The sequence below is a fragment of the Paenibacillus sp. Marseille-P2973 genome (assembly GCF_018101095.1).
Lineage (GTDB): Bacteria > Bacillota > Bacilli > Paenibacillales > Paenibacillaceae > Fontibacillus > Fontibacillus vini.
On the sequence record NZ_JAGQEH010000022.1, the window covers coordinates 1 to 51045 of the forward strand.

Annotated in this window: 47 protein-coding genes and 1 tRNA gene; 34 read left to right on the top strand and 14 right to left on the bottom strand. The window is 49.1% G+C overall.

Annotation, left to right across the window (positions count from 1 at the left end):
• Window positions 1-289: 289 nt before the first annotated feature.
• Both KB559_RS23650 and gyrA read right to left on the bottom strand, forming a co-directional pair.
• Window positions 290-1399 (bottom strand): HD-GYP domain-containing protein, encoded by a 1110-nt coding sequence (locus KB559_RS23650; protein WP_211025746.1) that lies wholly within the window; start codon window positions 1397-1399, stop codon window positions 290-292.
• A gap of 184 nt (window positions 1400-1583) precedes the next feature.
• The gene (gene gyrA / locus KB559_RS23655) at window positions 1584-4127 is read right to left on the bottom strand and encodes a DNA gyrase subunit A (protein ID WP_211025748.1); all 2544 of its coding nucleotides are present in this window, start codon (window positions 4125-4127) and stop codon (window positions 1584-1586) included.
• A gap of 411 nt (window positions 4128-4538) precedes the next feature.
• On the opposite strand from gyrA, the gene KB559_RS23660 reads away from it, so the two are divergent.
• The gene (locus KB559_RS23660) at window positions 4539-5312 is read left to right on the top strand and encodes a YheC/YheD family protein (RefSeq protein ID WP_211025750.1); all 774 of its coding nucleotides are present in this window, start codon (window positions 4539-4541) and stop codon (window positions 5310-5312) included.
• An 86-nt stretch (window positions 5313-5398) separates the two neighbouring features.
• Here KB559_RS23660 and gyrB read toward each other — a convergent pair whose 3' ends face one another.
• From gyrB to gnd, 10 genes are all read right to left on the bottom strand, one after another.
• Entirely contained in the window at window positions 5399-7303 is a 1905-nt protein-coding gene (gene gyrB / locus KB559_RS23665) for a DNA topoisomerase (ATP-hydrolyzing) subunit B (protein WP_211025752.1), read from the bottom strand.
• Window positions 7304-7346: 43 nt separating this feature from the next.
• Window positions 7347-7595 carry an extracellular matrix regulator RemB gene (gene remB, locus KB559_RS23670; protein WP_211025755.1) on the bottom strand — a complete coding sequence of 83 codons (249 nt, stop codon included), beginning with the start codon at window positions 7593-7595 and terminating at the stop codon, window positions 7347-7349.
• 12 nt (window positions 7596-7607) lie between these two features.
• Window positions 7608-8720 carry a DNA replication/repair protein RecF gene (gene recF / locus KB559_RS23675; protein ID WP_211025757.1) on the bottom strand — a complete coding sequence of 371 codons (1113 nt, stop codon included), beginning with the start codon at window positions 8718-8720 and terminating at the stop codon, window positions 7608-7610.
• Between the two features lie 51 nt (window positions 8721-8771).
• Window positions 8772-8993, bottom strand: coding sequence for a S4 domain-containing protein YaaA (gene yaaA / locus KB559_RS23680; protein WP_211025759.1), 222 nt, complete (start codon window positions 8991-8993; stop codon window positions 8772-8774).
• A 38-nt stretch (window positions 8994-9031) separates the two neighbouring features.
• Window positions 9032-10174, bottom strand: a complete 1143-nt coding sequence (gene dnaN, locus KB559_RS23685) for a DNA polymerase III subunit beta (RefSeq protein ID WP_211025761.1) — start codon at window positions 10172-10174, stop codon at window positions 9032-9034.
• A gap of 331 nt (window positions 10175-10505) precedes the next feature.
• Window positions 10506-11852: a chromosomal replication initiator protein DnaA gene (gene dnaA / locus KB559_RS23690; protein WP_211025763.1), complete on the bottom strand. Its 1347-nt coding sequence runs from the start codon at window positions 11850-11852 to the stop codon at window positions 10506-10508.
• A gap of 567 nt (window positions 11853-12419) precedes the next feature.
• Window positions 12420-13970 (bottom strand): gluconokinase, encoded by a 1551-nt coding sequence (gene gntK / locus KB559_RS23695; RefSeq protein ID WP_211025765.1) that lies wholly within the window; start codon window positions 13968-13970, stop codon window positions 12420-12422.
• Between the two features lie 39 nt (window positions 13971-14009).
• Window positions 14010-15368, bottom strand: a complete 1359-nt coding sequence (locus KB559_RS23700; protein ID WP_211025767.1) for a GntP family permease — start codon at window positions 15366-15368, stop codon at window positions 14010-14012.
• A 183-nt stretch (window positions 15369-15551) separates the two neighbouring features.
• The gene (locus tag KB559_RS23705) at window positions 15552-16223 is read right to left on the bottom strand and encodes a GntR family transcriptional regulator (protein ID WP_211025769.1); all 672 of its coding nucleotides are present in this window, start codon (window positions 16221-16223) and stop codon (window positions 15552-15554) included.
• A gap of 19 nt (window positions 16224-16242) precedes the next feature.
• The gene (gene gnd, locus KB559_RS23710; RefSeq protein WP_211025771.1) at window positions 16243-17163 is read right to left on the bottom strand and encodes a phosphogluconate dehydrogenase (NAD(+)-dependent, decarboxylating); all 921 of its coding nucleotides are present in this window, start codon (window positions 17161-17163) and stop codon (window positions 16243-16245) included.
• 373 nt (window positions 17164-17536) lie between these two features.
• Here gnd and rpmH point away from each other — a divergent pair, with 373 nt between their 5' ends.
• The 12 genes from rpmH to KB559_RS23770 all read left to right on the top strand — a co-directional run bounded on the left by rpmH (window position 17537) and on the right by KB559_RS23770 (window position 29557).
• Window positions 17537-17671, top strand: a complete 135-nt coding sequence (rpmH, locus tag KB559_RS23715; protein ID WP_044481584.1) for a 50S ribosomal protein L34 — start codon at window positions 17537-17539, stop codon at window positions 17669-17671.
• A 204-nt stretch (window positions 17672-17875) separates the two neighbouring features.
• Window positions 17876-18226, top strand: coding sequence for a ribonuclease P protein component (gene rnpA, locus KB559_RS23720; protein ID WP_211025773.1), 351 nt, complete (start codon window positions 17876-17878; stop codon window positions 18224-18226).
• 75 nt (window positions 18227-18301) lie between these two features.
• On the top strand, window positions 18302-19189 hold the full coding sequence (locus KB559_RS23725) for a YidC/Oxa1 family membrane protein insertase (protein ID WP_211025775.1): 888 nt from the start codon (window positions 18302-18304) through the stop codon (window positions 19187-19189).
• On the top strand, window positions 19186-19911 hold the full coding sequence (gene jag, locus KB559_RS23730) for an RNA-binding cell elongation regulator Jag/EloR (protein WP_211025777.1): 726 nt from the start codon (window positions 19186-19188) through the stop codon (window positions 19909-19911). Before KB559_RS23725 ends, jag begins: the two co-directional genes overlap by 4 nt.
• A gap of 696 nt (window positions 19912-20607) precedes the next feature.
• On the top strand, window positions 20608-21987 hold the full coding sequence (mnmE, locus tag KB559_RS23735) for a tRNA uridine-5-carboxymethylaminomethyl(34) synthesis GTPase MnmE (RefSeq protein ID WP_211025779.1): 1380 nt from the start codon (window positions 20608-20610) through the stop codon (window positions 21985-21987).
• A 150-nt stretch (window positions 21988-22137) separates the two neighbouring features.
• Window positions 22138-24024 carry a tRNA uridine-5-carboxymethylaminomethyl(34) synthesis enzyme MnmG gene (gene mnmG, locus KB559_RS23740; RefSeq protein WP_211025781.1) on the top strand — a complete coding sequence of 629 codons (1887 nt, stop codon included), beginning with the start codon at window positions 22138-22140 and terminating at the stop codon, window positions 24022-24024.
• 4 nt (window positions 24025-24028) lie between these two features.
• Window positions 24029-24751, top strand: coding sequence for a 16S rRNA (guanine(527)-N(7))-methyltransferase RsmG (rsmG, locus tag KB559_RS23745; protein WP_211025784.1), 723 nt, complete (start codon window positions 24029-24031; stop codon window positions 24749-24751).
• Between the two features lie 403 nt (window positions 24752-25154).
• The gene (gene noc / locus KB559_RS23750; RefSeq protein WP_211025785.1) at window positions 25155-25973 is read left to right on the top strand and encodes a nucleoid occlusion protein; all 819 of its coding nucleotides are present in this window, start codon (window positions 25155-25157) and stop codon (window positions 25971-25973) included.
• Between the two features lie 177 nt (window positions 25974-26150).
• A complete protein-coding gene (locus KB559_RS23755; RefSeq protein ID WP_211025787.1) occupies window positions 26151-26912 on the top strand; it encodes a ParA family protein in 762 nt (253 codons plus the stop codon).
• On the top strand, window positions 26905-27744 hold the full coding sequence (locus tag KB559_RS23760; protein WP_211025789.1) for a ParB/RepB/Spo0J family partition protein: 840 nt from the start codon (window positions 26905-26907) through the stop codon (window positions 27742-27744). The genes KB559_RS23755 and KB559_RS23760 overlap by 8 nt, the downstream gene beginning before the upstream one ends.
• Window positions 27745-27876: 132 nt before the next feature.
• On the top strand, window positions 27877-29031 hold the full coding sequence (locus KB559_RS23765) for an aminotransferase class V-fold PLP-dependent enzyme (RefSeq protein ID WP_211025791.1): 1155 nt from the start codon (window positions 27877-27879) through the stop codon (window positions 29029-29031).
• A gap of 25 nt (window positions 29032-29056) precedes the next feature.
• Window positions 29057-29557 carry a DUF4446 family protein gene (locus KB559_RS23770; protein ID WP_211025793.1) on the top strand — a complete coding sequence of 167 codons (501 nt, stop codon included), beginning with the start codon at window positions 29057-29059 and terminating at the stop codon, window positions 29555-29557.
• Here the strand turns inward: KB559_RS23770 and yyaC are convergent.
• Window positions 29529-30140 (bottom strand): spore protease YyaC, encoded by a 612-nt coding sequence (gene yyaC / locus KB559_RS23775; protein ID WP_211025832.1) that lies wholly within the window; start codon window positions 30138-30140, stop codon window positions 29529-29531. The two genes, KB559_RS23770 and yyaC, sit on opposite strands and share 29 nt — an antisense overlap.
• Window positions 30141-30291: 151 nt before the next feature.
• Between yyaC and KB559_RS23780 the strand changes: the two genes are divergently transcribed.
• The 4 genes from KB559_RS23780 to KB559_RS23795 all read left to right on the top strand — a co-directional run bounded on the left by KB559_RS23780 (window position 30292) and on the right by KB559_RS23795 (window position 31986).
• Window positions 30292-30540: a putative Se/S carrier protein gene (locus KB559_RS23780; RefSeq protein ID WP_211025834.1), complete on the top strand. Its 249-nt coding sequence runs from the start codon at window positions 30292-30294 to the stop codon at window positions 30538-30540.
• Entirely contained in the window at window positions 30537-31442 is a 906-nt protein-coding gene (locus tag KB559_RS23785) for a mechanosensitive ion channel family protein (RefSeq protein ID WP_211025794.1), read from the top strand. Before KB559_RS23780 ends, KB559_RS23785 begins: the two co-directional genes overlap by 4 nt.
• A 52-nt stretch (window positions 31443-31494) precedes the next feature.
• Complete coding sequence (locus KB559_RS23790) at window positions 31495-31731, top strand: DUF951 domain-containing protein (protein WP_211025796.1); 237 nt, start codon at window positions 31495-31497, stop codon at window positions 31729-31731.
• A gap of 164 nt (window positions 31732-31895) precedes the next feature.
• Window positions 31896-31986: transfer RNA gene (locus KB559_RS23795), tRNA-Ser, on the top strand.
• 389 nt (window positions 31987-32375) lie between these two features.
• On the opposite strand, the gene KB559_RS23800 is transcribed toward KB559_RS23795, so the two are convergent.
• The gene (locus tag KB559_RS23800) at window positions 32376-32573 is read right to left on the bottom strand and encodes a YjzC family protein (protein WP_211025798.1); all 198 of its coding nucleotides are present in this window, start codon (window positions 32571-32573) and stop codon (window positions 32376-32378) included.
• A gap of 129 nt (window positions 32574-32702) precedes the next feature.
• On the opposite strand from KB559_RS23800, the gene KB559_RS23805 reads away from it, so the two are divergent.
• From KB559_RS23805 to KB559_RS23885, 17 genes are all read left to right on the top strand, one after another.
• Window positions 32703-34214, top strand: coding sequence for an RCC1 domain-containing protein (locus KB559_RS23805; protein WP_211025800.1), 1512 nt, complete (start codon window positions 32703-32705; stop codon window positions 34212-34214).
• 142 nt (window positions 34215-34356) lie between these two features.
• Window positions 34357-34641 carry a 30S ribosomal protein S6 gene (gene rpsF / locus KB559_RS23810; RefSeq protein ID WP_211025802.1) on the top strand — a complete coding sequence of 95 codons (285 nt, stop codon included), beginning with the start codon at window positions 34357-34359 and terminating at the stop codon, window positions 34639-34641.
• A 45-nt stretch (window positions 34642-34686) separates the two neighbouring features.
• Entirely contained in the window at window positions 34687-35178 is a 492-nt protein-coding gene (ssb, locus tag KB559_RS23815; protein ID WP_211025804.1) for a single-stranded DNA-binding protein, read from the top strand.
• A gap of 21 nt (window positions 35179-35199) precedes the next feature.
• The gene (gene rpsR / locus KB559_RS23820) at window positions 35200-35469 is read left to right on the top strand and encodes a 30S ribosomal protein S18 (protein WP_211025806.1); all 270 of its coding nucleotides are present in this window, start codon (window positions 35200-35202) and stop codon (window positions 35467-35469) included.
• A gap of 667 nt (window positions 35470-36136) precedes the next feature.
• Entirely contained in the window at window positions 36137-37879 is a 1743-nt protein-coding gene (locus KB559_RS23825) for an ABC transporter substrate-binding protein (protein WP_211025808.1), read from the top strand.
• A gap of 121 nt (window positions 37880-38000) precedes the next feature.
• The gene (locus tag KB559_RS23830; protein WP_211025810.1) at window positions 38001-38972 is read left to right on the top strand and encodes an ABC transporter permease; all 972 of its coding nucleotides are present in this window, start codon (window positions 38001-38003) and stop codon (window positions 38970-38972) included.
• Window positions 38969-39988: an ABC transporter permease gene (locus KB559_RS23835; protein WP_247682056.1), complete on the top strand. Its 1020-nt coding sequence runs from the start codon at window positions 38969-38971 to the stop codon at window positions 39986-39988. The genes KB559_RS23830 and KB559_RS23835 overlap by 4 nt, the downstream gene beginning before the upstream one ends.
• Window positions 39955-40989 (top strand): ABC transporter ATP-binding protein, encoded by a 1035-nt coding sequence (locus KB559_RS23840; RefSeq protein ID WP_211025812.1) that lies wholly within the window; start codon window positions 39955-39957, stop codon window positions 40987-40989. Before KB559_RS23835 ends, KB559_RS23840 begins: the two co-directional genes overlap by 34 nt.
• A complete protein-coding gene (locus KB559_RS23845) occupies window positions 40986-42029 on the top strand; it encodes an ABC transporter ATP-binding protein (protein ID WP_211025814.1) in 1044 nt (347 codons plus the stop codon). The genes KB559_RS23840 and KB559_RS23845 overlap by 4 nt, the downstream gene beginning before the upstream one ends.
• Before the next feature lie 268 nt (window positions 42030-42297).
• Entirely contained in the window at window positions 42298-43395 is a 1098-nt protein-coding gene (locus KB559_RS23850; RefSeq protein WP_211025816.1) for an LCP family protein, read from the top strand.
• Window positions 43396-43543: 148 nt separating this feature from the next.
• The gene (locus tag KB559_RS23855) at window positions 43544-43975 is read left to right on the top strand and encodes a CBS domain-containing protein (protein ID WP_211025818.1); all 432 of its coding nucleotides are present in this window, start codon (window positions 43544-43546) and stop codon (window positions 43973-43975) included.
• Window positions 43976-44079: 104 nt separating this feature from the next.
• Complete coding sequence (locus tag KB559_RS23860) at window positions 44080-44382, top strand: MazG-like family protein (RefSeq protein ID WP_211025820.1); 303 nt, start codon at window positions 44080-44082, stop codon at window positions 44380-44382.
• A gap of 6 nt (window positions 44383-44388) precedes the next feature.
• Window positions 44389-45309 (top strand): DUF2232 domain-containing protein, encoded by a 921-nt coding sequence (locus KB559_RS23865; protein ID WP_211025822.1) that lies wholly within the window; start codon window positions 44389-44391, stop codon window positions 45307-45309.
• An 11-nt stretch (window positions 45310-45320) separates the two neighbouring features.
• On the top strand, window positions 45321-47303 hold the full coding sequence (locus KB559_RS23870) for a DHH family phosphoesterase (RefSeq protein ID WP_211025824.1): 1983 nt from the start codon (window positions 45321-45323) through the stop codon (window positions 47301-47303).
• Window positions 47300-47743: a 50S ribosomal protein L9 gene (gene rplI / locus KB559_RS23875; protein ID WP_211025826.1), complete on the top strand. Its 444-nt coding sequence runs from the start codon at window positions 47300-47302 to the stop codon at window positions 47741-47743. Before KB559_RS23870 ends, rplI begins: the two co-directional genes overlap by 4 nt.
• Window position 47744: 1 nt before the next feature.
• On the top strand, window positions 47745-49106 hold the full coding sequence (dnaB, locus tag KB559_RS23880; protein WP_211025828.1) for a replicative DNA helicase: 1362 nt from the start codon (window positions 47745-47747) through the stop codon (window positions 49104-49106).
• A gap of 237 nt (window positions 49107-49343) precedes the next feature.
• Window positions 49344-50627, top strand: coding sequence for an adenylosuccinate synthase (locus tag KB559_RS23885; protein WP_211025830.1), 1284 nt, complete (start codon window positions 49344-49346; stop codon window positions 50625-50627).
• The last annotated feature ends 418 nt before the right edge of the window (window positions 50628-51045 follow it).

A 51045-nucleotide genomic window follows, 5' to 3' on the forward strand; every position in this document is an offset into this window, starting at 1 on the left:
CCTGAGCCAGGATCAAACTCTCCAATAAAGTGTTTGACTTGCTCATTTTGAAACTGACGAGAAAAATTAATTTCTCTATTTAATACTCACTCGTTGTTCAGTTTTCAAAGATCAACTTCATTCATTTCGTCGTTACCGTTGTTTCAGCGGCAACTCTTATAATATATCACTTACTGCGAAAACTTGCAAGCTTTTTTTTCGAAAAACTTTTTATCAGGTTTTAAAATCCTGATCTGCCTTCCGCAGCAGCGAATATTAATATACCTCATAAGCAACCTAAAAAGCAACCCTAAGAAAGAACTTCCTCAATATGCAGATGTCGGGCTTGCACTAAATTGACGATTTCCCCCTGTACGGACACCATAGGCCGTGTTGGATATTGCCGATCGGAGAAGACAATTTCCCCCACGCTATCGTTGCTGAGACGTACCCGCATTCCATTATGAAATTGAGTAACTTTCTCCACGAAGGTCTGAACAATGCCCGGATCCAGTTTGCCGAAAGCTTCTGACTTAATCTGTTCCAATACCAAATAAGGAGATTGCGCCTTGCGATATCGGCGGTTCAAGGTCATGGCATGAAAAATATCGGCAACGGCCACTATTTTGGCATAGATATGGATTTTGTCCCCCGTAAGGCGGAATGGATAGCCGGTTCCGTCCATTTTTTCGTGATGCTGCAGTGCCGTGAGTCTTACGCCCTCATTAATGGCCGAAGTTTTACGAAGTTGCTGGTAGCCGTAGGTGGTGTGCATCCGCATTTCTTCCGATTCGTCATCCGTAAGTAATCCCGGCTTATATAAAATGCCCGGATCAATCTTGGTATTACCTATATCATGCAATAAGCCTGCGAAAGCAACCTGCATCCAGTCCTTTTGCGGCAACCCGCACCACTTGGCGATCAGATAGGAAGTTAATGCAGATAAAATGGCATTATGGAATAAATAATCATATTCGTTCATGTTGCGAGGAGCAAAAGTCAGTACGTTAAAGTACTTCAATTGCTTGATCAAAGCTTCCAACTGATGACGCAGTTCATAGATTGGGAGCTCAGACGCCAGAACGGATTGGAATGCACTTTTCGTCAAATGCAGCATCCGGTCATATTCTTTATGAAGAAGACCTGTCGGCGATAGCTCATTATCATAAGGCACTGCGCCTACTGCCGCAAACGAACCTCGCCCTGTTTTGACCGAATCCGCCGCGTCAGTTGAGTCTTCCCGCCCTCTCCCCTGAGCTTCTTCGATTTCGACCTGCTGTACCATAAATGCGCGTAATATATCCAAGTCTCTGGGCAGCAGTACTTTTCCTTTTTGCATCAGAAGCCCGCCCAAAGGAGTATGTACATGGTTCACAATTTTTAATCCGGGTTTAAGATCTAATACAGGGACACTTGCCATGTTCGCTCGCTCCTCAATCTCCACATGTTTAGGGCAGGCCCTATCTAGTGAATTAGCACTATTGTACTGCCATTATATTACGAGACTTCTTGCCCAACAATCCTTTTTACAACCTACAAATGAATTAAAACAAAAAAACCGGACTTCCCTAAGGAAATCCGGTTCTTGGTTCATTGTTTTTATGTTATTCTTCCGTACCTTCGGACTCTTGTTCCGGGGCGTCTTGAGCGGCCGTATCAGCGCCCTCAACGGATTCTGATCCTTCTTGGCCCTCTTGGTCCAAGGATTCCTCTTCCGGCTCCTCCTCGGTCTTATCCGAGCGGCAGACGGTGGCTACAGAATCATCTTCACGAATATTAATCAGCTTCACGCCTTGCGTGTTCCGGCCCATGGTCGAAATTCCTTCCATGCTCGTCCGGATCAGCGTACCGCTGGCCGTAATAATCATCAGGTCTTCTTCATCCTTCACGACCTTCAAGCCAACGACAGGACCGTTCTTATCCGTTACATTGATCGTCTTGATCCCTTTACCGCCACGGCTCTGAATCCGGTATTCCGAGGCCGGCGTCCGTTTGCCGTAACCCTTGGTCGTAACAATGAGAATATCTTGTTCCGGAACGATGACGTCCATTCCGATCAATTGGTCATCATGATCCAGGGTAATCCCCTTGACCCCGGTAGCAGCTCTACCCATGGAACGAACATCGCTCTCTGGGAAACGGATGGACATCCCTTGAGCTGTACCCATAATGACCTCCTGATTACCGTCCGTAAGCTTAACATCGATCAAGATGTCATCCTCACGGAGATTTACGGCAATCAGTCCGCCTTTGCGGATATTGATGTAATCTTCGATCGGCGTCTTCTTCACAACCCCTGAACGGGTGGCAAAGAACAGATACTTGTCCTCATCGAAGCGTTCTACAGGAATAACCGCATTGACCGTCTCACCCTGTTCGATTTGAATCAGGTTGATGATCGGGGTTCCCCGCGCCGTGCGTCCAAGCTCAGGAATTTCATAAGCTTTGAGACGGTAGGCTTTGCCTCGGTCCGTAAAGAACATCAAGTAGTGGTGCGAGTTCGTCACGAACAAATGCTCCACGAAATCGTTGTCCTTAGTATCCATACCGACAACGCCCCGTCCTCCGCGTTTTTGGCTGCGGTAAGTGGTCAAAGGCAATCGCTTGATATAGCCGGTATGCGTGATCGTAATGACGACCTCTTCCTGCGGAATCAAGTCTTCGTCCAGAATGCTTTCTTCCCCGACCAAAATCTCGGTCCGGCGCTCATCCGCAAACCGTTCGCGGATTTCCTGGAGTTCATCGCTGATGATTTGCAGAACAAGGGCTTCATTCGCCAAAATCTCCCGGTACTCCGCAATCTTTTGCAGAAGCTCCTGGTACTCGTTCTCAATCTTATCGCGTTCCAAACCGGTCAGGCGTTGCAGACGCATATCGAGAATCGCTTGGGCCTGCTCCTGACTAAGTCCGAAGCGCTCCATCAATCCGTTGCGGGCAATTTCCGTAGTTTGCGAACCGCGGATCAATGCGATGACTTCGTCAAGATGATCCAGCGCCGTACGCAAACCTTCGAGAATATGTGCGCGGGCTTCCGCTTTTTTCAGTTCGAATTCCGTCCGGCGACGAATTACCTCGACCTGATGCTGCAAATAATGATGAAGAACTTCCTTCAGCGTCAGAATCTTCGGTTCATTGTTCACGATCGCCAGCATATTGATGCCGAAAGTGCTTTGCAACGCCGTATGCTTGTACAGATTGTTCAGCACGATGTTCGGATTGACATCCCGGCGCAGCTCGATCACGACTCTCATCCCCGTACGGTCCGATTCGTCGCGCAAATCCGTAATTCCGTCGATCCGCTTCTCTCTGACCAACTCGGCGATTTTCTCAACCAACCGCGCTTTGTTGACCTGGTAAGGAAGCTCATCCACGATAATCCGGGCTTTGTTGTTATTCTCTTCGATTCTGGTCTTGGCCCGCATGGTAATCGAACCGCGTCCAGTTGTATAAGCCTGGCGGATTCCCGTCCGTCCGATAATATAACCGGCTGTAGGGAAATCCGGGCCTTTGATATAGTCCATCAAATCCAGGGAATCGAGATCAGGATTCGCAATCAGCGCCTGAACCCCGTCAATGACTTCCCCTAAATTATGAGGCGGTATATTGGTCGCCATCCCGACGGCAATCCCCGAAACCCCGTTAACCAGCAAATTCGGATATCTTGCCGGAAGCACGACCGGTTCATGTTCCTCTCCGTCGTAGTTCGGCATGAAATCAACAGTCTCTTTATTGATATCGCGCAGCATTTCCATTGCGATCTTGGAAAGACGTGCTTCCGTATAACGCATTGCCGCCGCAAAGTCTCCGTCAATCGAACCGAAGTTGCCATGGCCTTCGACAAGCATATAACGCATGGAAAAATCCTGGGCCATCCGCACCATCGTCTCATAAACCGCCGAATCACCGTGAGGGTGATATTTACCGATAACTTCGCCGACGATTCTGGCCGATTTCTTAAACGGCTTATCAGGATGCATGCCAAGCTCGTTCATGGCGTACAGAATACGCCGATGCACCGGCTTCAGACCATCCCTTACATCCGGCAAAGCACGGCTGACGATAATGCTCATGGCATAATCCATAAAGGATTCGCGCATTTCCACATTAATGTCCCGGTCTATAATTTGCGAAAATTTTTCTTCCGCCATGCTGGACCTCCTTCAATAATCTATCCATGTGCCCATAGAAATGGAATATAGACTTCAAATTAGTCATTCTCCTGAAGAAACCGCCACGAATAATTGAAACCCAATTAGAAATGATTGTGATTTTGACGTAATTCTTTATATTACTTTCACAAATCAAGAATAATTAAACGTCTCGTCCCTTCAACCCATTCCAGGGAGGCACAAATAAAATGGGGATGTGTCCATTCCCAATGCTTCCACTCTTCATACACTATGAATATAGGCATTTTGAGAGGTTGTTTAAAAAATCGTTCAAAAAACTTATAAAATCCCCATATCTTATAATTATACCATTGTTTATCTCTTCTGTCCTATGTTTTTCGTCTCTGAAGCAAATACCAGCGGGGGTTTTCGGAAAGGAAGGATTGGAAGTTGGCCATTCAACGCATTGCGAGCAAATGGGAAAAAACAATCATTCTAAAACAAAGGGAAATGATCCGTCCTTACATTCCAGATACGCGAAAATATGACTTTGAGCATCTAAAAGAGATGGTCAGTATCTACGGACTCGTGTACGTTAAGCCGGATCATGGAACCTACGGCAACGGAGTCATGAGCATAGAGCCTTGGAAGGATGACTTCGACCCGGAAAGTCCGATCCAATATAAACTTCGTTTTGGGATTCAAAGCGAGCTATATCCATCGCTGGAGGAACTTCATGCTACTTTGTCATCAAGAATTGGCAAAAGGATGTTCCTGATCCAAAAGGGGATTCACCTTCTAACCTATCGCCGGCGTAAATTCGATATCCGGGCATTGGTTCAAAAGACACCTAAAAAGACCTGGGAGACTACTGGCTTTATTGGGAGGATCGCTGCCCAGCAAAAAATCATTACAAATTATCACGGCGGCGGCTCCATTGCGCCCATTGAAGAATTGCTCGGCCCCCATCTCGAACCTAAAGAATTCGCCAAGATATATAAAGAAATGAAGAGCTTAGGCATCCACGTGGCCGCCCAGCTAGCCCGAAGATTCCCCAACTTGAAAGAAATAGGGCTGGATATTGCCATAGACGATCAGCATCAGATTTGGATTTTGGAGGTCAATACCCTCCCGGCACTCTTCCCCTTCAAGAGTCTGGAAAACAAAGATATTTATAAAAAGATCCACCGTTATGCCGTCTCCTACGGCCGGTTTAAGAAATAGGCAGGAGACGACGTTAAGCATTCCGGCGCCTGTAATCATTCCGCAAAAAAAGCCCCGCCAACGGCGAGGCTTTAGTTAAATTAGGTTTAGATATCCAGGTTTTTAACGGTTCTGGCATGCTCGTGAATGAAGTCACGGCGCGGCTCTACGTTATCGCCCATCAGCGTATCAAAAATGGCATCCGCTTGAATCGCGTCCGCGATCGAAACCTGCTGCATGGTCCGGCTCTCCGGATCCATCGTCGTTTCCCACAACTGCTCAGGGTTCATCTCGCCGAGACCTTTATAACGCTGCACATTGAATTTGGCATTCTCGCCGAAGGAAGCGATGATTTCATCCCGCTCTTTCTCGGATCCGGCATAACGAATGACCTTGTTACGCTCGACTTTAAAGAGCGGCGGCTGCGCGATGTACACGTAACCTGCTTCAATGATCTTCCGCATGTAACGGAAGAAGAACGTAAGCAGCAGGGTACGAATATGCGCGCCGTCAACGTCGGCATCGGTCATGATAATGACCTTGTGATAACGGGCCTTCGAAATGTCGAATTCTTCACCGATCCCGGTTCCGAGCGCCGTAATGATCGCCCGAATTTCCGCGTTGCTCAGAATACGGTCCAGACGAGCCTTCTCCACGTTCAGAATTTTACCGCGCAGCGGCAAAATCGCCTGGAAGTGCCGGTCTCGCCCTTGCTTCGCCGAGCCGCCTGCAGAGTCACCTTCGACGATGTATATTTCACTGATCGTCGCATCCTTGGAGGAGCAGTCCGCCAGCTTACCCGGCAGGGCGCTGACTTCAAGCGCACTCTTGCGCCGCGTCAACTCGCGGGCTTTACGCGCCGCTTCCCGCGCCCGGGAGGCTTGCAGTGCTTTTTCCAATACCCGACGGGCTACCGCAGGATTCTCTTCCAGGAATTCCTGGAGTTTCTCCGCGAACAGGGATTCCACAATACCGCGTACTTCACTGTTGCCGAGCTTCGTCTTCGTTTGGCCTTCGAACTGCGGTTCCGGAATTTTAACCGAAATAATCGCGGTCAATCCTTCACGAACGTCATCGCCGGTCAAGTTGTTGTCATTATCTTTGATCATGCTGTTCTTACGGGCATAATCGTTAATGATCCGGGTTAAGGCGCTTTTGAAGCCAGACTCGTGCGTTCCGCCTTCATGCGTATTGATGTTATTGGCAAAGGAAAAAATATTCTCCGTATAGCTGTCGTTGTATTGCAAAGCAACTTCTACCTGAATCATGTCACGTGCGCCTTCGACGTAAATCGGCGTCTCATGCAAAACTTCTTTGTTCTGATTCAGATATTTGACGTATTCCATAATGCCGCCCTCGTAATGGAACGAATCGGAGGCACCTGTACGTTCATCGGTGAGAGATATATTAATCCCCTTGTTCAGAAACGCCAATTCGCGAATCCGGGTCAACAGGATATTGTAATCAAAAACAGTCGTCTCCGTAAAAATTTCCGGATCCGGGAGAAACGTCGTCTTGGTTCCGGTAAAGTCGGAATCGCCTACCAGCTTAACATCATATTGCGGGGCTCCGCGACGATACTCCTGCTGATAAGTATGACCATCCCGATTAACCTGTACCACGACTTTTTCGGAAAGGGCGTTAACAACCGATACGCCTACCCCGTGTAAACCGCCGGACACTTTATATCCGCCGCCGCCGAATTTCCCGCCGGCATGAAGCACGGTCATAACTACTTCCAGGGTCGATTTCTTCAGTTTCGTATTTTCACCAACCGGAATCCCCCGCCCGTTATCGATAACGGTAATGCTGTTATCCTCATGGACGAAAACGTCGATCTTGTTCGCATAGCCGGCCAGAGCTTCGTCAATACTGTTGTCGACGACTTCCCAGACCAAATGGTGCAGACCCCGGGCACTCGTTGAACCGATGTACATCCCCGGACGCTTGCGAACTGCCTCTAAACCTTCCAGTACCTGTATCTGACTCTCATCATACGATTGCTCGTTCATAGACAATGCCTTCACCTACTTCTATAGATTCTATGTCAACGGATTAGACCATAGATTGAATGTTCGACTTCTTCTTGAGCGTAGCAGAGGAAATCGGCGAATAGTACACAGTGTTTTTGGTTACGACAATGGATTTAGGTTCTTCTTCTCCGATCCGCATCACATGTTTTTCCTTGATGGCGTGACTGACGAATTGTTTGGAGATTTTGGACGATTTCTCAATCGATATATCGAAGATCGCTACCAGTTCCGAAGAGAGAATGACCTTCTCCCCGCCCAAATGAATGTACATCGCTTCCCCCTTCTATTTCCGGACTTGTCCCTCTTGAACATGAAAAATGCTGGCGTCCTGAAGACGGCTGGCATTAAGACTCTCGATCCCAGTAGCCGTGATGAACGTCTGCACTTTACTTTGAAAAGTTTCGATCAATTGTGTCTGGCGGTAAGGATCCAACTCGGACAATACGTCATCCAGAAGAAGGATCGGGTATTCACCGATTTCCTCGTGGATAAGCTCAATCTCCGCCAGTTTAAGGGATAGCGCCGTCGTCCGCTGCTGGCCCTGGGAACCGAAACTTTGCGCTTCATTCCCATTGATATGAAAGGCCAAATCATCACGGTGAGGACCCGAAAGGGTCATCCCGCGGCGGATTTCCTGATCCTTCGTTTGTGATAACTTTATCATAAATTGCTCCAATAAGACAGCTTCATCTTCTTCCTCAGCTTCTCCGAAGGACGGAAGATAGGATAATTTCAGGTTTTCGCCGCCCCCGGTAATGCCCTCGTGAATCTGCTGTGCCCATTTTTGCAGTTTTCTTATGAATTGTTTCCTTTTCTTGATGATTTTAACACCGTGCTCCGCCAGCTGCTCATTCCACACTTCCAGCATCGTTCCCTTGTCCGAGCCTGAGCCCCACGCCTGTTTCAACAAGTTGTTGCGCTGGACGAGCACCTTTTGATACTGCTGAAGGTGAAACAGATAGCTGGGCTGAACCTGTCCGATCTCCATATCGAGAAACCGGCGGCGTACCCCCGGCGTTCCCTTGACGATCTCCAGATCCTCGGGTGCGAACATAACGGCATTCAACACTCCGACAAAATCGCTCAGCTTCCGTTGCTCCAGCCCGTTCAGCTTCGCCCGTTTACCTTGGTGTGAGAAGCGCAGCTCCAGGCCGACCGCCCCGTATTTTCGCTCGATCTCCGCCGACACCGTAGCATGGTCTTTGCCAAAGGAGATCAATTCCTTATCCTTCGACGTGCGGTGCGACTTTGTCAGAGCTAGAACGAGCAGAGCCTCCAGCAAGTTTGTCTTGCCTTGGGCATTACGCCCGATCATCAGATTGACGCTGCCGAAGGAGTCCAGCGACAGCGTCTCGTAATTGCGGTAATTCATGAGTGATAGTGATTTGACAAACACGTTATCCCAGGCCCTCCTCGTTTCCCCCTGTCATCCAGGTTCAGGGAGCCTCTATTCCTCGCCGCGAACCACTTGAAAAGAACCGCAATCCGCTACCTCAATCTCGTCACCGGGATACAATTTGCGTCCCCGACGATCTTCAGGCTCCCGGTTGACTTTTACGGCCCCTTCCTGCAGTAAAGCTTTGGCCATGCCTCCTGTTGAAACGCAATCGGCCAGCTTCAAGAACTGATCCAGCTTAATATACTCGCTGGAAATCTGAATAGTTTTCATGGATGTTCGAACTTCCTCTCTTCAGGTAGTCCCCCCGCTTAATTCGTTGTGCGGTAAGGGAGGATGAGATAAAGGCTTTGCGTATCGTCGACCGGTTTAACAATAATCGGGCTCATCGCTCCTGTAAAACCGATGTGCAGCTGCTCGCTTTCCACCACTTTCAGTACATCGAGCATATATTTGGAGTTGAACGAGATCCGCAGCGGGTCGCCCGTAAAGGAAGCCAGTTCCAGTTGTTCGGTAACCTTACCGAGCTCAGAGGAACTGGACGAAATTTCAATAGTGCCGTTCTCCATGGTCTGAAGGCGGACGATATTCGTCTTTTCCTCACGTGACAGCAAATAAGCGCGATCGATCGATTCGCTCAATTTTTTTGTGTCCAATACCAGTTCTGTTTTGTAGGTTGTCGGAATAATCTTGGAAGTATCCGGATAAGTCCCGTCCAATATACGGGAGTAGAACAGCACGCGGTCAATCTTAAACAAGACCTGGTTGTCCGCTACGACAATATCTACCCGTGTATTTTGGTCGGGAATGATTTTGCTCAACTCATTCAGCGTTTTACCGGAAATGACAATATTGCTGAAACGAACGCCATCGGCGTCATCGAGCTCTGCCATACGGCTGGCCAGACGGTGGCGGTCGGTTGCGACGAATTTGAATTGGTTGTCGTTAAGGTTCCACAATACCCCGGTCAAAATCGGCGAGCTTTCATTGGACGAAATGGAGAACGCGGTTTGCTTAACCATATTTTTGAGCAAATCGCCGGGAATGGAAATAACCTGATTCTCCTCAATGCTCGGAAGCACGGGGAATTCCTCAGGATCAAGCCCGACCATCTGAATATCGGTCGATCCGGAACGGATTTGCGTCTTGAATCCTTCAAGCACCTCCATCTCAATTTCGCTCGAAGGAAGCTTTTTGATGATCTCCACGAAGAACTTGGCCGGCAAAACGACGCTGCCTGGACGTTCTACCTGCACGATTTGTTTATCCTGATCTTCCGCCGGAATAAAGGCCTGAATGGAAATATCGGTATCGCTTGCGGTCAACGTCATTCCCTGAAAATTAACCTCCAGCTTAATCCCCGTCAAAATAGGGATCGTAGTCCGGCTTGAAATGGCCTTGGCCACATGTTGGATGGATTCGTTCAAATCGTGCTTCAAAACGCGGATTTTCATAAATTCAACTCCTAAAAAATTTATTATAGCATCGCAATATAAACACACTTAAAACAATCATAATTCACTTCGTTATGCATAAACTTGATTTTAGCAAGCAAATGCATTTGGGCTTAAATGGCCCTTTTCTATTTTAGCTCAATTTGAGCAGTTAAGCAGGACCCGAATTTGAATTTCTTCCCTGGCGGCATGGCCGCTTTATAGGATGATGTATATCTTTAAAATATATAGAAGAAGTAGTAGGGGCCCTGAATATGTGGATAACGGGACGGAATATATGAAATGAAGCCTATCCACATGTGAATATCATGTGCATAGGCTTATAGCTTATTCAGGATGAGTTTTTGATTTTTTCCGTAATGTTGTTGATAACTTTATAGAGATCCTGGTCGACTTTGAGCTGCTGGGTTATTTTTTCGTGGGCGTGAATGACTGTCGTATGGTCACGCCCTCCGAAGGCATCCCCGATCTTAGGCAGCGAGAAATCCGTCAGCTCCCTCGATAAATACATGGCGATTTGGCGAGGGAAGGCGATCGCTTTTGTCCGTTTGCGGGCTTTGAAATCCTCAAGCCGCAAATTATAGTACTCTCCGACCTTTTGCTGAATGTCCTGAATGGTGATCATCTTCGGACGGCTGGAAGGTATGATATCCTTCAGCGCTTCGGCAGCCAGGTGGGTCGTAATATCCTGGTTAATGAGGGAGGAGTAGGCGACGACACGGATAAGGGCGCCTTCAAGCTCCCGGATGTTGGTATCGATTTGATTGGCGATATACATCATCGCTTCGTTCGGAATATCCAGGTTTTCCGCTTTGGCCTTCTTGCGGAGAATCGCGATCCGAGTCTCCAGGTCCGGCGGTTGAATATCCGTGATCAGGCCCCATTCAAACCGGGATCTGAGCCGCTCTTCCAGCGTCGGTATTTCTTTTGGCGGACGGTCACTGGAAATAATGATCTGCTTGCGTTCCTCGTGAAGCGCATTAAACGTATGGAAAAACTCTTCCTGGGTCGATTCCTTACCGGCGATAAATTGAATATCGTCGATCAGCAGGATATCGATGTTCCGGTACTTGTTGCGGAAGCTTTCCGCCCGGTTGTCCCGAATGGAGTTGATGAATTCGTTCGTGAATTTCTCGGAAGAAATGTAAACGACCTTACTGCTGGGGCTATGTTCCAGAATGTAATGTCCGATCGCGTGCATCAAGTGCGTTTTGCCAAGTCCGACGCCGCCGTATAGAAATAACGGGTTATAAGCTCGTGCGGGAGCTTCGGCTACGGCGAGGGATGCCGCATGGGCAAACCGGTTGCCCGAACCGATGACGAACGTATCGAACGTATATTTCGGGTTAAGCATATTGGAAACGCTTTCCTCCGCTTGGACGGGTGCAGGGGGCTCCTTATATACCTGGGTTTGCTCGGGCACCGCAGATTCCTCAATGACGAAGGAAACGTCGACTTGTTTGCCAAGGTATTCATAAACGGTGGTTGCAACCAGTTTGGTATACCGGCTTTCCAGCCATTCCACGGCAAACGTGGTCGGAGCGGATATTACGATCTGGCGGTCGTTCAACGAGACAATTTTGGTCGCTTTAAACCAGGTATCGAAGCTGGGTTTGCTGAGTTTGGTATTGATGATGGATAAAATATGCTGCCATATATCGGAGGTATGGCTATCCACAGCGGTCACTCCTTTTAAATCTTCCAATTGTGGCATGAGCCATGCAGAAAGGGGTCGAATAAACATAAATAAAGGGGAATATTATCCCCATGAGTCAGAAAAGTGGAATCATTACAAACAAGGATAAATTCGAATTGTTCACAATTTTATCCACAGCCTGTTAATAATTATTGACTTAAACTTAGATATTCACAACAAAAGCAATATAATCATAGCAAAAGAAGCCTTATATTTCAATGCAATGCTGTATTTTATCCACAAATTCAATAACTTGTGTATAATTTTAACTCACACCACTACATATTGTTTATAATTTGTTTAAAATTCGACAGGATCCGATTTTCTCCGAAAAAAATTATACACAGGATGTTCAATATCGAAAATTACTTATTGACAGTTCTTTAGGGCTGGGTTCATCGATCGTTCTTAAAATCGGGAACCTAATAACAAGATTAGGAAGGGCGGATGGCAATTTGAGGAGGGAGGAGTAGGTTTAGATTATAGGCATAGCAAAGAGCAGGTTCTGCAACCTGCTCTTTTTATTTATTTAAAATTAGGCTGAGAAGCTTAATCTGCCGCCGGCAAATTCCGTTGGAATTTGGCGATCGCTTCATAATCTTCCTCCAACTTGCGGGAAATGCGGATGAAAATTGGGAGGAGCTCCTTGTAAATAGCGGCATGCTCCTTGATCGGGGCATGTTCAAAGGTACCGCCGACCATCTCTGACACTACATCAAACGAGTCGATCTTGCCCAGCGCATATAATCCGAGCACTACGGCACCGAGACAGGAGCTTTCGAAGCTTTCGGGAATAACAACTTCTTGGTCGAAAATATCCGCCAGCATTTGCCGCCAAAGCGGAGAACGCGCAAATCCGCCTGTCGCCTGAATTTTTTCGGGCCGGCCGATCTGTTCTTCCATAGCGAGCAGCACGGTATATAAGTTATAAATGACGCCTTCCAGTACGGAACGAATCATATGTTCCTTTTGATGGTGCAATGTCAGGCCGAAAAAGGATCCGCGAGCGTTAGGATTCCATAAGGGAGCTCGCTCTCCGGCCAAATAAGGGTGAAAGAGCAGTCCATCCGAACCGGGACGTACCTTTTCGCCGATTTTGGTCAACACATCGTAGGGGCTAATTCCGAGACGCTTTGCCGTTTCTACCTCAGAAGCGGCGAATTCATCCCGCACCCAGCGAAAAATAACCCCGCCGTTATTGACCGGCCCGCCGATAACCCAATGCTTCTCAGTCAGCGCATAGCAGAAAATTCGGCCTTTCGGGTCGGTTTTAGGACGGTCGACAACAGTGCGGATAGCGCCGCTTGTACCGATCGTCACGGCTACGACCCCCGGTTTGATGGCATTGACGCCTAGATTGGATAATACGCCGTCGCTAGCCCCGATGACGAACGGAGTGGAGGCGAGAAGCCCCATTTCGGCCGCATAGGTTCCCGAAAGTCCCTTCATAACATGAGTGGTCGGCACGAGGGTCGATAATTGGTCCGGCGTAATGCCGGCGATCTTCAACGCTTCCTCGTCCCAGTCCAGGTTCTCCAGATTCATTAGACCGGTACTGGAGGCGATGGAGTGGTCCACGACGTATTCACCGAACAGTTTGGCAAAGACATATTCTTTAATAGAAATAAACTTATTCGCTTTGTTAAAAATATCCGGCATGTCATGGCGCAGCCATAGAAGCTTGGATAAGGGGGACATCGGATGGATCGGGGTGCCGGTACGCAGATAGATCTCATGTCCGCCGAGCTCGTTTTTTAATTTTTCCGACCATTCCACGCTCCGATTGTCCGCCCACGTTAGACACCGCATCAACGGCTGACCTTCTTGGTCAACCGGGATTACGCTGTGCATGGCCGTGCTGAAGGAGACCAACATAATCTGTTCAGGGGCGGCTCCGCTTTGATCCATCACGTGACGGACGGCGGCCAGCATCGCAGCGAAAATCTCCTCCGGATCCTGTTCTGCCACATCGGCCGTCGGGGTGTACAACGGATAGCCTTCATTTGCCGTCGACACGATTTTTCCGTTTTCTTCGAATAATACAGCCTTGGTGCTTGTCGTTCCTATATCGATTCCTATCATATAAGAAAGTTGATTCATCCGAGTTACCTTCTCTCCCATAAATTTATATTTATTTCTTTAGAAAACACTGGCGAGAAGAATCAGCGCCAAGCCAACGACGGAAAGGATCGTCTCCATCACCGTCCAGGATTTCAGGGTTTGCGGGACCGTCATGTTGAAGAATTCCTTAACCATCCAGAACCCTGCATCATTCACATGTGACAGGACAATGGAGCCTGCACCGGTTGCCAGAACCACTAGCTCCACGTTAGCGCCTGGCGTAAGGGCCAGTACCGGGGCGACAATACCAGCGGCGGTCGTCATGGCGACGGTGGCCGAACCGGTGGCTACCCGGATCAGTGCAGCGACGAACCAGGCAAACAGGATCACGTTGACATGAGCTCCCGTAGCAATTTCCGCAATCGCAGTGCCTACGCCGCTGTTGATGAGTACCTGCTTGAAGGCGCCGCCGGCTCCAATGATTAGAACGATCGTAGCGATCGGGGCGAGACATTCGCTTGTAAACTTGGAAATCTCATGCTTCGTAAAGCCTCTGGAGAAGCCGAGCGAGAAGAAGGAGAAGACGACGGCAATCAGCAATGCCATAATTTCATGGCCGATAAATTCGCAGAACAGCGTGAAGCCGCTGGTAGCTTGCGGGTCGATAATGTCGGCGATGGAGCCGATCAGCATCAGAATTACCGGCAGAAGGATGGTAAACAGGGTGATTCCGAAACCCGGAAGCCTTCTGTTTCCTTTCACGGCAAATTGTTCCGCCAGTTCGGCAGGCGGTTCCAGCACGATGCGCTTACCGATGAATTTACCAAAAAGCGGACCGGCAATAATGGCGACGATGATGCCGATCACAAGGGAATAAAGAATCGTCCGGCCAAGATTGGCACCGTAAGCATCAATGGCGATCATAGGTGCCGGATGCGGCGGCACAAGCCCGTGCACGGTCGAAAGGCCCGCCAAAATCGGAATTCCGATTTGCAGCAACGACATTTTTGTTTTTCTGGCTACAGTGAAGACAATGGGGATAAGCAGGATAACTCCCACCTCAAAAAAGACAGGAATCCCGACGATAAAGCCGACGATCATCATCGCCCAATGTACTCTTTTTTCTCCAAACCGGTCGACCAGCGTAGTGGCAATTTGCTCCGCACCGCCGGATTCGGCCATCATTTTGCCCAGCATGGTGCCAAGGCCGATGACAATCGCTATGGTGCCCAGTGTGCCTCCAAGTCCGCTTGTGATCGAATTGACCACATCGAGCGGCTTCATCCCGGCCAGCAGACCGAGCAGCAAAGCGGAAATTAATAAGGTCACGAACGGATTCCATTTATATTTGGAAATCAGGACGATAAGAAACACGATCGTCACCAGGGTCCATAATAGCAAGGTGGCGTTGTGGCTCATGTTGAATAACGTGCTCATGGTGTTCCTCCTTTTATTTACCCTGAAAAATACATACATCTGTATGTTCTTAATATAAAGCGAACGTTTTGGGATAGGGGATCCTTTGGAAGTGCGCACCTAATGACGAAAGTCAGCGGTGGAGCGACGAACAACAGATCACATGGCCCAAAATGTGAGCGATATATATGTTATTTTTGTCGATTATTTCATGGACGTATGCAAGGTATTTCTGGAATCTTCAAAATACTCCTCAATCCGTGCCGAAATGATGGCCGGGTCTCTGGACTCCAGTCCTTTAAGCAGCTTACGGTGCTTATCCACCACATAGGCGATTTTGTCTTCCCCTTGGGACAATACATCTTCCGTCGTTATAAGCATTACGGTCATTACGATCTGCCGGATGCTGGTCCATAAATGCAAAATTCGCGTATGATTGGCGGAAGAGATGATGAGTTCATGAAAAGACAGGTCCTGATAAGCAAATTCCACAATATCGCGGTATTTGGCAGCGAGCTCCATTTTATCGATGATTTGGTGAAGCCGGGCGATTAACGGAGCGGGATCTTCCTCCGCGAGGCGCTGCCAGGCAAAGCTCTCAATAAGATACCGGACATCGTACAGTTCATCGATGTCTTTTAATAGAAGACCGTTTACTACGGCCCCCATCCGCTGCAAGGTGATGAGGCCTTCGCCGGATAGCGTTTTCATGGCTTCGCGGACCGGTGAACGGCTTGTTCCGAAGTCCGCGGCTATGCGGTTTTCGGACAGCACCTCGCCTGGCTTGATAGTGTTGTTAATGATTTGAAGGCGCAGCTCGCAGGCGATGGATTCGCCCAGCGAGCTGCCCTTCAACCAAGAAGCGGGAAACTTCATAATATGGTTGGCTCCTATCTTATTCTGCAGATTCGACTGCATGGCCGCCGAATTCGTTGCGCAGGGCAGCGACGACCTTGCCGTGGAACGTGTCGGATTCAAGAGAGCGATACCGCATGAACAGGGACAACGCGATTACCGGAGCGCTCGCTTGAAGATCCAGTGCGGTTTCAACGGTCCATTTTCCTTCGCCGGAAGATTTCATGACACCTTTGATTCCCTCGAGTTTAGGGTCTTTGGAGAAGGCATTTTCCGTCAATTCCATCAGCCAGCTGCGGATGACGGAGCCGTTGGACCAAACGCGGGCTACATCTTCGAAATTGTAATTGAACGGACTTTTCTCAAGCACCTCAAAGCCTTCGGCAATCGCCTGCATCATGCCGTATTCGATACCGTTATGAACCATTTTAAGAAAATGTCCGCTGCCGTTCTGGCCTGCATACAGGTAACCGCGATCGACGGCGATATCCTTGAAAATCGGTTCGATCGTGCGGAATACCGATTTATCTCCGCCGATCATGAAGCAGCCGCCGTTGTTGGCGCCTTCGACACCGCCGGAAGTTCCTACATCAAAGAAATTAATACCGTGGCCGGATAGCTTCTCAGCTAGAGCCACAGAATCTTTGTAATGCGAATTGCCGCCATCGATTACGATATCGCCTGGTGCGAGCAGGGGAATCAATGTGTCCACTACGGACTGAACCGCCGGACCGGCCGGAACCATGACCCAAACGATACGCGGTGTCTCCAGGGAGTGGACAAGCTGTTCAAGACTGGAGGCGGGAATCGCTCCTTCTTTTTCCGCATTCTGAACGGCTTCTTTGTTCATATCGAATGCAACGACTTCATGTTGATGCTCAAGCAGATTGTGTACGAGGTTGTATCCCATTTTGCCGAGCCCGATCATGCCTAATTTCATAAAATAAACATCCTTTCGCATACCAGTATACTTGTATACAACTTACTCATAATCCATATTACTCCGATCAACGTTCGCTGTAAACCTTGTGAAAGCGATTGCCGATCAATTCCATTCCAAGTAAATAAGAAGAACAATTTCGATTCTTCATCTATATATAGGATCAGATTTAAATACTTTTCCACATGTGTATAACTTTTATTCTGAGAGGTAATAAAGGGCGGGTTGTGGAAAACTTTTTGACAGTTCGGAAGCCAGCCTATAAATCGTAAAAAGAAATGCCGGGCTCGGTTGACTTTTCAGAGGGGTTATGGTTAAATGTAAAAAGGCATTTTCTGTGGATATGAAAATGGTAAATATACAGTGATCGATTCCTGTTAAGGGGGTGCAATAAATGAAACCGACTTTCAAACCAAATGTGAGCAAACGTAGTAAGGTTCATGGTTTCCGTAAAAGAATGAGCACGAAAAACGGCCGCAAGGTTCTCGCAGCTCGCCGTCAAAAAGGCAGAAAAGTATTGAGTGCGTAATGCGTGTATAAAGACCACTACGGTGGTCTTTTTTTACATTAGATCGTATAGATGTTTTTTGGGTTCCCCGCAAAGATGAAGATGGTAATGGGTTGAAAAACCCCGCTTTGCGGGGTTCTTTTGTATCGTTTATGGTTTTTGGGATTGGTCCATAATTACAGTAGCACTTTACCCGTTTACGGGGTTAAGTCAGGAGAAAAGCTCGTGCATAGAAAGCTTAGATTAAGAAACCGGGCGGACTTCAGCCGGGTGTATCGGTACGGAAAGTCTTTCGCCAACCGTCAACTCGTTGTTTATTATTCGGCCAAGCCCGATATCGAGCGTTTTCGGCTCGGCGTTTCGGCTAGTAAAAAGATCGGCAACGCCGTCGTCCGTAACCGGATGCGCCGGATGCTGAAGGAAATTGTACGCCTGCATGAACCCGAGATCCGGGATCATATGGATTTGATCCTCATCGTCCGCAATGGGGCGGTCGGAATGGAGTATAAGGAATTGGAGAAAAGTGTGCTTCACGTGTTGCGCAAAGCCTCGCTGCTCAAGCCTTCCGGACGGTAAGCATGCTTGTTTCTTTGTCCATATAAATATGGTATGATTTACAATGATGGATAGGTTTAAGAGAGGGGTTTTGAAGTGTCGCGTATTACGAATAACAAAAGGAAATGGCTTCTCCTCATCCTCGCAATCGGCCTGATGACTTTGCTGGCTGGCTGCGGTACGCAAAGCAGCAATTTCGCAAGCACTACTGAGGATATGGCGAAGAGCGGTTCCTGGTGGACAGCAAACGTCGTTTATTATTTCTCGCTTGCTTTGGATACGTTTGCGGATTGGTTCGGCGGAGCATACGGTTTGGCCATTCTCGTCATGGTGCTGATCGTTCGGACGTTGATTTTACCGCTTACCTTGAAACAGGTCAAGAGCTCGAAAGCGATGCAGGCAATTCAGCCTGAGATTCAGAAGATCAAAGAGATGTACAAGGATAACCCGGAGAAACAGCAGCAAGAAACGATGAAGCTGTTCCAGGAAAATAAGGTAAATCCGATGGCCGGTTGCTTCCCGTTAATCATTCAAATGCCGGTGTTCATCGCTTTATATAACTCAATTTATCACAACTCGGCGATCCGTGATCATTCCTTCTTATGGTTGCAGCTCGGTGAACCCGATAAATGGTACATTTTACCGATCATTGCTGCATTGACGACATTCATTCAAACCAAGATGATGTCGAACATGAACCCGGGCGGTATGCAGGGTCCGATGCAGTTTATGATGTTCGTTTACCCGATTTTGATTTTTGTCATGGCGATGAATTTTGCCGCCGCACTTCCGTTGTACTGGATTTTCAGTAACCTGTACACGATTGGTCAGAACTACTTTATTTACCGTAAGAAAGAACCCGTTCTTGCAACTACTGTCGCCAGCACTGGCTCAAGCACCTCTGGTAAATCGAAAAAGGGCGGTTCGAATCTAAAAGCCGGTCATCCCGGCAAAGGTGCCAAGGAGGCCAAAAAATCGAAATGAGAAGCATAGTGACGTCGGGAAAAACCGTTGAAGCAGCTGTAAAACAAGGATTGGCCAAGCTCGGCACTACCGAGGATCAAGTTGCCGTGAATGTGTTGGAGCAGCCATCAAAAGGATTCCTGGGCCTGATTGGCGTCAAGGAAGCCAGAGTCGAATTGACTTTGCTGACCGATGACAAGCCATCGGCTGCGCCGCAAGGGACCGCTTCGGAGGAACGTGCGTCCGTGACCCATAAGGATCATGGAGCTGCGGATACCAATGCCGGACAGGACCCTTATGAAGTGGCGGCGTCATTTATCAGGGACGTCGGTGAGAACATGGGCCTTCATGTGGATGTGGAAATTGTCCATAAGAAGGACAACACCGTACTGAACATTTCAGGCAGTGATCTTGGCGTATTGATCGGCCGGAGAGGGCAAACCCTCGACTCGTTGCAATATCTCGCCAACATTATCGCCAATCGTTACTCGGACAGCTTCATTCGTATCGTATTGGATGCGGAGAACTTCCGTGAACGGCGGAGAAAGACTTTAGAGGATCTGGCGGTTAGGCTGGCGGGACGAGTCATTCGGACCCGCAAGGAAGTAGCCCTTGAGCCAATGTCGCCGCAAGAACGTAAAGTGATCCATTCCAAACTTCAGGATCATCCGGAGGTTAAGACCTACAGCAAAGGCGAGGAGCCTAACCGTCGGGTCATTATTACACTGAAGCAGAGTAAATGATGAATGAAGACGCAATGGCGTTTTGCCCCGGCAAATGTCATTGCGTTTCTTTTATATCTCAACCCTCCCTTACCGTAAGAGAGGGCCCCCCGAGGGCACGCTGCCCTAGGGGATCACCCGCAAACTGGAGGAACGTGGGAGATGGAGAGATGCTCCCTTGTCCGCTGTCCCCTTCGGGGATGCGCTTGGGTTTGGTGCGAGGCACGCTTTTCCCCCTTCGGGTACGTCTTATTTTTGGCGACCCCGAATTACCTGGTTGTTGGAGGCACTGCTGCTTTCGAAGCACCCGGGAGGACTTTGGCGGAATGAGCCGCTTGTCGCCCCTTCGGGGTACGCTATACTTTAAGAACTCCTGCATGGGAGTAAGGCGCTGGTGATTGCGGTTTTAACTGCTGCTTGGATTAATGAGGCGCTGTTCCCTTTGGGAATACGCTAGAGTGGAGTGAGACTTTTGCAGGTGAATCCTAAGTTGCGGAGCGGCCGAAGATCACCTATAGCATTCAACCCGGGTGAATCGTTAGAGGAGCAAGGCCGTTTAAATTCGGAGAAGCGTCAGCGTTCGCCTTTGCAGCCGGATTAAGACCCTTAGGGTGTTATATAATCGAAATAATCTGGCTGCAACAGCGATCGGAGGATCAAACGGATTGCGGAGCGGCCAGGATTCACTATTAATTTTAATATTCGAGGTGACAATATATGCTTAGCGATACGATCGCCGCGATTTCAACCGCGGTAGGCGAGAGCGGAATTGCCGTGATCCGGGTCAGCGGACCCGAGGCGATTGCCGAAGTGGGACGGTTGTTCCGTTCCAAAATTGCATTGCCGGAGGCTGAAAGCCATACGGTGCATTACGGATTCATCATTGATCCGGAAACGGGCGAGAAGCTGGAGGAGGTTCTCGTATCGCTGTTTCGGGCTCCCCGTTCTTTTACCACGGAGGATGTAGTGGAAATCAGTACGCACGGGGGCATTATTTCCGTGAAACGCGTGATGGATTTACTGCTGCAGCAGCGGGATATCCGTTTGGCGGAGCCGGGTGAATTCACGAAACGCGCCTTCTTGAACGGGCGGATCGACTTGTCTCAGGCGGAGGCTGTCATTGACTTGATCCGGTCGAAATCGGACCGGGCTTTCTCGGTGGCGCTAAAGCAAGTGGAAGGGGACTTGTCGCGTAAAATAAACACCCTGCGGCATTCCCTGGTAGAGACGCTTGCCCATATCGAGGTGAACATCGATTATCCGGAGCATGACGTGGAGTCGATGACCACCGAATTCATTAAGAACAAATGCACGGAGGTAACCGAGGGAATCGAGACCCTTTTGAAAACGGCGAATCAGGGAAAAATATTACGGGAAGGCATCACGACAGCTATAGTAGGGCGGCCGAATGTGGGCAAATCCTCGCTGTTGAACGCCTTGGCCCGGGAAAATAAAGCGATCGTTACCGATATTCCCGGTACGACGCGCGACGTGATCGAAGAATACGTGACGATTAACAATATTCCATTGAAGCTGCTAGATACGGCAGGAATCCGGGAAACGATGGACGTCGTTGAACGGATCGGAGTAGAGCGTTCGAAAGCGGCGGTCCTGGAGGCGGATCTCATCCTCCTGGTGCTTAACAGCTCCGAGCAGCTTCATGAGGATGAAATAAAGCTGATGGAGCAACTAAGCGGTCGTCCAACGTTGGTGCTTTTAAACAAAATCGACCTGCCACAGCAGCTGGACAGAGGGAAAGTGGCACTTTATTTCCCGGAAAATGCAATCGTCGAATTGTCCGCAAAAACGCAGGAGGGATTGGACCATTTGGAAGATGCTATATCCCAACTTTTCTTTGGCGGTAAGCTGGAGTCCGGGGATTTAACATATGTGAGCAATGTGCGTCATATCGCCCTGCTCAAAAAGGCGAAACAGTCACTGGCTGAAGCTTATGATGCTGCAGATAGCGGCATTCCGATTGATATCATGCAAATCGATGTAAGGCTGGCCTGGGAGCAGTTAGGGGAAGTTATTGGCGATTCGGCACCCGATGCGTTGATCGACCAAATATTTTCACAATTCTGCTTAGGAAAATAAAGGATTGGCGCTATTCCAATCCGGAGATCGTGGTATGATGATGGGGATCCAATTAATGCATTAAATTTTAATTAAATGGAGAGGACTGTGCAGAGGCGAGTCCATCTTCTTATCTATTGGTAAAGTAAAAAAACTTAGGAGGTTGATTCGATGGGATATGATGCCGGAAGCTATGACGTAATCGTAGTCGGAGCAGGGCATGCGGGCTGTGAGTCCGCGCTGGCGGCGGCTCGGATGGGTTGCCGTACGCTGATGATTACGATTAATTTGGACATGGTCGCCTTTATGCCGTGCAATCCTTCGATTGGCGGCCCGGCAAAGGGCCATGTGGTGCGCGAAGTTGATGCGCTTGGTGGAGAGATGGGCCGCAATATAGACAAAACTTTTATCCAAATGCGGATGTTGAATACCGGTAAAGGCCCGGCGGTACACGCTTTACGGGCTCAAGCGGATAAATTTTCATACCAGCATACAATGAAGGAAGCGATGGAGAAGGAACCGAACCTGACTATGCGTCAGGGAATGGTTGAAGAACTGATCGTGGAGGACGGAAAATGCGTCGGTGTTGTTGCCCAAACGGGTGCGGAATACCGGGCAAAAGCCGTAGTGTTGACGACCGGAACCTATTTGCGCGGTAAAATTATTATGGGCGAGCTCATGTATGAGAGCGGTCCTAACAATCAACAGCCTTCCGTGAAGCTGTCTCAAAACTTGAAGGAACTGGGCTTTGATTTGGTTCGGTTCAAGACAGGTACCCCACCGCGGGTGCATAAGGACAGCATTGATTTTTCGCAAACGGAAATTCAGCCCGGCGATGATAAGCCGAAGTTCTTCTCTTATGAGACAAAGAGCTCGGACAATGAGCAATTGCCTTGCTGGCTGACCTATACATCTACGGAGACGCATGACATTATTAATGCAAATCTCCATCGGGCACCGATGTTCTCCGGGGTAATTGAAGGGACGGGACCTCGCTACTGTCCTTCCATAGAGGACAAAATTGTCCGTTTTGCCGATAAGCCGAAGCACCAGATTTTCCTCGAGCCGGAGGGCAAGAATACTTCGGAGTACTATGTACAGGGCTTTTCAACCAGTATGCCTGAGGATGTTCAGTTGAAAATGCTGCGCTCCGTTCCCGGCCTGCAAAATGCGGAAATTATGCGGAACGGCTATGCCATCGAATATGATGCGGTCGTACCGACTCAGCTATGGCCATCGCTGGAGACCAAGCGTCTTCCCGGCCTTTTTACGGCGGGACAAATTAACGGAACATCCGGTTACGAGGAAGCGGCGGGACAAGGAATCATGGCCGGAATCAATGCTGCGCGCAAGGTACAGGGTAAAGAACCGGTCATTCTGGACCGTTCGCAGGGGTATATCGGTGTTCTCATCGATGATTTGGTAACCAAAGGGACCAATGAACCGTACCGCTTGCTCACTTCACGCGCCGAATATCGGCTCTTGCTTCGCCATGATAATGCCGATTTGCGTTTGACGCCGATCGGATATGAAATTGGCCTGATTACGCAGGAACGTTACAACCAATTTCTTGATAAAAAGGAAAAGGTGGAACGCGAAATTGAGCGATTGCGGGAAACGAAAGTACGTCCATCGGAGATTAATCCTCTGTTGGAGTCGATCGGCTCAGCGCCGATTCAAGACGGCAGCAACCTGTTGACGATTTTGCGCCGCCCCGAAGTAAGTTATGCACATGTGGGTAACTCGTATCCTTCCGACTTGGAATTGGATGAGGAAATGAAGGAGCAAGTCGAAATTCAGATCAAATATGCAGGCTACATTGAGAAGCAATTGCTTCATGTTGAGAAATTACAAAAAATGGAAAAGAAAAAAATCCCTACAAATATTAAATATGAAGAGATTCAGGGACTGGCGATGGAAGCTCGTCAAAAACTCGCCAAGATTCGTCCGATCTCAATCGGGCAGGCTTCGCGTATAGGCGGGGTTACTCCTGCGGATATTTCCATTTTATTGGTATACTTGGAACACTATAATCGGGTAACTGCGGCAGGAGGATAAGACCTTGAATTCAATACAAACTCAATTTCATGATTTGTTGAGCAAACAGAACATCGTCTTGTCTCCCGAGCAGATGCAGCAATTCGAGACTTATTATGAGGAACTGGTATCCTGGAACGAAAAAATGAACTTAACCGGCATTACGGAACGGGATCAGGTTTATATCAAACATTTCTATGATTCCGTAACGCTTTCCTTCTATTTAAAGATGGATCAGATTCATAGCTTGGCGGATATAGGATCGGGAGCAGGCTTTCCGGGAATACCTTTAAAAATATGCTTTCCGCATCTGAAATTAACTATAGTCGACTCCTTAAATAAACGAATCCTCTTCTTGCAAAATGTTGCTGATAAGCTGGGTTTGAAGGATGTGGAACTTCTTCACGGCAGGGCGGAGGATATGGCACGTAACGAAGGGTTGCGTGATTCATTCGATCTGGTAACGGCACGAGCGGTAGCTCGCATGGCTGTACTAAACGAATTTTGTCTTCCTTTTGCCAAACCGGGCGGCACTTTCGCTGCGATGAAGGGCAGTGATCCTGCAGAAGAGGTACGGGAATCGGCGAAGAGTTTATCGGAGCTAAGAGGAAAGCTGAAGGATAGTCATCATTTTTCTCTTCCGATGGAAAATTCGGAGCGCCATATTATTTTGGTTAGCAAAACCGGACCGACGCCTAAAAAGTATCCCCGCAAAGCGGGCACTCCTTTAAAATCGCCAATTTTATAATATTGAATGAACTTACCTCCTAGCAAATTGTTCCACGTGAAACAACTTTGCCAGGGGGCTTTTTTTTGTCATAAAGGCAAGCTTGTTTATCTTAAAATTCATTTATAAGAGAATAGGATTATAGAGGAAAAAGTGGTAGAATAGATATATCGCTAATTATTGTCGGGGCATTTGCTTCAACATTGGCTAATCCTAACTCATGCAATAGCCAAAAGGTGAGAATTTACCTTTTTGCACAATCGTTGTCCTGGGGTTGTATTTGCTTCAAGATATCGTTTATACATAGGGAGTCTTGCCTTAGGATGGGTGTATTTGCCCGGTTTCAATCGCATTTTCATTTGGAAGAAAATGTGCTTATAAGGTATGCCTTATGTCACTATGAAATTAGGTGGTAATCTGCGGAATGAAAGAACAATTTTCTAAATTGTTTGGTTTAACCGAACGATCGAACGGTGATGAAGTTAAGCAAATCCCGGTTGGGGATATAGTAGGGAGTCCTTATCAACCCCGCACTATTTTTGATGATGAGAAAATTGATGAGCTCTGCCAAACGATCCGTACTCACGGTGTTATTCAGCCGATCGTTGTCCGCTTCAGAAATGACAAGTATGAGATCATCGCCGGGGAGCGCCGCTGGCGTGCGGTTAAGAAGCTGGGCATGGATACGATTCCGGCTATTGTGCGGGATTTTAATGATTCCCAAGCCGCTTCCATTGCACTGATTGAAAACTTGCAACGCGAAGGACTTACTGCGATTGAAGAAGCGCTGGCCTATCAGAACCTGATCGATTTGCATCAGCTGACCCAGGAGAGCCTGGCTCAAAGACTCGGGAAAAGCCAGTCTACGATTGCCAACAAAATCAGACTTCTTCAGCTTCCTGAAACCGTAAAGACGGCATTAATGGAACGGAAGATTACGGAGCGCCACGCACGGGCATTACTTTCGCTGGATTCCGAAGAATTGCAGCTTAAAGTGCTGGAAGAAGTCATAACCAAGGAATTAAATGTAAAACAGACGGAAGCGCGGATTGCATTCTATAAAGAGGTTGCGAAGAACAAAAAGGCCTCGAAGCGTATTTCCTTCACTAAAGACGTGAGACTCGCTTTAAACACGATTCGCCAATCCATTGATATGGTCTCCGGTTCCGGACTCGCTATTAAAACGGCGGAAAAGGATCATGAGGATCATTACGAAATCGTTATTCAAATTCCAAAAAGATAATGTCCTTATCCGCTGGCCATAACCGAAAGGTCCGAGGTCAGTTTCTTTTTTGAAATCGAGCCGTAAGACGTAAGTCGCCAGGAGCACTGTGGTCTTTTTGTAGCAACAACTTGGTGAATACTTGCATATTTTTATAATCTACAAGAAGATTCTTCTATTATATTGAGGTGAAATGGATTGTCTAAAATAATTGCCATTGCTAACCAAAAAGGGGGCGTCGGAAAAACGACGACTTCCGTCAATTTGGGAGCTGGACTTGCATCAATAGGTAAGAAAGTTCTCCTTATTGATATCGACCCGCAAGGAAACACAACAAGTGGCGTAGGCATTAATAAAGCAGATGTAGCCAACTGTATTTATGATGTGTTGATCAATGAGGTGGATCCTAAAGAAGCGATCGCGCCGACGGATATTGATGGATTGAACATCATTCCTGCAACGATTCAACTGGCAGGGGCCGAGATTGAACTGGTTCCTACGATCTCGCGTGAAGTGAGATTAAAGAAATCGCTGCAGCAGGTTAAACATATGTATGATTATATTTTAATTGACTGCCCGCCGTCGCTCGGTATTTTGACGATAAACTCTTTGACGGCTGCGGACTCGGTACTCATTCCAATTCAGTGCGAGTATTATGCATTGGAAGGATTGAGCCAATTGCTGAATACGGTACGTCTGGTTCAAAAACACTTGAACACTTCTTTGCAGATAGAAGGGGTATTGTTGACGATGTTTGATGCCCGTACAAATCTTGGTATTCAAGTCATTGAAGAAGTGAAGAAGTATTTCCAGCAAAAAGTTTATAGAACGGTTATACCACGGAATGTTAGACTTAGCGAAGCGCCTTCTCACGGTCAGTCCATCATAACGTATGATCCCAAATCGAAGGGCGCCGAAGTGTATCTAGAGTTGGCAAAGGAAGTGGTTTCCTATGAATAAACGTTTGGGAAAGGGCTTGGATGCATTGATCCCGTCGCTTTCGGTTCAGGAAGACGATAAGGTGATTGAGATTCCATTGAAGCAGCTTCGTGCTAATCCTTACCAGCCAAGAAAAACCTTTGACGAAGAAGCGATCCGGGAATTAGCGGAATCGATTCGTCAGCACGGCGTAATTCAACCAATTATTGTACGCAGTGTATTGAAGGGATATGAAATCATTGCCGGGGAGCGACGTTTTCGTGCCTCGCAATTTTGCGGGAATACGACGATCCCTGCGGTAGTTAGAGCCTTCTCTGACCAGCAGGTCATGGAAATCGCACTCATTGAAAACCTGCAGCGTGAAAACTTGAACGCCATGGAAATCGCAGTAGCCTATCAAGGTTTGATGGATCAATTCCAATTAACGCAGGAAGAACTTTCCTTAAAGGTAGGAAAGTCCCGTTCCCATATTGCAAACTTTTTGAGATTGCTTTCGCTTCCAGAGGAAGTGAAGGATTATGTTTCACGTGGAACATTATCTATGGGGCATGCAAGAGCCTTGGTCGGATTGAAGGACGCTGGAAAGATTAAACAGCTGGCTAAGCAATGCATCGATCATGAGTGGAGCGTGCGCGACCTGGAGGATGCGGTAAAGCAATTGGACCGGAGCAAACAGGACAAAGCCAAACTCGTAAACAAGAAGCGCGACCCCTATATGGACGAAGTGGAAGAAAACCTGCGGGAGCGTTACAAGACAACAGTTAAGATTAAGGCAACTAAGGAAAAAGGAAAAATTGAAATCAACTTTTACAGCAAACAGGATTTGCAGCGCTTGCTCGATTTGTTGAATTGACAATGAACTGACATGACATACCCGGCTATCCTGTGGGGTAAGAGAGGCCTGTCCTTTCCTCGGGAAGTTGGGTATGTCATTGTATTCTAGGGAGAAAAAAAGGTTGCCGGATGGAGAAAGAGGGTAATCAGTATGAAGCAGCAATCGGTAATTTATTTGGACCATGCCGCTACCTCCTGGCCGAAACCGGCGGGTGTAGGAGAGGCGATGATGGAAATCCTTAACGGGCCATCTGCGAACTCCGGACGAGGAAGCTATGGCATGGCGTTAAAGGCAGCTCGCACTATATTTCAAACCCGAGTACGGCTTGCCAACCTGTTTCATATTGATAACCCGAATGATATTGTGTTCACCTCCAATACGACGGAAGCTCTGAACTTGGCGATTAAAGGCTGTCTGAAGCCGGGAGATCACGTGATTGCGACGATGGTAGAGCATAATTCGGTCAGAAGGCCATTGGAATATTTGAAGAGAACTCAAGGGATTCAGGTGGATTATCTCGCTCTGAATTCGGAGGGGGAGCTGGATCTAGCGGAATTGGAGCGAGCTTTTAGACCAGAGACGAAATTACTAGTATGTGCTCATAGCTCGAATTTACTTGGGAGTATTCTTCCGGTCGGAGAAATGAGCCGAATTGCACATGAACATGGAGCCCTCATTCTCGTTGATGCAGCTCAAACAGCCGGGCGGTACCCCGTAGATGTAAGTTCAATGGGAATTGATCTTTTAGCGTTTCCTGGTCACAAAAGCTTATTAGGTCCGCAAGGAACAGGCGGTCTGTATATCCACCCGAATGTGGATCTGGAGCCGCTGTTGCATGGAGGAACCGGAAGTCAGTCGGAAGCTTTGGAAATGCCGCTGGTCCGGCCGGACCGATATGAAGCCGGGACGCTGAATGCCGTAGGAATTGCCGGGTTGGGCGCCGGGGTAAATCAGGTGTTGGAAATTGGAGTCGAGCAGATCTATAGTCACGAGTGGCAATTGACGCAAAATATAATGACCGAATTAGGGAAAATTAAAAAGGTAACGCTGCTTGGACCGGAACCCGGCAAACCAAGAACCGGCATTGTTGCTTTTACAGTTGAGGATCAGGATGCATCCAGCGTAGCTTTTCAATTGGACCGTAAATTCGGTATTGCCGTAAGAGCCGGGTATCATTGTACTCCTCTGGGGCATATGACGGCAGGGACGTCGGCTGGCGGAGCCGTTAGGGCAAGTGTAGGTTACGCTACAACGGAGGGGGATATTGACGCCCTTATTGCAGCTATACAATACATCGCAAAGTGATATTTACACATAGGGGAGAGCATGCATGCGGGAGTGGAATGAACTCATTATTGATCAGTTGGCTTGGATTGTCGGTGGATTGGCGGTTTTGACGTTATGGCTGCTAATCTGGAATTTCATACAAGGCGGGAAGCTTAGAAAGGTCCGCCGCAGATATGAACAAATGATGCAAGGTACCGGTATTGAGGATCTGGAAGGTTTACTGATCGACTTGAAGAATCAGCAAGGGAAAATTGAAGACATTCAGTCAGAGCAGCAACAAGAGCTTGATAGAGTGAAGACATTGCTCCCCAAACAAAAGGCAAAGGTTGGAATCAAACGCTACAATGCCTTTGGCGAACGCGGCAATGACTTGAGTTTTTCCGTGGCTTTCGTGGACGATATGAAGAATGGTGTAGTCATTACCGGGCTATATAGCCGGGATGGATCGTATGTGTACGCCAAGCCCCTGACCGGAGGAGAGTCGCCGCATGCACTTTCATCGGAAGAGGTCGAAGCTATTGCTCTCGCCGGACTAGGGGAATAAAGCCGCGATTCCATTCTTTAATAGCCGTATAAACGCTGCTGGAAATGATTTCCGATAACCGCATGACGAGACTAAGACGAGTGTTTTGCAGCACAAAATATTCCATAAAGCCGCCGACATTGACGATCCCCGTTACATGGATATCGCCGACCGGCGGCAATTCTTTATTTACGCCTGCACCGGGGCGGAGAGGTCCTTGCACGACCTGGATCGAACCGACACTGGTAGTTTGTCCTAAGCAGGCATCGATCCCGACAATGAAGGGATTGATAAAAGACTGATTGATTTTATTAAGCGTTTCTTTTAAATTCATGGCATGAACAGGTTCTTCCAATGTTCCATAGAGGTGAAAATGGCCGCGATGATTCAGCTTGGAAAGTGCTGTACCTACAAGCGGTCCCAAGCAATCCCCGGTAGAACGGTCGGTTCCGATGCATACGATGACCAGCTCTTGACCGGGAGATACTTTGGCGAAATGCAGAAGCAGACGATGAATAATAGCGGAGTGAATGCCGGGCTCGGTGTGAGGTATTTTTAAATAAGGAATATCTTGTCCCGGAACCGTAGGTTGAATTTGCGACATATAATCTTCCTTTCCTAAATGGTGCATTGAGATGGCCTGCTAAGGCACTGCTTTCGGATATTAGTAGATAGTATATGGAAATTTCTGAAGTTATATACTCGGACTATAGTCGCAGAAAGGGGAGAGATAGGAGTTGGAGGATTGGCTGGTAATGGCATTCGACTCGACGCAGCAAGCACTGCGGGCCGAAATGCTGCTGGAATACGCAGAAGTGGAGATTGATTTATGCCCGACTCCTAAGGAAATCACGGCAGGCTGTGCATTATCCATTCAGTTTCCGCAGGAGTCTCTTGCGATAGTAAGAGAGATCGTCCTTCAGGAATCGGTGGAAATACGAGGAATCTTTTTCCGTCAGGCAGCAGGCTATGAGCAAATCGGACTTGAGGAGGGGACAGGATGAAACGATGGTTGAGCGTAGAAACGCCGGGGGGTGTCATTGAACAGGCGATAACCTGGAAAGATAAGATGTGGAATTGGTTTACAGATATGGATATGTGGCAGGCCTTTGTGTTCTCGGCGATTCGAATCATCATCATCTTTTTGTTGACCCGTTTATTTGTAAAGATAATATATAAGGTGATTGATAGATCTCTCGAACGGCGGGAAAAAGGCCGTCTGCAGGTAAACCCCCGCAGATTCATTACGGTCGGGGAACTGCTTAAGAATGTAACTTCCATTACAAGCAATTTTATTATGCTGATGCTGATTATGGGCGAGATTGGAGTGAAACTGGGTCCGCTGCTGGCGGGAGCCGGCGTGCTGGGTCTGGCCATCGGGTTTGGCGCACAAAGTTTGGTGAAAGATGTGATTACCGGCTTTTTTATTATTTTGGAGGATCAGTTTGCAGTGGGCGATGTCATCCAAACGGGAACGTTAAAAGGAACGGTGGAGATTATCGGCCTGCGCTCAACCCGGCTGGTTAGCTGGACCGGTGAAGTTCATATCATTCCCAACGGGATGATTACGAACGTAACCAACTATTCGCTGGGGAATGCCTTAGCGGTCGTAGATCTTCCGTTCAGCAATACGAGAAAACTGGAGGACACTCTGAACCTGCTGAAAAAGGCCATGCTGGACTTTTCGGAAAGCAGCGGGGATATCACCCAGGTTCCAAGCATCATGGGCGTACAATCGCTTACGGCCAGCGAGTATGTCGTCAGGATTGCCGTAGAGTGTCTGCCGGGCGTAAGGGCTAATGTGGAACGGGAGATTCAAATGTACGCCAAAGAGGCGCTGGAGGAAGAAGAGGCGCTCAGATTGGCTGCTGAAGCCCAGAAACAGCAGGATGTCCAGCCAGGTTGATCTGGAGGCTTATAACGTAAAAGAATCGGGTTAAAGTGCAGGAGGGGGACAAATGGAACGGAAATCTTTTCAATTGGGCGATGTCGTATTAATGAAGAAGAACCATCCTTGCGGCAGCAATGAGATGGAGATTATCCGGATGGGCATGGATATCCGAATTAAATGCGTAGGCTGCAAGCACAGTGTGCTTGTCCCGCGGGCGAAATTTGAAAAAAACATGCGCAAAGTGCTGCGATCAGCTTCCGAGGATCCAGGCCAAATCGACGGGGCGGGAGGGGCTCCCAATTAGCCCTGTAAACCGCAAAGCTGGAAAAGGAGAAGGCTTCGATTTCAGGTTAATAAACGCTTGAACATGGGGCCCTCCGGCAGCTTTTCGCCGATCAATTCTCATCATAAAGAGAAAGTATTGCAATTTGAAAAAAAGCATGGTACAATCATTCTTGCTTGTTAAATGGAGAGGTACCCAAGAGGCCCAAGGGGGTTGACTCGAAATCAATTAGGCGTCGCAAGGCGTGCGTGGGTTCGAATCCCACCCTCTCCGCCATTAACTTGAATGATCAAACCTTTCGTGTGAATACACGGGAGGTTTTTTTGTTTTATCGGCACATCATCCAAGCTTAGTCACTAATCAAACCGAAAAGGACCCTTACGGGTCCCTTTTCTGGTCGACGGCGAGCTTATTTGGAATTCTTGTCTCACAACCTAAGAAACGGTCGATGTTTGCTTTGGCAACCCGGACTAAAGAAGAGGGGTCTTCACTAACCCGAGATCTTGGCTTCTAAATCGTAGTGAATAAGACTCCTGAGTAATGTTGCTCGCTGATACCTCCAACGGAACCACACCTCTCTTGGCAACGCCGTCTGATTGTATTATGTGCAGGATGCAGGGTTCTATACACGAATTTTTTAAAATTTCAGCTATCCGGCAAAAACCTTAGTGTACACGCGCTTTTTCAGCCTTTTTCCACTTTCTGTCCTTATTCGTGGTCTCAGGAAACGTCTCTCCACGCTCCAAGGTAACCCGTTTGGGATTCTGAATTTGGGTATGGAAGCTGCGCGCCTCGCTGACTTCAACATAAATGCCCGGGTTCGGCGCTTTGTCGCCCGGTTCGAATTCGGTTTGCTCGCCCATTTTGCTGTTCCTCCTTTCTGCCCCGAAGAGGGGAATCAAACATAGTGTTTGTAATGCGGACTTAATCATGTACAAGTCAGAGCCGATAATTATTTACATACATAAACATGGCAGAGAGGATGATTGAAGATGGCAAGGCGTATGAGGGGATTGATCATAATGGTCATCATGGCGCTCGTTATTCCACTAATGCCTATATCGGTTAGTCCGGTGGAGGCCCTTGGAGAATGGATTGAAATATTCACCCAGCGAAATGAAGATAACTCCATCCTGGTTGAAGGATTGGCTAAAGCTTCATCTTTGAGTATCGAGTTGAGGGACGAAGATGAGAAGGCTTTTTTCTCCGCTACCGTAACGGTAAATAAAGACGGTTATTATCACCTGGTGACGCCTGCTTTTAAAGAAGAGGTGTTCAAAGAATCAAGGTTCTCCAAATACAATTACGGCATAGGAGTTTATGTGACCGTACCGGGTGGCGCACAGGCTGCGACATCTTTGCCGGACTACCGGGATCGTTACGAAACGCCAAGCCGATATGAAAAGTATCGCGAGGGCTACCAGGAACCGGTGCCCATTAAATTTGAACAATACGGAGTCGGATCGCAAGCTACCGTCGTCAAAGAACCAACCCAGTTGAAGGCTGTAGCCTCACCCGTGTCCGTAGCAGCCAGTGAAGCCCATACCTTGGCGCTCGGAAAGGAAGGGCAACTTTATGGATGGGGGAAGAACACGAACCACGAAATCAACGAGAGCGAAATGCCGGTGCTTCCGCCAACGCTCATTACCACCAACCCCAAAATCCGGAAGATTGAGGCAGGGGAGAAATTCTCCTTATATATTACAACGGATGGAGAACTATACGGTTGGGGAGACCTGAAGGATCTCGGCATAAAGACCGTTACCGGGATACCGACCAAGATCACATTGATCGATGAGCCGATTGCCGATATGAACGCGTTTAATCGGGGAGTTGCGTTGCTGACAAAGGCCGGGAACGTTTATCAACTGGGCGGGGTTGGTTGGGCTAATGAGGATGCGCGAGAATTCGTACATAATCATTACAGAAAAATATTAATCCAGGACGCAGTGGCGGTATCTATGAGCAATCATAAAGGCTACGCTTTAAAGAAGGACGGCACCCTATGGGGTTGGAATAATGCCATTGTAGAAGGGCAGACGACCAAAGCCGAGCAAATCGCCGGGTTCAAGGATATCCAAAAGTTCGATGCCGCCAATACGAATGATGAATATATCATTGCCATAGACAAAAAAGGCGAGTTGTGGGGATATGGGGACAATTCGGCAAGACAGCTTGGACAGAAGGTTCCCGCCAAACTGGTTAAACCTACGAATCTTACGAATATGGCGCTTAGATACAATAAAGAAACAGGCTGGAGTGCGGCCGGCAAGAAGCTGAATTACACCTCGGTGTCATTAACGGTAAACGGCGTCCTGCTGCTGACCCAAAACAAGGAATTGCTGACCTTCAATACTTATCCGCGCCTCGGAGACTTGAATAAAAACGTAAGCTTTATTGAAAATACGAGCCGGAATATCTTTTGGATCAGCGGCGGAAAGCTATGGGTTAGCGGATATGACAATGCTTTTGGACAACAAGGTATGGGAGTCAAAGTAAAGTAACTTAAGAAACTACGAGCAACATATTTTGGGTTCTTGCGCCGCGGTTCCCGATTTGATATACTACTATGGTGCGAGTTTAGACTCGTTCCTTGCTCCCAAGAGGAACAAGTTGGGGGCCATAGTCCACAAGGAGGTGAACCAGATGCGCAAATACGAAGTGATGTACATTATTCGTCCTGACCTTGAACAAGAAGCTGTTCAAGCTGTAGTCGAAAAATTCCAAGGCATCATCCAGAACGGCGGAGAAATTACGAAGCATGATGTAATGGGCAAACGCCGGCTTGCGTATGAGATTAACAAGATCCGTGACGGAGTATACGTACTCGTCAACTTTACAGCTACTCCTGATGTAGTTGCTGAGCTTGAGCGGATTCTGAAGATTTCCGACGAGGTTATCCGTTATCTCATTACAAAAGACGTAGCCTAATTCTTCAAGTTTTGTAAAACAAGAAGCCCGAAGGAGGGGATTTGATTGTTGAACCGTGTCATTCTGATCGGACGTCTTACCAAGGATCCGGAGCTGCGTTATACGCCATCCGGTGTAGCGGTCACTCAGTTCACGATTGCCGTGGACAGACCCTTTACCTCGCAAGGCGGAGAACGCGAAGCGGATTTTATTCCGGTCGTAACCTGGAGACAGCTCGCCGAGACGTGCGCAAACTATTTGCGCAAAGGTCGTCTGACGGCTGTGGAAGGACGTATTCAAGTACGGAATTACGAAAATAACGAAGGTAAACGTGTTTACGTCACCGAAGTCATTGCCGATAATGTCCGTTTCTTGGAGTCGAACCGCGAAGGCGGAGCAGGTGGCGGAGGACAACGTGAGGAGACTCCATTTGGAGGTAGTGGCAGTGGCGGTGGCAACACCGGTCGCAGCAACAATTTCTCGCGCGGCAATCAAAATGATCCTTTCTCCGATGACGGGAAGCCGATCGATATTTCGGATGATGATTTGCCATTTTAATTACGGAAAGGACTGAATAGCATGAGCTTCAAACAAAGAGAAGGCGGAGACGACAAGAGACCGGCTCGCCGCGGCGGCCGTAACAAACGTCGTAAAGTGTGCTTCTTCACTGTGAACAAGATTACTCACATTGACTATAAAGATACTGAACTGTTGAAGAAATTCATCAGTGAGCGCGGCAAAATTTTGCCACGTCGTGTAACAGGTACGAGCGCTAAATACCAACGTCTTTTGACTGTTGCAATCAAACGCTCCCGTCAAATCGCTTTGCTTCCGTACACTACGGAGTAATTGGCGGTATGAAAGAGACAGCCGAATCCTCATGGATCCGGCTGTTTTTTTGTTCTAAATGAGAGTGAAATCCCTAGATTTGACGAATTCTGTCATGCTAAAAGCAGGTAAAAAATAGCCTAAAAAGATATTGACGTAAGGTTAATTAACATGTATTATTTACAATAATCAAGTTGGGGATTTTCCCCAGTCTTTACGGGGTTTCTCAACACCTTATTAACCAGTGGTTTATATTGACGCTTTGACGCTTTATCTCATTAACATAAGTTTTATACTATGTTTAATCTTCTTTTGTATACTTCCTCATAGATATAGTTGAATGCTGGTCCTTAACAAGATACCAAATCAAACTATTTTGAATTCACCGCATGTTCTCAAGCTATACTTCCAAGACCTGACATCGATTGCCTATTAAATTCATGAAACCAAGAAACCAACAATCGTAATGATCTCATTTATTCCTGCTGTAGCAATACTCCTTTCATTGGCAACTACGCTTAAGGTAAGGTTCGATTTTGTGTAGAAAATCGAGGTACCAACCCGTGGCGAAAGTTATATAAAGAACACAGATTCGTAAGGAACAAGGGGGGATTATAGAAAGAAAGCGCTTCACTGAATGACGGCTTTTTAAAATGTCAGCTACATATTCTGAAGGAGGAGTCTTGGTATGAAGTTAAAAAGGATGAATTGGTGGTCTGTTCTGCTTATAGTATCTCTGGTTGGTATTTTATTTACCGGGTGCAGTACCAATAACAATGCTTCTACATCTACCCCGCCCGCTACAGAGAATAACACCAATAAAGAAAATGACACACAGACAGAGGCGCCTCCTGCGGCCGACCAGCCGGTTGACGGCGGAACGATTACGCTTAGTACATTCTCCGATATTGTAAGTCTTAATCCTGTATTTATAAATGATACTTCCTCAGGCGATGTGGCTCAATTTCTGTTCGCCAAACTGTATGATTTGAACCGTGAAGGAAATGTAACTGCAGAACCGTGGTCGCTTGCAGCTGAAGCCCCTAAGGTATCTGAAGACGGAAAGACATACACTGTTAAATTGAAAGATTCGGCTAAATGGAGCGACGGCCAACCGGTAACGGCGGACGATATTATCTTTACGATCGATACGATCCGGAATCCGGAAGCAGGTGCTCCTGGCATAAGCCTTATGGATAAAGTAGATAAAATTGAGAAAGTGGATGACAAAACCGTAAGTATCACACTGAAGCAAATATACGCACCATTCCAGTACTCGTTAGTAGTAGAATTGATACCGGCTCATGTATTGAAAGATATCCCTGTCACAGAACTCCAAAAAAATGCCTATGGTACCGATCCGGCGAAAACGGTAACGAACGGGCCGTGGAAATGGACAGCATGGAAACAAGGCGAGAGCCATACGATGGATGCGGATCCGAACTACTGGGGTGAAGTCAAACCGCATATCGCACAAGTAATTTATAAAATTTATGCCGATCAAAATACAGAAGTTCAAGCGTTGCTGAAAGGCGACACCGACCATATCAGCGCAATTCCGGTTACCCAGGTAGAAGCGGTTAAAGGAAACGACAAAATCGCTATTATTGAAAAACCGGGTGCACAGTATGAATATCTCAACTTCAACTTTGATCCGAAGAACTTCCCTGACAATTACGGATTGTTCGAAGGTCAAAAGACAAGACAGGCGATTGCTCACGCTTTGAACCGTCAAGGAATGGTCGATAACATCCTTAAAGGTGTCGGTGCGCTGATGAATGCTCCGTTCCTGCCGGATACATGGGCTGACCCGAAAGACGCGGCTGTAAACTATGATTACAATGCGGAAACAGCTAAGAAGCTCTTGGCTGAAGACGGATGGGTTGCCGGTAAAGACGGCATTCTTGAGAAGGACGGACATCGCTTCTCGTTCGAGCTTCAATATAATGCGGGGAACAGCCGCCGGGAACAAGTTGCGGCCGTTATTCAACAGAACCTTAAAGATGTAGGCATTGAAGCAACACCGAAGGCTATCGATTTCGCAGCCTGGATCGATCAAAACGTAACACCGGGCAAATACCAGGCGTTGCTGCTGGCTTGGTCGTTGAATACGCCGGATCCGGACTCGGAGAGCATCTTCTCCTCCAAATACTTCCCGCCGGCTGGACAAAACAGCGGCTGGTATAAGAATGAGAAGCTGGACCAGTTGTGGATTGACGGATATTCCACCGTTGATCAAAATGAACGGAAAGAAATCTACAAGGAAGTGGCTAAGGAAATCTCGACCGATCTGCCATACGTGTTCCTCTATCAATATGGTCAGGCTATCGGTACGGGTCCAAGAGTTCATTGGGCTGAAGAAGATCGTCCTGAACCATCGCTTGGATATGGTCAATACTTCCACGCTATCAAATGGTGGGTAACCGACTAAGGAACGGATACAGGAAATAGAATCACCGGAGGGGAAAGAGAATGTCTCTTTCTCCTTCTCCTTTAGGGGAAGAGGATTATTCGGAGATTCTATACCTTGCAATTTATAGGAGGATAGAACAATGACAGAATATCTGGTCCGTCGCCTGTTGCAATCGGTATTGGTCATTTTTTTAATTACTGTCGCTACTTTTCTTCTGATTCATGCGGCTCCTGGGGGTCCCACACAGGTCATGCTGGCGCCCGGTTTGTCGCCGGAAGCGATGGCACAGCAAAAAGCAAATATGGGGCTTGATAAGCCGATCCCGATTCAATACATAAAATGGGTGGGCGGTCTGCTTCAAGGTGATTTGGGCTACACTTTCAAAAATCACATTCCGGTCGGTGATCTGCTCTGGCCGCGGATGGCGAATACGCTCATATTAATGGGAGTTGCCTGGTTCGTTTCCTTGATCATCGCAATTCCATGGGGAATTTATAATAGTACGAGAGAATATGGTTTATCCGACCAGACCTCATCTTTTATTTCTTATTTAGGCTTTGCAATGCCGAGTTTTTGGTTCGGGATTCTGCTTCAGCAGTGGCTTTCTTTGGAACTCGATTGGTTCCCGCTTTCGGACATGCATTCCCGAGGCAAAGAGGGGGATATCGGCGACTTGTTCATGCATCTCGTGTTACCGGTCTCCGTGCTTGCTCTTGGTTTCCTTGCTTCCTATATGAAATACGCACGTGCCAGCATGCTGGAAGTGCTTGACCAGGATTATATCCGTACGGCACGGGCTAAAGGGGTCAAGGAACGTAAGGTGGTCTTCCGCCATGCGCTCCGTAATGCGCTGATTCCGATCATTACAGTAATCGGGCTGGATTTACCGATTCTGGTGGCGGGTGCTGCGCTGACGGAAAATGTGTTCAACTGGCCGGGTATGGGAAGGTTCTACGTGGAAAATGCCTTGGCTCGTGAATACTCCGTACTAATGGCGATTACGATCGTAACAGCGGTTATCGTTATTATCGGGAACCTGCTGGCCGACATTCTTTATGCCGTGGTTGACCCGCGCGTCAAAATCGGCGGCAAAGGGGGGAAATCGGCATGAGCGATATGAAAGCTGAAACATCTGCTGGAGCGGGTACGGATCCGTTGGTTGCGGCTCCGTTCGGGCTTCCCCCGGAATCCTATGATCCTTCGTCGGCAAAGCTCTCCCAAAGACCTCCGGGTCCTTGGAGAATGCTGTGGAGTAAATTTTCCCGAAATCCTTATGCGATGACCGGGCTTGTAGTATTGATCTTTTTTGTGGTAATGGCATTATTGGCTCCTTTTATATCGAAGTACGATCCTGCCCGGATTGATTTGATGTTCCCGAATCTGAAGCCTGGTGCGGATGGACATTTGCTCGGCACGGATGAGCTGGGACGCGATATTTTTACTAGACTGCTCTATAGTGCGCGCATATCACTTATGATCGGGTTCTCCGTGGCGATCGCATCGGTAATTATCGGTTCTATTGTAGGTGCGATATCCGGCTATTTCGGCGGATGGGTCGATACGATATTTATGAGATTGGTTGACGTCATGAACTCGGTACCAACCCTGTTCCTGAATATTCTTGTACTTGCGATTTTTAGCTCAGAAATCAAATATATGATTATGATTTTGGCCTTTACGAGTTGGATGAGTATTGCGCGCCTTGTACGCGGGAACTTCCTGCAGCTCAGAGAAATGCAGTATGTGGAGGCGGCCCGGGCAATCGGGGTTTCCAGCTGGGGGATCATCTTCAGACACTTGCTGCGCAATGCGAGCTTTCCGATTATCGTAAATGCTACCTTGATGGTAGGCAGCGCCATTTTGAGTGAATCGGCATTATCTTATCTTGGGCTCGGCATTCAGTCTCCGGCAACCAGCTGGGGAGTCATGCTCAGCAATGCGCAGGAATTTATGCTGGTTGATAAATTGCAGGCCTTATATCCAGGTCTATGTATATTGTTAGTTGTGCTCGCGGTCAACTTTATCGGCGACGGGATCAGGGATGCACTTGACCCTCGGCAAAGCATGAGCAAAACCCGGAGGAGGCTGAAGCAATGGCGGAAAAACTACTCGAAATCCGGAAACTGACGGTTGGATTCGTAACCGATAAAGGAATGGTCAAAGCTACCGATGAGATTACGTTGTCCATTCGTCAAGGGCAGACCGTCTGCCTGGTCGGCGAATCCGGCAGCGGGAAGAGTGTCACTTCGCTCGCCGTGATGCGGTTGATTGATTATGCCGGCGGAGTGATCGCGGATGGAAGCATTGAGTACCACGGACAGGATCTGGCGTTAAAGAGCCAGGAAGAAATGCGTCATATCCGGGGTAACCGGATCGCCATGATCTTTCAGGATCCGATGTCCTCGCTGAACCCGGTGTTTACGGTCGGGGAACAGATTGCGGAAAGCTTGCGTCTGCATCAGAACATGAGCGGTGACAAGGCCTGGGAAGCTGCGGTCGAAATGCTGCGTACGGTAGGCATTCCAGCTCCGGAAATCCGGGCAAAGCAGTACCCGCATGAACTTTCCGGCGGGATGTGCCAGCGCGTGGTCATTGCGATTGCGCTCGCATGCAAACCGGAATTGCTGATTGCCGACGAGCCGACTACGGCGCTTGACGTGACGGTTCAAGCCCAGATTTTGGACCTGCTCCGTAAACTACAGGCCGAGCTGGGCATGTCTATCCTGCTCATCACCCATGATATGGGGGTTGCGGCGGAGATGGCAGATCGCGTAGCAGTCATGTATGCAGGTGCAATTGTAGAAGAAGGGCCTGTGGAGGATATTTTCAACAATCCGAGCCATCCGTATACCATAGGTCTGCTGCAGTCTATTCCCGGTTTTGAAGGGGAGCGCGGCAGAGAGCTGTACACGATCCGGGGAACGATTCCGCCTATAGGTCAACTTCCTGCCGGGTGCCGCTTTAACCCGCGGTGTCCGCATGCCATGGATATTTGCCGCCAAAAGGAACCCTTCGACTTTTTAGTCGGGGATGGGGACGATCATCGGGCCGCCTGCTGGCTGTTTGAAGATCGGCCGGTGGCACTCGTTGACGGCAGAGGCGGCAGAGATGAGGTGAAGCGCGCATGAGTACGAAAGTCACGCTCAATAAACAAACTACAGGTGAAGCGGCAACGGAGGATGTAATCATTGATGTCCGTAACCTGAAGAAGTATTTCCCCATTCATAAAGGATTGCTGAGCCGGGTAGTCGGTCAGGTCAAAGCAGTGGACGACGTGTCCCTGACGATCCGGAAAGGCGAGACGTTCGGACTCGTTGGTGAATCGGGGTGCGGCAAATCTACGCTTGGACGGGTAATTCTTCGGCTTCAGGGAGCGACGGAAGGTGAAGTGATCTTTAACGGACGGAATATTCATGAAATGGGCGGAAAAGAACTGCGAGAGCTTCGCGAGGAAATGCAGATTATTTTTCAGGATCCGTTCGGGTCGTTGAATCCGCGCTTTTTGGTGAAGGACATTATCGGGGAACCGTTGCGCGTTCATCGGAAAATGTCCGGGAAAGAAATCGATGAACAGGTTGTCGAATTGATGGAGATGGTAGGTCTGGATGCCTCGCGCCGTAACCGGTATCCCCATGAATTTTCCGGCGGCCAACGGCAGCGGATCGGCATTGCACGCGCGATTGCGCTGAACCCGCAATTCATTGTGGCGGATGAAGCGGTATCCGCGCTGGACGTTTCCGTTCAATCGCAGGTCATCAACCTGCTGATGAAGCTGCAAAAGGAGCTAGGCCTCACCTTTTTGTTCATCGCGCACGGTCTTAACGTGGTCCGGCATATTTCCGACCGGGTCGGCGTCATGTACCTGGGCAAGCTGGTGGAAGTGGGGGAAACGGAAACGCTGTTTGCCGCACCGCTGCATCCTTACACGGCAGCCCTGTTATCGGCGATTCCAAAGCCGACCCCGGGGCGCCGGCAGGAGCGGATCGTCCTTCAGGGGGATGTACCGTCACCGGCCAATCCGCCTTCCGGTTGCCGTTTCCATACGCGCTGTCCTTTAGCGCAAGCAAAATGCTCCCAAGTGGAGCCGTTGCTGGAGGAGATTATGCCAGGCCGGCAGGTTGCTTGTCATTTTCCGTTAGTGAAGGGCGATTCCGGAGGCGTAAATTAATTAAATCAAGAAAGTTTAGCAAAGCTCGTCCTCTATTCTTGGGGGCGAGCCTTTTTTTATGGTTATATAAGGAATAGATTAGAAAATAATGTTGTGCACAAAACAGTCAAAAAAGGGTGAATTTATCGTCCTATACCCATATTTGGGGAGGTAACTTTGTTGTGCCCAAATTCGTCTATATGGTATAGTACGAAACGGTAGGGTATTTAGTTATTAAAGTCGTCGTCTGAATGCTTATATAAGAAATAATCAACACTGATGGAGGCATATGATGAAACAAAGAGATAAAAGGGTAAAGAAAAAAGGGAGCCGGGGCAAAAAGGCGCTAATTGTGCTGCTGGCACTTGTCGTTCTTGGAGCGGGGGGATATTTGTTCCGCAAGCCGCTGGCCGTCATGGCGTTCGATTTATTCCTTTCCGGCCAGGTCGAGAAGAAGCTGGAGAAGTCCTATGCTCCGCTTGAAGGAGAGCAAGCGAAGCCGAAGCCGGTCGTCAAAGAGCAGAAAATGGAGCCGTTCAGCGCGCTCCTGCTCGGGGTGGACCAGCGGGCGAATGAACCGGCCCGTTCGGATACGATGATTTACGCGGTGGTCCGGCCGGAGGAATCTAAGGTATTGCTGGTTTCGATTCCCCGGGACACATACACGGAAATTGTCGGCAGGGACAAGGAAGACAAAATTAATCATGCATATGCGTTTGGCGGCGAAAAGATGGCCAAAGATACAGTTGAGAACTTTCTCGGCAGTCCGGTCGATTATTATGCGGCCATCAACTTCGAGGGACTGCGTGAAGTAGTCGATGCGCTCGGCGGAATTGAATTGCCGATTACGAAAGATATCGTCAATAAGCAGAAGGATCACGAGAAGTTTACGATCAAAGCTGGAAAGCCGCTGTATGACGGACAGGAAGCATTAAACTACACCCGTTATCGCGAGGACAGTGACTTTAACCGGACGAAGCGGCATCAGGTGTTCCTAAGCGCCATCGTGGACCGGATGCTGAAGCTGGACCAGGTTTCGAAGATCCCCGATCTCATGGATATGCTGGGGGATAATTTTAAAACCGACATGATGCCAAGTTACATTATTGACCTCTCAAAGAAAGTTCTGCTGGGAGATGCCCCGTCGATCAACGGATTTACCATTATGGGGGAAGGCTTCCGCAAGAACGGGGTATATTATGACGCGGCCAATGAAGAAGATCTTGAATTTGCTAAGCAATTGATCACTAATTGGACGGATCCGGATACTAAAACGGAACAGCTGCTGATGCCGGATGCCCGGGAAAAAGCTGCCGATGAGGCGGAGAACGGGACGAAGGAAACGAACGAGAAGGAATCTGCGGGAACATCTGCTCAAGCGAAGTAATCAGCACTTATATCATTTTCAACATTGCGAATCAGCATTCATACATTCCGCGAATCCCTCGGCAGTCCGGTTTACCGGCTGCCGATTTCGCGCCATTTGAAGAACGATAGCATTGCTTATAAGTAAGGTAGAGGAGGATATTTTTCTCATGAATATTGCGTTTTTTTTACTGCCGAAAAATGATGTCGTGGCTGTAACATTGGATTCGACCTTACGGCAGACGCTCGAACGGATGGAATTTCACCGGTACACAGCGGTACCGATTCTTGGCCGGGATGGGGTTTACGTCGGAACGGTTACCGAAGGAGACTTGCTGTGGTATATGAAAAATTCGGCCGGCAAGGTCACTTTTGAGACCGCTTCAAAATTTCTCCTGCGGGATGTTCCTCTTAAAATGGATATCAAGCCGGTATCGATCGACGCCGATATGGAAGACCTGATCAACTTGGCCAAAGTGCAAAACTTTGTGCCGGTCGTGGATGATATGGGCCGGTTTATCGGCATCGTCCGCCGCAGCCAAATCATTGAATACTGCGAGAAATTCGTGGCTCGCGATGCTTCGGTCCGAAGCAATAACTAGGTCCTACTGTTAAAACTTGCTGCGACCGTTTGCGTCCCTTGCCGGGATTGCTTTATGCTATAATGAAGAATAATGCCTTTCGGGGAGGGTGGAAGCTGTCGGCCATGCAAAGGGAAATGGATGTAGCCAAACGAGCTAAAGTGATCGAGTGGTTAAAAACCGAAGTAGTCGATCACGTATCCCGTTTATTCAAAGCATTGTGGGAAGGCAGCACGACAAGGATAACGGATAGTATTGCCAGCCTGATCGTCAGCAGTTATATATTGGGGCGAAGACTGGGCGTTTCCTATCGGGATTTGGATGAAGCAATCCTGGAAAAGTTGAAAAAGCACAAACAGGAAGGCCACCAACTCGAAGATTGGTATCAGGATATATCTACATTGGAAGAACATATGCGTAAGAGGTGAACCCATTTGAAGCTTCGCTGGACATCGGTGGCCTGGAGCGTCGTTTATTTGCTGCTCCTGCTGTCACTCGCTACCCCGCTTACGGTCGTCACGGCTTTTTTCCTGATTGTGCCGGGCGTTCTGCTGTACACTACTTTATCGCCTAAAGCGTTCGTGCTTCATATAGCGCCGGTCTGGATCATCAGTGCTTTGATTTTCGGACCGATGATATGGCTGCAGGCTGCTTATTTTTTAATTCCCGGAATCGTAATGGGACATCTGTATAAAAAAAGAGCGTCCGCCATCCGGACCATCCTGACGGGAGCAGGTACGGTAATGGCTTTGTTCCTGATGGTGCTGCTGGTCAGCACGGTGTTCTTTCAATTTAATCTGGCTGTGGCCATTGAGGAAATGCTCAATACGGCGATGGCTCCGCTGCAAAATGTTGCGGACAGTCCGCTATCCAGCGGAGTGGTCTGGTCTCCGGAGCTGAGCCAACAGGTATCCAGCCTGACGGTACGCCTGATTCCGTTCACCATGATCGTCTGCGCTCTGGTCATTACGGCTATCGCTCATGCGATTGCCCGTCCTACGCTGGGCAGTATGGGTCATATTGTGCCGAAGCTTCCTCCAGTCCGCGACTGGCGGCTGCCAAGATCGCTGATCTGGTACTATCTGATCGGCCTGCTGATTCAAATGTTCGGCGGTGAGGCGGTTCATCAAGGCTTTATGGGAACGATATTGCTAAATATGATGCCGCTCCTGCAGTTTTTATTCATGATTCAGTCGGCAAGTCTGTTCTTCTTCGCAGCTTACCACCGGAAATGGAATCCGGCGATCCCGGTACTTCTTGTGGTGGCAATGTTATTTATTCCGCCGCTGCGCATTGTCGGGATTTTGGACATCGCGTTTCCACTGCGTGAGATGCTTACAAGACCAAGACGATAGGGTGAGAAGGCATGCCTAGTTTACTGCAAAAGCGCTGGCACGGTTATCAGACCGTTTGGATGTTCATGCTCCAGCTGATGCTCATTATATTCGTCTCCTACTATAATTGGATCCTTGGATTGGTCAGTTTGTGTCTGGTCTGCGTGCTGGCTTACGTCATGCTGCAGGCGGAACGGCGCTTCCGCAGGGATCTGGTTAAGTACGTGACGGATTTGACGTACCGGATCAAACGCGTCGAAGGAGAAGCTATCGGGCGTTTGCCGTTCGGGATTATGCTTTACAGCGAAGACCGGGTGGTAGAATGGCACAACCGTTTTGTGGGCGGGATGTTCGGCCGGGAAACGGTAGTAGGCTCGTCATTGGCCGAGCTTTTGCCTCCTTTGCCGCAGCCGGCTCGGGACAAAAAGGACAACAAAATCGGCAAATCCACGGTAGAAGTCGTGGCGAACGAACGCTACTACGAGTTGACCATCGATCACGATGAGCGGCTGATTTATATGCATGACATGACAGAGCTGGCGATGCTGCGCGAACGCTATGAGAATGAACGCGCCGCGCTCGGCATCGTGATGCTGGACAATCTGGACGAAGCCGCGCAAGGCATGGACGACCAGCAGCGGACCGCTCTGATCGCCCGCGTGGCATCGGCGATCACGGAATGGGCCAAGCAGCATCGCATTTATTTGCGGCGCTTGTCCTCCGAGCGATATCTGATGATGCTGAATCAGAGATCGCTGAACGAACTGGAGCAAAGCCGGTTCGTGATCTTGGACGAGGTCCGCGAGATGACCGCGGACCTCAAGGTGCCGATGACGCTGAGCATCGGCCTCGCCTTCGGCACCGAGCGCTTCAGCGAGCTGGGCGAACTGGCCCAGTCGAGTCTGGACATGGCGCTCGGGCGCGGGGGCGACCAGGCCGCGGTGAAGGCCGGTCAGCGGTTGTCCTTCTACGGCGGCAAAACGGGCGCCGTAGAGAAGCGGACGCGGGTCCGCGCCAGGGTCATCGCGCATGCGCTGCGCGATTTGATGCAGGAAAGCGACCGCGTCATTATCATGGGCCATCACATGCCTGACCTTGACGTGATCGGCGCCTCCATCGGTGTGATGAAGGCCGCCGATATGTACAAGGTCGAGGCGCACATCGTGCTGGATGGCCCCAACCCGGGTATCGAGCGCCTGATGGAGCGCGTCGACAAAGAAGAGGCGCTGGCGCGCCGCTTCATCTCGCCGGAGCAGGCGCTCGGCATGATGACCCCGCACACGCTGCTCGTGGTTGTCGACACCCATAAGGCGTCGATTACGATGGAGCCGCGGCTGGTGGAGGTCGCCCGGCGGGTCGTGGTGGTGGATCATCACCGCCGCGGCGAGGAGTTTATCAACGACGCGGTGCTGGTTTATCTGGAGCCTTACGCCTCCTCGGCCTGCGAGCTCGTCACCGAGCTTCTGCAGTATATTCACGAGAAGGTGGAGCTCAGCCCGCTGGAAGCGACGACGCTGCTGGCAGGGATTACGATCGATACGAAGCACTTTGCGCTGCATACCGGGTCGCGGACGTTTGAAGCGGCCGCCTTCCTCCGCCGGATGGGGGCGGATACGGCCATGGTGCAGCGGCTCCTGAAGGAAGACCTTCAGGAGTACATCGCCAAGGCCGACATTATCAAGCATGCCCGGATGATTTATGGGCATATCGCGCTGGCGGTGACGGAGGAAGACCATAAAATTCCGCAGCTGCTTATCGCTCAAGTGGCGGACACGCTGCTGAATATGACGAACGTGCTGGCTTCGTTCGTCATCAGCGAGCGGCCTGACGGACTGATCGGCATCAGCGCCCGGTCCTTAGGTAGCATGAACGTACAGGTAGTCATGGAACGGCTTGGCGGCGGGGGGCATTTGACGAACGCCGCGGTACAACTGGAAGGCACCCAGGCGGAGGCGGAGCAACGTTTGCTGGCCGTGCTGGAGGAAATAGATAAGGAAGAGGGGTTATTCGAATGAAGGTAATCTTTTTGAAGGACGTTAAGGGTCAAGGGAAAAAAGGGGAAATCAAAGAGGTATCCGAAGGCTACGCTCAAAATTTTCTGATGCCTCGCGGACTGGTTCGTCCGGCTACTGACGGCAATGTGAAGACGCTGGAGAATCAAACGGCGGCTGAAGTGAAGCGTAAGGAGAAGGAAAAGGAAGAAGCGCAAGCGCTGGGCAAGAAGCTCGAAGAAATGACGGTTACGCTGAAGGCGAAAGCCGGGGAAGGCGGCCGTTTGTTCGGAGCGATTACGAGCAAGCAGGTGGCTGAAGCGCTGGAGAAAGCCGGCGTGAAGATCGACAAGCGCAAAATTGAAATGCACGATCCAATCCGTACGCTGGGCGTGACCCAGGTACCGGTTAAGCTTCATCCTGAAGTAAAGGCGACGTTCAAGGTTCAGGTTACGGAGGAGTAACATGAGCGGCGATATATTTTACGATCGGATTCCCCCGCAGAATCTAGAGGCCGAGCAGGCGGTACTCGGAGCGATTCTGCTGCAATCCGAAGCGCTTATTACGGCGATGGAGCGGGTCCGTACCGATGATTTCTACGACAAGCCCCATCAGTTGATCTATGAAGCGATGGTTCAGCTCGGCGAGGAAGGGCAGCCGATTGACCTGGTTACACTGACCTCTCGTTTGCAGGATCGGGGAGAATTGGAGGAGACCGGCGGGGTCAGCTATTTGGCCAAGCTGGCGCATGCGGTGCCTACGGCGGCGAACGTGGATTATTACGCGCGCATTATCGAAGAGAAATCGATGCTGCGTCGTTTGATCCGGACGGCGACCCAGATCGTCAGCGATGGATATACCGGCGGAGAGGATGTCTCCGGCATGCTAAGCGATGCCGAGCGGCGCATTCTTGAAATTTCGAACCGCCGTTCCGGCAGCGGATTTATTGCCATTCGCGACGTGGTTATGGAAGTGTTCGAACGCGTTGAGCAGCTGCATCAGAACCGCGGGAATACGACCGGAATTCCTTCCGGCTTCGTCGATCTCGATAAGATGACGGCCGGTTTTCAACGGAACGATCTCATCATCGTGGCGGCCCGTCCGTCCGTAGGTAAAACCGCCTTCGCGCTGAATATCGCGCAAAATGTGGCGGTACGCGCCAAAGAAACCGTCGCGATCTTCAGCCTGGAGATGTCCGCAGCCCAGTTGGTGCAGCGGATGATCTGCGCCGAAGCGAATCTCGACGCGGGAATTATGCGGACAGGTGACTTTAAGAACGATGACGATTGGGCGAAGCTGACGATGGGGATTGCGGCTTTGTCCGAGGCGGAAATCTACATTGACGACACGCCGGGCGTGACCGTGGCCGATATCCGGGCAAAATGCCGGCGGCTGAAGAAGGAGAGAGGGCTCGGCATGATCCTCATCGATTACCTTCAGCTGATTCACGGACGCGGGAAGCCGGGCGAGAACCGGCAGCAGGAAGTATCGGAAATTTCCCGTACGCTTAAACAGATTGCCCGTGAATTGGAAGTGCCGGTAATTGCTCTGTCCCAGCTCAGCCGGGGCGTTGAGCAGCGGCAGGATAAACGTCCGATGATGTCCGACCTTCGGGAATCCGGTTCGATCGAGCAGGATGCCGATATCGTAGCGTTCCTTTACCGGGACGACTACTACAACCAGGAAACCGAGAAGAAGAATATCATCGAGATTATTATCGCCAAACAGCGGAATGGACCGGTCGGAACCGTCGAGCTGGTCTTCCTGAAGAACTTCAACAAGTTCGCGAATTACGAGCGGGCGCATATGGACGCTTTTGCCGGGTAAGCTTATTTTGACGGAAGCGATGCGTATTCTGCTTGTTTTAAGTTCTAGTTTATAGCCATTATTCATCCATTTCCGAACAATCATGCAGACGACTGTGTGATTGTTCGTTTTTAATTTGACTTTAAAAATGGGGACTGGTAAACTGATATTGCTGCTTTAGAGCAGTAAATGGCTTTGTCGCGTATGTCTATGAATTGTTCAAATACAGGTGCGAGGGCACCAGGCGGGGGAATGTACATGTCAACGGTAGTCGTTGTAGGTACCCAATGGGGAGACGAAGGTAAAGGTAAAATCACGGATTATCTGGCGGAGAGCGCCGAAGTGGTGGCCCGTTATCAAGGCGGCAACAACGCCGGTCACACCATTCTTATCGACGGCAAGAAGTACAAACTCAGCCTGATCCCATCGGGCGTGTTTTATTCGGATAAGAAGTGTGTTATCGGCAACGGCATGGTTGTAAATCCGGCCGCGCTGATTCAAGAAATCAACTATATTCACGAAAATGGCTTCAGTACGAAGAATCTGGTCATCAGCGACCGTGCGCATGTCATCATGCCTTATCACATGGTGCTGGATGCGCTGGAGGAAGATCGTAAGGGACCGAACAAAATCGGAACGACCCGTAAAGGGATCGGCCCGGCTTATATGGATAAAGCGGCTCGCAGCGGCATCCGGATCGCGGATCTGATGGATGCGGAAGAGTTCGAACTGAAGTTGCGCCATTTGATGAACGAGAAGAACCATGTCATTCAGCAAGTTTACGGTTCGGAGCCGCTGGATGTGGAAGAGATTCTGAAGCAATACCTGGAGTATGCGGAAGTTCTTCGTCCGTACGTCACGGACACTTCGGTCGTGCTTAACGATGCGATCGATGCGAAGCAAAAGGTACTGTTCGAAGGCGCGCAAGGCGTCATGCTGGACATCGACCAAGGGACTTATCCGTTTGTAACGTCCTCCAACCCGTCGGCTGGCGGCGTGTGCATCGGGTCCGGTGTGGGACCTTCGAAGATCGACCAGGTCATCGGGGTAGCGAAGTCGTATACGACGCGTGTCGGCGACGGACCGTTCCCGACGGAACTGCACGATGAAATCGGTGATTTCATTCGGGAAACCGGCCATGAGTACGGCACGGTTACAGGTCGTCCTCGCCGCGTTGGCTGGTTCGACAGCGTCGTGGTCCGCCATGCTCGCCGCGTCAGCGGGTTGACCGGCCTCTCGCTGAACTCGCTGGACGTATTGACCGGTTTGAAGACGGTCAAGATCTGCACCGGCTATAAATACCGGGGCGAAGTGATCACGCATTATCCGGCCAGCCTGAAAATGCTCGCCGAGTGCGAAGCGATCTACGAGGAGCTTCCGGGCTGGTCCGAAGATATCAGCGGCGCGAAGACGCTGGAAGATCTGCCTGAAACGACCCGCAATTACGTGAAGCGCGTATCCGAGTTGACAGGCATTCCAATCGCCATCTTCTCGGTTGGCCGCAACCGCAGCCAGACTAACCAAGTACTGCCGATCTACTAGTAAGGTAGTTAGAACCGCCTCAGGGATTAAATTCCCTGGGGCGGTTTTTGTATTGTTTGGATAAGCTTGGTGGATGGTAGCTTGATGGGTGGTGCGAGTCTGGCAGAGTTACTAGGAGGGGAAAATTAGCTGTAGAACCTGCATCTAATTTTGGAGAATCGGGCTAATTGGGGCATTTAGATGTAAAACCTGCAGTTAATTTCGCTCCTTTTGCTTCTACTAGCGGAAAAGGAGGAAATTAGATGTATGTTTTCCATCTATTTGTTGTGAATTCGAAGAAAGAAGAGAAATAGATGTAGGTTTTACAGTTACTTTATATTTAGGGATTACATTCGCAACCGTAGCCTAGCCGTAGCCGTATCTAAACCCAAACCCAAACCCAAACCCAAACCCAAACCCAAACCCAAACCCAAACCCA

What these genes read in the sequence shown, in the direction of transcription:
- KB559_RS23650 (WP_211025746.1), bottom strand. Translation starts at nt 1,399, where the DNA reads ATGGCAAGTGTCCCTGTATTAGATCTTAAACCCGGATTAAAAATTGTG.
- gyrA (WP_211025748.1), bottom strand. Translation starts at nt 4,127, where the DNA reads ATGGCGGAAGAAAAATTTTCGCAAATTATAGACCGGGACATTAATGTG.
- gyrB (WP_211025752.1), bottom strand. Translation starts at nt 7,303, where the DNA reads ATGAACGAGCAATCGTATGATGAGAGTCAGATACAGGTACTGGAAGGT.
- remB (WP_211025755.1), bottom strand. Translation starts at nt 7,595, where the DNA reads ATGTACATTCATTTGGGCGGGGAGAAGGTCATTCTCTCTTCGGAACTG.
- yaaA (WP_211025759.1), bottom strand. Translation starts at nt 8,993, where the DNA reads ATGAAAACTATTCAGATTTCCAGCGAGTATATTAAGCTGGATCAGTTC.
- dnaN (WP_211025761.1), bottom strand. Translation starts at nt 10,174, where the DNA reads ATGAAAATCCGCGTTTTGAAGCACGATTTGAACGAATCCATCCAACAT.
- gntK (WP_211025765.1), bottom strand. Translation starts at nt 13,970, where the DNA reads ATGAATCAACTTTCTTATATGATAGGAATCGATATAGGAACGACAAGC.
- KB559_RS23700 (WP_211025767.1), bottom strand. Translation starts at nt 15,368, where the DNA reads ATGAGCACGTTATTCAACATGAGCCACAACGCCACCTTGCTATTATGG.
- KB559_RS23705 (WP_211025769.1), bottom strand. Translation starts at nt 16,223, where the DNA reads ATGAAGTTTCCCGCTTCTTGGTTGAAGGGCAGCTCGCTGGGCGAATCC.
- gnd (WP_211025771.1), bottom strand. Translation starts at nt 17,163, where the DNA reads ATGCGAAAGGATGTTTATTTTATGAAATTAGGCATGATCGGGCTCGGC.
- rpmH (WP_044481584.1), top strand. Translation starts at nt 17,537, where the DNA reads ATGAAACCGACTTTCAAACCAAATGTGAGCAAACGTAGTAAGGTTCAT.
- jag (WP_211025777.1), top strand. Translation starts at nt 19,186, where the DNA reads ATGAGAAGCATAGTGACGTCGGGAAAAACCGTTGAAGCAGCTGTAAAA.
- mnmE (WP_211025779.1), top strand. Translation starts at nt 20,608, where the DNA reads ATGCTTAGCGATACGATCGCCGCGATTTCAACCGCGGTAGGCGAGAGC.
- mnmG (WP_211025781.1), top strand. Translation starts at nt 22,138, where the DNA reads ATGGGATATGATGCCGGAAGCTATGACGTAATCGTAGTCGGAGCAGGG.
- noc (WP_211025785.1), top strand. Translation starts at nt 25,155, where the DNA reads ATGAAAGAACAATTTTCTAAATTGTTTGGTTTAACCGAACGATCGAAC.
- KB559_RS23760 (WP_211025789.1), top strand. Translation starts at nt 26,905, where the DNA reads ATGAATAAACGTTTGGGAAAGGGCTTGGATGCATTGATCCCGTCGCTT.
- KB559_RS23765 (WP_211025791.1), top strand. Translation starts at nt 27,877, where the DNA reads ATGAAGCAGCAATCGGTAATTTATTTGGACCATGCCGCTACCTCCTGG.
- KB559_RS23770 (WP_211025793.1), top strand. Translation starts at nt 29,057, where the DNA reads ATGCGGGAGTGGAATGAACTCATTATTGATCAGTTGGCTTGGATTGTC.
- yyaC (WP_211025832.1), bottom strand. Translation starts at nt 30,140, where the DNA reads ATGTCGCAAATTCAACCTACGGTTCCGGGACAAGATATTCCTTATTTA.
- KB559_RS23780 (WP_211025834.1), top strand. Translation starts at nt 30,292, where the DNA reads ATGGCATTCGACTCGACGCAGCAAGCACTGCGGGCCGAAATGCTGCTG.
- KB559_RS23785 (WP_211025794.1), top strand. Translation starts at nt 30,537, where the DNA reads ATGAAACGATGGTTGAGCGTAGAAACGCCGGGGGGTGTCATTGAACAG.
- KB559_RS23790 (WP_211025796.1), top strand. Translation starts at nt 31,495, where the DNA reads ATGGAACGGAAATCTTTTCAATTGGGCGATGTCGTATTAATGAAGAAG.
- KB559_RS23800 (WP_211025798.1), bottom strand. Translation starts at nt 32,573, where the DNA reads ATGGGCGAGCAAACCGAATTCGAACCGGGCGACAAAGCGCCGAACCCG.
- KB559_RS23805 (WP_211025800.1), top strand. Translation starts at nt 32,703, where the DNA reads ATGGCAAGGCGTATGAGGGGATTGATCATAATGGTCATCATGGCGCTC.
- rpsF (WP_211025802.1), top strand. Translation starts at nt 34,357, where the DNA reads ATGCGCAAATACGAAGTGATGTACATTATTCGTCCTGACCTTGAACAA.
- rpsR (WP_211025806.1), top strand. Translation starts at nt 35,200, where the DNA reads ATGAGCTTCAAACAAAGAGAAGGCGGAGACGACAAGAGACCGGCTCGC.
- KB559_RS23825 (WP_211025808.1), top strand. Translation starts at nt 36,137, where the DNA reads ATGAAGTTAAAAAGGATGAATTGGTGGTCTGTTCTGCTTATAGTATCT.
- KB559_RS23830 (WP_211025810.1), top strand. Translation starts at nt 38,001, where the DNA reads ATGACAGAATATCTGGTCCGTCGCCTGTTGCAATCGGTATTGGTCATT.
- KB559_RS23835 (WP_247682056.1), top strand. Translation starts at nt 38,969, where the DNA reads ATGAGCGATATGAAAGCTGAAACATCTGCTGGAGCGGGTACGGATCCG.
- KB559_RS23840 (WP_211025812.1), top strand. Translation starts at nt 39,955, where the DNA reads ATGGCGGAAAAACTACTCGAAATCCGGAAACTGACGGTTGGATTCGTA.
- KB559_RS23845 (WP_211025814.1), top strand. Translation starts at nt 40,986, where the DNA reads ATGAGTACGAAAGTCACGCTCAATAAACAAACTACAGGTGAAGCGGCA.
- KB559_RS23850 (WP_211025816.1), top strand. Translation starts at nt 42,298, where the DNA reads ATGATGAAACAAAGAGATAAAAGGGTAAAGAAAAAAGGGAGCCGGGGC.
- KB559_RS23855 (WP_211025818.1), top strand. Translation starts at nt 43,544, where the DNA reads ATGAATATTGCGTTTTTTTTACTGCCGAAAAATGATGTCGTGGCTGTA.
- KB559_RS23860 (WP_211025820.1), top strand. Translation starts at nt 44,080, where the DNA reads ATGCAAAGGGAAATGGATGTAGCCAAACGAGCTAAAGTGATCGAGTGG.
- KB559_RS23870 (WP_211025824.1), top strand. Translation starts at nt 45,321, where the DNA reads ATGCCTAGTTTACTGCAAAAGCGCTGGCACGGTTATCAGACCGTTTGG.
- rplI (WP_211025826.1), top strand. Translation starts at nt 47,300, where the DNA reads ATGAAGGTAATCTTTTTGAAGGACGTTAAGGGTCAAGGGAAAAAAGGG.
- dnaB (WP_211025828.1), top strand. Translation starts at nt 47,745, where the DNA reads ATGAGCGGCGATATATTTTACGATCGGATTCCCCCGCAGAATCTAGAG.
- KB559_RS23885 (WP_211025830.1), top strand. Translation starts at nt 49,344, where the DNA reads ATGTCAACGGTAGTCGTTGTAGGTACCCAATGGGGAGACGAAGGTAAA.